At 55.1% G+C, this 52,427-nt stretch carries 34 protein-coding genes and 1 tRNA gene (1 of these 35 running past the window's edge); 16 read left to right on the plus strand and 19 right to left on the minus strand.

The features are described from left to right. Positions 1 to 604, minus strand: partial view of a 30S ribosomal protein S1 gene (gene rpsA / locus RBB63_RS03720; RefSeq protein ID WP_309381223.1) — the 5' portion only. It extends 1,046 nt beyond the left edge of the window; only the first 604 of its 1,650 coding nucleotides appear in the window; it begins with the start codon at positions 602 to 604; its stop codon lies beyond the left edge, outside the window. Positions 605 to 844: 240 nt separating this feature from the next. Here rpsA and RBB63_RS03725 point away from each other — a divergent pair, with 240 nt between their 5' ends. Next, a complete protein-coding gene (locus RBB63_RS03725; protein ID WP_309381225.1) occupies positions 845 to 2,137 on the plus strand; it encodes a hypothetical protein in 1,293 nt (430 codons plus the stop codon). A gap of 32 nt (positions 2,138 to 2,169) precedes the next feature. On the opposite strand, the gene RBB63_RS03730 is transcribed toward RBB63_RS03725, so the two are convergent. Next, the gene (locus RBB63_RS03730; protein WP_309381227.1) at positions 2,170 to 3,873 is read right to left on the minus strand and encodes a transporter substrate-binding domain-containing protein; all 1,704 of its coding nucleotides are present in this window, start codon (positions 3,871 to 3,873) and stop codon (positions 2,170 to 2,172) included. Positions 3,874 to 4,187: 314 nt separating this feature from the next. Further along, a complete protein-coding gene (locus RBB63_RS03735; RefSeq protein WP_309381229.1) occupies positions 4,188 to 5,336 on the minus strand; it encodes a sigma-70 family RNA polymerase sigma factor in 1,149 nt (382 codons plus the stop codon). A gap of 238 nt (positions 5,337 to 5,574) precedes the next feature. Here RBB63_RS03735 and RBB63_RS03740 point away from each other — a divergent pair, with 238 nt between their 5' ends. After that, the gene (locus RBB63_RS03740; protein WP_309381231.1) at positions 5,575 to 6,261 is read left to right on the plus strand and encodes an exopolysaccharide biosynthesis protein; all 687 of its coding nucleotides are present in this window, start codon (positions 5,575 to 5,577) and stop codon (positions 6,259 to 6,261) included. Here the strand turns inward: RBB63_RS03740 and RBB63_RS03745 are convergent. Then, positions 6,258 to 8,774 carry a copper-transporting P-type ATPase gene (locus tag RBB63_RS03745; RefSeq protein ID WP_309381232.1) on the minus strand — a complete coding sequence of 839 codons (2,517 nt, stop codon included), beginning with the start codon at positions 8,772 to 8,774 and terminating at the stop codon, positions 6,258 to 6,260. The genes RBB63_RS03740 and RBB63_RS03745 overlap by 4 nt on opposite strands. A 111-nt stretch (positions 8,775 to 8,885) precedes the next feature. Here RBB63_RS03745 and RBB63_RS03750 point away from each other — a divergent pair. Beyond that, positions 8,886 to 8,973 (plus strand) — tRNA-Ser (locus tag RBB63_RS03750). A gap of 308 nt (positions 8,974 to 9,281) precedes the next feature. Here RBB63_RS03750 and RBB63_RS03755 read toward each other — a convergent pair. Both RBB63_RS03755 and thrS read right to left on the minus strand, forming a co-directional pair. Continuing rightward, on the minus strand, positions 9,282 to 9,566 hold the full coding sequence (locus tag RBB63_RS03755) for a YciI family protein (RefSeq protein WP_309381234.1): 285 nt from the start codon (positions 9,564 to 9,566) through the stop codon (positions 9,282 to 9,284). A 102-nt stretch (positions 9,567 to 9,668) separates the two neighbouring features. Beyond that, positions 9,669 to 11,585, minus strand: coding sequence for a threonine--tRNA ligase (gene thrS, locus RBB63_RS03760; protein WP_309381236.1), 1,917 nt, complete (start codon positions 11,583 to 11,585; stop codon positions 9,669 to 9,671). A 153-nt stretch (positions 11,586 to 11,738) separates the two neighbouring features. Between thrS and RBB63_RS03765 the strand changes: the two genes are divergently transcribed. After that, the gene (locus RBB63_RS03765; protein ID WP_309381238.1) at positions 11,739 to 12,419 is read left to right on the plus strand and encodes a DUF3313 family protein; all 681 of its coding nucleotides are present in this window, start codon (positions 11,739 to 11,741) and stop codon (positions 12,417 to 12,419) included. 6 nt (positions 12,420 to 12,425) lie between these two features. Here RBB63_RS03765 and RBB63_RS03770 read toward each other — a convergent pair whose 3' ends face one another. Further along, the gene (locus RBB63_RS03770; RefSeq protein WP_309381240.1) at positions 12,426 to 13,073 is read right to left on the minus strand and encodes an outer membrane protein; all 648 of its coding nucleotides are present in this window, start codon (positions 13,071 to 13,073) and stop codon (positions 12,426 to 12,428) included. An 85-nt stretch (positions 13,074 to 13,158) separates the two neighbouring features. Further along, positions 13,159 to 14,151: a LacI family DNA-binding transcriptional regulator gene (locus RBB63_RS03775; RefSeq protein WP_309381242.1), complete on the minus strand. Its 993-nt coding sequence runs from the start codon at positions 14,149 to 14,151 to the stop codon at positions 13,159 to 13,161. Between the two features lie 202 nt (positions 14,152 to 14,353). Here RBB63_RS03775 and ptsP point away from each other — a divergent pair, with 202 nt between their 5' ends. The 6 genes from ptsP (at position 14,354) to RBB63_RS03805 (ending at position 24,117) form a co-directional block, all read left to right on the plus strand. Then, entirely contained in the window at positions 14,354 to 16,819 is a 2,466-nt protein-coding gene (gene ptsP / locus RBB63_RS03780) for a phosphoenolpyruvate--protein phosphotransferase (protein ID WP_309381244.1), read from the plus strand. Between the two features lie 21 nt (positions 16,820 to 16,840). Beyond that, on the plus strand, positions 16,841 to 17,818 hold the full coding sequence (pfkB, locus tag RBB63_RS03785; RefSeq protein ID WP_309381246.1) for a 1-phosphofructokinase: 978 nt from the start codon (positions 16,841 to 16,843) through the stop codon (positions 17,816 to 17,818). A 31-nt stretch (positions 17,819 to 17,849) separates the two neighbouring features. Continuing rightward, entirely contained in the window at positions 17,850 to 19,595 is a 1,746-nt protein-coding gene (locus tag RBB63_RS03790; RefSeq protein ID WP_309381248.1) for a fructose-specific PTS transporter subunit EIIC, read from the plus strand. 69 nt (positions 19,596 to 19,664) lie between these two features. Beyond that, positions 19,665 to 20,915 carry a carbohydrate porin gene (locus RBB63_RS03795; protein WP_309381250.1) on the plus strand — a complete coding sequence of 417 codons (1,251 nt, stop codon included), beginning with the start codon at positions 19,665 to 19,667 and terminating at the stop codon, positions 20,913 to 20,915. A 150-nt stretch (positions 20,916 to 21,065) separates the two neighbouring features. After that, positions 21,066 to 22,298 carry a DUF2254 domain-containing protein gene (locus RBB63_RS03800; protein ID WP_309381252.1) on the plus strand — a complete coding sequence of 411 codons (1,233 nt, stop codon included), beginning with the start codon at positions 21,066 to 21,068 and terminating at the stop codon, positions 22,296 to 22,298. Between the two features lie 187 nt (positions 22,299 to 22,485). Next, positions 22,486 to 24,117, plus strand: coding sequence for an ABC-F family ATP-binding cassette domain-containing protein (locus RBB63_RS03805; protein ID WP_309381254.1), 1,632 nt, complete (start codon positions 22,486 to 22,488; stop codon positions 24,115 to 24,117). 221 nt (positions 24,118 to 24,338) lie between these two features. Here RBB63_RS03805 and RBB63_RS03810 read toward each other — a convergent pair whose 3' ends face one another. From RBB63_RS03810 to pgsA, 3 genes are read right to left on the minus strand one after another with little or no spacing between them, the layout of a single operon-like run. Beyond that, the gene (locus tag RBB63_RS03810) at positions 24,339 to 24,539 is read right to left on the minus strand and encodes a hypothetical protein (RefSeq protein WP_309381256.1); all 201 of its coding nucleotides are present in this window, start codon (positions 24,537 to 24,539) and stop codon (positions 24,339 to 24,341) included. A gap of 9 nt (positions 24,540 to 24,548) precedes the next feature. Next, positions 24,549 to 25,076: a phosphatidylglycerophosphatase A family protein gene (locus RBB63_RS03815; RefSeq protein ID WP_309381258.1), complete on the minus strand. Its 528-nt coding sequence runs from the start codon at positions 25,074 to 25,076 to the stop codon at positions 24,549 to 24,551. Next, a complete protein-coding gene (gene pgsA / locus RBB63_RS03820; RefSeq protein ID WP_309381259.1) occupies positions 25,077 to 25,679 on the minus strand; it encodes a CDP-diacylglycerol--glycerol-3-phosphate 3-phosphatidyltransferase in 603 nt (200 codons plus the stop codon). It abuts the gene before it with no gap. Positions 25,680 to 25,862: 183 nt separating this feature from the next. Here pgsA and RBB63_RS03825 point away from each other — a divergent pair, with 183 nt between their 5' ends. The 4 genes from RBB63_RS03825 to RBB63_RS03840 all read left to right on the plus strand — a co-directional run bounded on the left by RBB63_RS03825 (position 25,863) and on the right by RBB63_RS03840 (position 28,743). Then, on the plus strand, positions 25,863 to 26,438 hold the full coding sequence (locus RBB63_RS03825) for a MotA/TolQ/ExbB proton channel family protein (protein ID WP_309381261.1): 576 nt from the start codon (positions 25,863 to 25,865) through the stop codon (positions 26,436 to 26,438). 94 nt (positions 26,439 to 26,532) lie between these two features. Then, positions 26,533 to 26,925: an ExbD/TolR family protein gene (locus tag RBB63_RS03830; RefSeq protein WP_309381263.1), complete on the plus strand. Its 393-nt coding sequence runs from the start codon at positions 26,533 to 26,535 to the stop codon at positions 26,923 to 26,925. Between the two features lie 245 nt (positions 26,926 to 27,170). Further along, positions 27,171 to 27,311 (plus strand): hypothetical protein, encoded by a 141-nt coding sequence (locus tag RBB63_RS03835; RefSeq protein ID WP_309381265.1) that lies wholly within the window; start codon positions 27,171 to 27,173, stop codon positions 27,309 to 27,311. 295 nt (positions 27,312 to 27,606) lie between these two features. Next, positions 27,607 to 28,743: an acyltransferase family protein gene (locus tag RBB63_RS03840; RefSeq protein ID WP_309381267.1), complete on the plus strand. Its 1,137-nt coding sequence runs from the start codon at positions 27,607 to 27,609 to the stop codon at positions 28,741 to 28,743. A 93-nt stretch (positions 28,744 to 28,836) separates the two neighbouring features. On the opposite strand, the gene RBB63_RS03845 is transcribed toward RBB63_RS03840, so the two are convergent. Together RBB63_RS03845 and RBB63_RS03850 are read right to left on the minus strand one after the other, a co-directional pair. After that, on the minus strand, positions 28,837 to 29,520 hold the full coding sequence (locus tag RBB63_RS03845; RefSeq protein WP_309381269.1) for an LrgB family protein: 684 nt from the start codon (positions 29,518 to 29,520) through the stop codon (positions 28,837 to 28,839). Next, on the minus strand, positions 29,504 to 29,914 hold the full coding sequence (locus RBB63_RS03850) for a CidA/LrgA family protein (RefSeq protein WP_309381271.1): 411 nt from the start codon (positions 29,912 to 29,914) through the stop codon (positions 29,504 to 29,506). The genes RBB63_RS03845 and RBB63_RS03850 overlap by 17 nt, the downstream gene beginning before the upstream one ends. 78 nt (positions 29,915 to 29,992) lie before the next feature. Between RBB63_RS03850 and RBB63_RS03855 the strand changes: the two genes are divergently transcribed. Beyond that, positions 29,993 to 30,892 carry a LysR family transcriptional regulator gene (locus RBB63_RS03855; RefSeq protein WP_309381273.1) on the plus strand — a complete coding sequence of 300 codons (900 nt, stop codon included), beginning with the start codon at positions 29,993 to 29,995 and terminating at the stop codon, positions 30,890 to 30,892. 175 nt (positions 30,893 to 31,067) lie between these two features. Further along, entirely contained in the window at positions 31,068 to 31,220 is a 153-nt protein-coding gene (locus RBB63_RS03860; RefSeq protein ID WP_309381275.1) for a hypothetical protein, read from the plus strand. Positions 31,221 to 31,465: 245 nt separating this feature from the next. Here RBB63_RS03860 and RBB63_RS03865 read toward each other — a convergent pair whose 3' ends face one another. From RBB63_RS03865 to RBB63_RS03890, 6 genes are all read right to left on the minus strand, one after another. Further along, positions 31,466 to 31,876 (minus strand): hypothetical protein, encoded by a 411-nt coding sequence (locus tag RBB63_RS03865; protein ID WP_309381277.1) that lies wholly within the window; start codon positions 31,874 to 31,876, stop codon positions 31,466 to 31,468. Next, a complete protein-coding gene (locus RBB63_RS03870; RefSeq protein WP_309381279.1) occupies positions 31,876 to 36,963 on the minus strand; it encodes an RCC1 domain-containing protein in 5,088 nt (1,695 codons plus the stop codon). The genes RBB63_RS03865 and RBB63_RS03870 overlap by 1 nt, the downstream gene beginning before the upstream one ends. Positions 36,964 to 37,498: 535 nt before the next feature. Continuing rightward, the gene (locus RBB63_RS03875) at positions 37,499 to 37,846 is read right to left on the minus strand and encodes a hypothetical protein (RefSeq protein WP_309381280.1); all 348 of its coding nucleotides are present in this window, start codon (positions 37,844 to 37,846) and stop codon (positions 37,499 to 37,501) included. A 130-nt stretch (positions 37,847 to 37,976) separates the two neighbouring features. Then, complete coding sequence (locus RBB63_RS03880) at positions 37,977 to 38,114, minus strand: hypothetical protein (RefSeq protein WP_309381282.1); 138 nt, start codon at positions 38,112 to 38,114, stop codon at positions 37,977 to 37,979. A 74-nt stretch (positions 38,115 to 38,188) separates the two neighbouring features. Further along, positions 38,189 to 38,584, minus strand: coding sequence for a hypothetical protein (locus tag RBB63_RS03885; protein WP_309381284.1), 396 nt, complete (start codon positions 38,582 to 38,584; stop codon positions 38,189 to 38,191). A gap of 257 nt (positions 38,585 to 38,841) precedes the next feature. Beyond that, complete coding sequence (locus tag RBB63_RS03890; protein WP_309381286.1) at positions 38,842 to 52,425, minus strand: putative Ig domain-containing protein; 13,584 nt, start codon at positions 52,423 to 52,425, stop codon at positions 38,842 to 38,844. Positions 52,426 to 52,427 lie beyond the last annotated feature (2 nt).

A 52,427-nucleotide genomic window follows, 5' to 3' on the forward strand; every position in this document is an offset into this window, starting at 1 on the left:
GGTCGATGAACGCGCCGTAGTCGGTGATGTTCTTGACGGCGCCACGGCGGACGTCGCCCGGCTTCACTTCTTCGAGGAGCGTGCGGCGCTTTTCGAGGCGCTGCTCTTCGATCAGCTCGCGACGCGAAACGACGATGTTGCGGCGCTCGGTGTTGATCTTAACGATCTTAAAGTCGTAGGTTTGGTGCAGGTATTGATCCAGGTTCTTCGGGGGCTGGATGTCGATCTGCGATGCCGGCAGGAAGGAGTCGACGCCAATGTTGACGATCAGACCGCCCTTGACCTTAGCCTTTACGCGGCCAGGAACGATGGAGCCTTCTTCGCACTGGTTAACGATGTTTTCCCAGTTCTTCTTTTGCTCGGCCTTGTCGAACGAGAGGATGGGGTTGCCTTCCTTGTCTTCGACCTTTTCGACGTAAACTTCGATCTCGTCGCCGATGGACAATTCGCCGATGTCCATGAATTCGTTGGCGTTGATCGAGCCTTCGCTCTTGCCGCCGATGTCAACGATGACTTCGTTGGCGCGGATTTCGGTGATGCTACCCTTAACGATGGCGTGGGGAGCGAGGTTTGCGAAGCTGCTTTCAGCTAGCAGCTCTTCCATTAATGAACTCATATGGTAGGTATATGGATGCGAGTCTGGCGCGTGGCCCGGACCCGGGTTGACGGTTAGGTTGTTTGGTTTGTTTATGCTTTTGTGATGCCGCCGTGGAAACCCACTTCGCGCAAAGTAGCCAAAACACAGGTTTATCAGCCCGAAGGCAAGCGAATATTGAATGCGGAATGACAAAGAACGAGTAGCGAGTGGGGGAGGAACCGGATTGGGGATTAACCCTCGCAACGCATGCCTCGCAACTCCCGAACTCCTACGCTTGTCATTGGCGGGGAATATGCTGATTCTTCGCTAACTATGCTGCGCTGTTTTTTCCGTTGTTGCGTTTCAGCGATCTTGATCTCGACTGTCTTGGTCGGGGTGGCTGGTTGTGGCGATTCCGTGCTTTTCGGCGGAAAAACCAAGGACGAGAAAATCGATGGTATGCGGGTGACGCATCATCAGCTTCGCTTGCGAGTGCGTTCGCTGATTAATCCGATGACGGGGCTGGTTGCGGATACGGCGGACAAAGTGATCGATGAGTCCGATGATCCCGAGGTGCGGCTTGCGGCGCTTCGGTGGAAGGCTAATGCCGTTCCCACCGTGCGTGAATCGCTCTTCATGCAGTATCCTCAAATTGCCCTGTTGGATACCTGGGCGCTAGGATATCAGATGATGGATTATTTTGAAACCGGTCCCGGCAAGGATGAGTTTAAAGACTATGCGATCCACGGCTACGAGGCGGGCAGACAACTTAAAGACCGGATGGAGGCGTTCTATGCGGATGTGGATATTGACGACGATACCGTCCGTGCTCGTGATCTCCTCCGGAATTGGGCGACTCAGCATCCTATTGAGGGGAATTTTGATTCTCGAGAGAACATTACCAACAAGGCGACCGACATGAGCCTTCAGCTCGGACTTTCCTTTGGTGAGGCAATGGACGCCATGGTCACCTCGGTGGAGGACCTCAATCGAAAGATTGATGTTTATGGCGATCAGATGCCCGCTCAATTACGATGGGAAGCCGAGCTCCTTTTTCAGGACAAGGTGAATGACTTTCATCTCCATGAGACGACCGAGCGTATTCCGGCTTTTATGGACACAACCTCGCAAACGATGGAACAATTCTCGGTCTCGTTGGATGAGGTTCCGGCAATGATTGAAAAAGAAAGAACTGAAATCCTGACCTCTTTTCAGGACATCACCGATGACGCACTACTCAGCCTGGCTCAGGAGCGTGAGGCGTTGACGCTTTATTTCACCAGTGAACGTAAGGCCGTGATGGGTGATCTCAATCAGGCAAGGACTGAAATCGGTGAAGATCTGGCCTATCAACTGAAGCAAGTGGAGGCGTCGCTAGTCCGCGAACGAAAACTACTGGTGAGCGACGTTGAGCAAGTGCGCGTCCGGCTCATTCAAGACGGCTTCCGCCGACTGCTGATTCTACTGGCTCTGATTGCGACTTGGTTTACTATTCTGGTGATCGGCGTGCTGTGGTTCCTGAATCGCAAGCTATGGAGTTCAGGCAAAGGTGTAGCCTGACTCAACTCATCTCCTGTTGATCTAATCTCTATCTACACGTATCTCGGAAAGTCTGCGTAGAACAAGCTGCCTTTGCGATCGATGCGGTTTTCCGCCCAAGTGACTCCACCGAGTTCTTCGATCATGAGTTTCACGATGGAGAGTCCGAGGCCTGTGGAGGATTCGCCGCCGGTCGGCCTGGCGCTGCCGCGTGAGAAACGGCCATAGAGCTTCTTTAAGTCATCGTCCGTGAGGCCGGGACCTTCATCTTGCACGGTTACCCGGAGCATGTTTTCACCATCGACAAAATCCAACCATACCTGGACGACACCTCCAGAAGGCGTATATTTGACGGCATTGTTGACCAAATTATCGAGGATTTCACGGATGCGGCCCACGTCGCCATGCGTAATTGGTTTTTCGACGGAGCAGGCGTATTTCAGATCGATTCCCTTTTTGGCCGCAGCGTGGCGATTAAACTCAACGACGCCGTCCAAGATGGAATGTAGGCTGACATACTCGGATTCGATCTGCCCAGCGCCACTTTCAAGCGCTTCGACATCAAGCAGTTCTTCGACGAGTTCGAGCATGTGATCTGCGGCGCTGCGAATCGTTTCCAAAGTATCAATTTGGTCATTGAGGGCAGGGGGGGAGTTTTCCGTCGCTTGCAGGTCTTCCTTCATCATTTCGGATAGACCTCGAATGCTGCCCAGTGGGTTCTTTAAGTCGTGCGCAGCGATGCCCATAAACTCTGACTTACGGGCATTTGCCTCTTCAGCGCGCGCCTTCGCGTGCTCGGCTTGTGTTTTGGCGCGTTCGGCTTGCGCTTTGGCCAGGATGATTTGCTCTTCCGTTCGTCGGCGTTTGCGGATTTGCACTTTGAGCGAGAATACCCAAGCCATGGCTAGGCCGGTGACCAGAAGCATTCCGGCCCCAATTTTACCAAACACCAGATACTCGACTTCCTGAAACCTGACGGCAATCCACTCTTGCTCCAGTGAATTGCGTCGCTCCGGGCTGACATTCGCCAGCACTTTGTCGATGATGCCAATGAGCACCGGGTCTGTTGACGCCATGCTCAGGCCGATGCGGTTGAATGGCGTGGGGGCGGCAATCTGGAGATTGTCAAAATTCTCCGAGCGGATCAGATAGCTGATGATCGCAAGGTTGCCGATGTAGGCATAAGCTTCGCCGGTGGACACCGCATAGAGCGCTTCTCTGCGGGTGGGAAACGTGACCAGTTTGAGCTTCGGGTAGTCATTGCGCAGGATGTCTTCTTCAAAAAAGCCTTCCACTACGGCGACTTTTTTACCGATCAGGTTGCGCATAGAGCCAACGAAGTGGGCATCGTCACGAGTGGCGATCACCGAGGGAAATACGGCATAGGGCTGCGTGAAGTAGAATTTTTCACGTCTCTGAGGGGTAGGCACCGCCCCGGACATGAGGTCGATCTTACCAACGCTGGCTTGCTCCATCAGCGCCTGCCAGCGATTTGAATGCTTTACCTCGAAATGCAGTCCTGTTTCTTCGGCCACCAAGTCTAGATAGGCTATCGCGAGGCCAACAATATTCCCATCGCTATTTTCATACTCGAAGGGGGGGAAGTGGTTATCGGCGCCGACGGTCAGGCGCTGGTGTTTCTTTATCCAAGCCAACTCCTCGTCATTAAATACAATGGGTTTGCTGGGCGCGTTGACTTCCGCCAGCGAATCAACATCTGCATTTTGTGCAGAGGCGCACCCGATCACGGCGCACATGGCTAACAGTATATAGAGTAGGTTCTTGCTGGAGATGACTTTAAGCAATTCTCTCTACCAATCGGCTTATTGGAGTGAACATTTAGGATTATCCTGCCGAATCTTTGGCAAAATAAGCAGCCTTACTGACGAGTATTTAGTCCCGAGTCAATCAGTCTCTCCCATGGAATTCCTCAGAGTTCTTAGATTCGATTCGTTCCGCTCCCATGCATGGCATGGTGGTCACGAGAACGCATCTATTCCGAACAATCGAAGCCGATCATCTTGGACTTCTTATTACGGTATGGCTGGCGGGGGGAGATTGCCAAAGCACATCAAAGGGCATTCATCTCATCATAGAGTGGGCGCAACACGCTTTCCAGCTTTTCCAGGGCGCGCTTCTCACGTTGGGAGACTTGCTGGTGGCTGATGCCGACTTCCTGGGCGATCTCCGAAAGAGTCCACTGGCGGTTGCCTTCGTTGAGGCCAAAACGGAGAGCGAGAACTTCGCGTTGCTTGTCGGTCAACTCGGACATCAGGCCCCGAAGAGCGGCATGGAGGTCTTTACGGGAAAGGCGTTCATGTGGGTCTTGGGCGAGATCGTCGGCCAACTGGCGGGGGGCTTCGTCGTCACTGGTTGGGGCGTCGAGCGGCACGCCAGGGTGGAGCAGCTCATGAAAAGGCTGAAGTTCCTCCGCCGTGCGTGGTGCGGGATCGCCGGGCCGCTTGGCCTTCTTTTCATTCTCGTCCCTTCGCTGGGCTTCGTTGCCTTCACGAAGCAGACGCGATGCGAGATTGATCGGCACGTGAACCGGGAAGCGTTCTCCCATGAGGTAATTGCGAATTTGGCGCGTGATCCAAGTGCGGGCATAGCTGCCAAACGAGGCGCCGGAATCCTCCACTTTATCAATGGCGTGGATCAGTCCAAGCGACGCTTCCTGATAGGCGTCCGGGCGCTGACCGGGATCGAACACCTGACGGTTGACCAGCTTATGCAAGAGCGATTGATAGCGACGGAAGAGAATCGTCTGCGCCTTCTTGTAGCGGTTGTGCTCGATTCTCATTCGGTGGAGCAAGCGCTCCTTGAATTCGAGCCATTCGCTGAAATTCAGTTTCTCGCCCATGGGTTCTTCCAAGCCATCCAGCGCCCAGATGCGCGCAATGCGCTTGGCCTGACTGGCGGGAAAGCGTCCGCGGTATTGGTTGATGACCCATTGGGCCAACTGATGCTTGTATTCAACCAGTAGGCTATCCAGTAACGCACGGAGGTTGATGCCACGCCGGGGGAGGGGAAGTGAAAGGTCTTCGAGGCCAGGCTGGTAGAGCCCTTCCCAGTCGGGCACGTGCAACAGGTAATCCACCTGGATGCGATGGCGGGAAATAGTCTTCCGGCAGAGCCTTTCACTGACTTGCTCGTCCTTACTTTGAACGCGTCCGAGCCCAGACATTAGATGTGGGCGAACAGACCTGTCTTCGGCGCTCATTAGAATACTAGGGGTGGAGAGTTTAAATTAGTTGGCGTCAGCAACGTCGCCAGCAGTTGTTTTATTGTGAATAACGTCCTAAGTCAAAGAAGGCGTTGCCTTTCTGTCATTAATATGCATCGAGAGATGCCTTTTTTGCCACACTGAAATGGGGATTCAAGTAAATTAGTAGATGCTCTGAATATATCACCTTAGCATCGCTAATCTCCAAGAATTTTCCTAAAAATAACAATTTATCATGCAAGATACCCATAAAACCAGTCTTAGCCAGGTGCTCACTCGCTTCCGTGAAATGAAGGAACGGCGCGCCTATTCGATGGGGGAAATCTTGCAAGTGATTGATGAGAAAGGCTTTGGGCTGGTGCTCATCTTGCTTAGTCTGCCGAGTGCGCTGCCGGTGCCCGCTGCCGGCTACAGCACGCCCTTTGGGCTGATCATGCTGACTATTGGCGTTCAAATGCTCAAAGGAAAGCACTCTCCCTGGCTACCGGACAAAGCAAAAAAAATTACCCTACCGTATGATTTTTTCCAAAAAATGATCGCAGCAGCGACGAAGTTCCTCGGATTTCTTGAGCACTTTATTCGTCCCCGCCTGCGTGTGGTTACCCAGCCAACCGGGCGCCGCGCCCTCGCGATCTTGGTCATCCTGATGTCGCTCTTAATGACCTTGCCCATACCCGGAACCAATACTTTTCCGGCTTTTGTCATCTTCTTAATCGGTGTTTGCCTAAGTGAAGAGGATGGTTTGGTTGCGTTGGCGGCGCTGGTGGCTGGGCTGTTCGCCATTTGCGTCTATTTAGCGGCCATTTACTTCCTGATCCACTTTTTCAAGGAATACGGTTGGGATGGAATTCACGAGTTCCTGAGCATGGTCAAGAGCTACGTTAAGGGCCTTCTCGGGCTTGAGTCCGGCGACGTTGATTAAGCCCTGAGCTTGAGTCCTTTCAGGCGTAGGGCGTTTGTGATTACGGAAACCGAGCTGAGGCTCATTGCGGCGGCGGCAATCATCGGGCTGAGCAAGATGCCGAACAGCGGGTAGAGAATGCCTGCGGCCACCGGCACGCCTACGCCGTTGTAGATGAACGCGAAAAACAGGTTCTGCCGGATGTTCTTCATGACGCCCTGGCTCAACGCGCGCGCTTTTACGATGCCCATGAGATCGCCTTGGACGAGCGTTACGCCCGCGCTTTCCATCGCGACATCGGTGCCTGCGCCCATAGCAATGCCGACATCCGCCGCCGCGAGGGCAGGAGCGTCGTTGAGACCATCACCAGCCATCGCGACTTTTTCCCCAGCTTGTTTGAGGCGCTGCACCTCGTCGTGCTTGTCGGCGGGCTTTACGCCGGCGTGAAACTGATCGATCCCGACTTCGGTGGCGACTGCTTGTGCGGTTTGCTCGTTGTCGCCGGTCATCATGATAATTTTCAGGCCTTGAGCATGGAGCTGTTTGATCGCGTTTTTCGTGGTCGGTTTGATGGGGTCCGCAATGGCGATTAGCCCTGCGAGCTGGCCGTCCTGCGAGACCCAAATGACCGTTTTGGCTTCCTTGGCGAGGGCGTCGCCTTTCGTCTTCAGGTCTTCGTTGGCGGGCTTACTTTGGGTGACAAAGTCCAGGCGACCGATTCGGACTTCCGCGCCGTCGATTGTACCCAGCACGCCGTCGCCGGTTTCGGAGTCGAAATCGCGGACTTCGGCCAGCGCGATCTCGCGGTTTTTCGCACCCTGAATAACGGCCAGCGCGAGCGGGTGCTCGCTGTGTTTCTCGATGCTGGCGGCGAGCTTGAGCACGGTGGATTCGTCGAATCCGTCGGCGGCCACGATGTCGGTTACGTCGGGCTTGCCCTCGGTTAGGGTGCCGGTCTTGTCGACAACGAGCGTGGTGACTTTTTCCAGCGTTTCGATGGCCTCGGCGTTCTTGACGAGCACGCCCTCACGAGCGGCGCGCCCAACTCCAACCATGATCGAAATGGGCGTCGCCAGGCCGAGTGCGCAAGGGCAGGCGATGATCAGCACCGCTACGGCATTGATGAGCGCATACGATAATTTGGGAGAGGGGCCGAAAGCTGCCCAACAAATGAACGACAGGACTGCGACTGCGATGACGGCGGGGACGAAGATTCCCGCTACGCGATCAGCCGCCGCCTGAATGGGCGCCCGGCTGCGTTGCGCGGACGCCACTAAGCTGACGATGCCACTGAGTAAGGTGTCGCCGCCGACCTTTTCAGCCTCCATGGTGAATGAGCCACGCTGATTCAGGGTGCCAGCGGTAACGGCGTCGTCGGCTTGCTTTTTGATCGGGTCTGGCTCGCCAGTAATCATCGACTCATCAACTGCGCCTGAGCCCTCGACGACTTTGCCATCCACGGGTACTTTAGCGCCGGGTTTGACTCGTAGGCGTTGGCCGACGGTGACCTCTTCGAGCGGGACTTCGCGCTCCTGCCCATCCTTGTCGATGACGATGGCGGTGTCCGGCGTTTGGCTCATGAGCAGTTGAAGCGCTTCGCCAGTTTTTCCCCTGGCGCGCGCCTCAAGCATTTGCCCCAAAAGCACCAATGAAATGATGACTGCAGCTGACTCAAAATAGATGGGCGCGTGACCGCCTTGCTTGAACTCGGCGGGTAGAATGCCAGGCGCGATCACCGCCAGGGCGCTGAACGCCACGGCGGTGCCAACTCCAATGGCAATGAGCGAGAACATGTTGAGGTTCCAACTGATGATCGATTTATAGCCTCGCACGAAAATAAAACCTCCCGCCCACGTGAGAACTGGCAAAGTCAGTGCGAATTGGATCCAGCCATTGGCCGGGGAGTGAAAAAACGCAATGTCGCCGAGACCAGGCATCATCGGCAGCATGGCAAGGAGAAATACGGGCACGGAGAATATCAGTGAGCCGTAGAAATGTTTGAGCATGTAGCGGTATTCGGAGTCGTCCACTGCGCCGGTTGGCTCTTTCGGCTCAAGCGCCATGCCACAGATCGGGCACTCACCCGGGCCTTTTTGCTCGATCTCGGGGTGCATTGGACAAGTGTAAATCGCGTTGGGATCAGCGGGGCCGGTTTGCTTTTTTGCAGTGTGACCGTGGCAGCAGGAGTCATGCTCGTGGCCATGGTCGTGATTATGATGTTCGTGTGCCCGGTGATCATGCTCAGTATGTTCATGATGCTCGTGCTCGCATGTGTCATGCTTTTGCTGGTCATGGGTGGACTCGTGACAGCATGAATGCTTGGACTCTGACTTTTCGTGGCGGCACGGCTCATGGTGCTCGTGCTCCTGATGATTGTGCTCACTTTGCGCAGCATGTCCACAGCAACTGTCTTCAGCGAGCTTGGCTTTTTCTTTGGCCGCAGAATGTTCGCAGCACGATTGTTCCTTTTGCTGCTTTTTTTCGTGAGATGTGTGGCAGTCGGAACCGTGATGGTGATTTGGTTGGGAGCCCATATAAGTATTAGTTTGAGTAGCAGAGCGGTATTGCGCAAGAGTTGAGGTAAGCAGAAATTCGCCTTGCCCTTTTGCTAATGACATGGGAAAAGGTGCGCTTTCCTGGCTTTAGGATGGGTGGCAGAGTGGCCGAATGCGGAAGTCTTGAAAACTTTTGAGGCGCAAGCCTCCGGGGGTTCGAATCCCTCCCCATCCGCCATTATATCAGGGCTTTCGCCGTTGGTTGCCAGTGAGTTTTAGTAAGAATTTCTCTACGATGACGACTCGAGCTTCGGTGAAGAAGTAGAGCATTTCCCGGTTAAGGCACTCCTTGCTCAGTCTGGCGTTGAAGGATCGAATGTAGCCAATATGCCACGGATTCCCGACTGGCATCCTGGGATGCTTACGTATTCCTGGTCGGCGCTGTGCAGAATACGGATCTTCTGTTCGGCCGTGTATTGTTTACCTTTCATAGTCTGGCTCTTTCGAAAGCGCCAATTAGATGAAAAGTGCTTTAAATGGCGCCTGCTAGGACTTGGGCATTTCGCAGAGTTCTGCTGAACCACCGTGTAGCAGGACCGGATGCTGATTCAGCAGATCGATTACCTGCTGCCGATTTCCCGCGTTGAACTGCATGAAGCCAGTGATTTGATTCGTTGACGTGGCGGACTGCTCACCCAGCATCCAACGCTCTCCTAAAGCGCTGCCGCCTTGAAACAAGCCGCTCTTTCTGGCAGCCTCGAAGAAGGCGTCCCATTCTTCCGGTTTGGTCTCGGTGGTCGTGTTGTCATGTATGAGCAGCAGGTATTGCATGTAGAAAGTGATATCCCGCTCAGGTGACCTGACAAGGAATTAGAACATACAAAAAAGCCCCCGGTGGTTAACCGGGGGCTTTGGAAATTATTCGAACGGCGGTTACATGCCTTCGGGCAGGGCCTTGGCTTCGACGTTGGCTTTGATCTGGGCAATAGCCTCGTCGACCGAGAACGTGCCTTCGATGCTCTTGCCGATGCGGGAGCGGATCGAGACTTGGCCGGCTTCGGCTTCCTTCTCGCCGCAGACGAACATGACCGGAATCTTCTCCATTTCCGCACGGCGGACCTTGGCCCCGAACTTTTCGTCGTGGCGGTCGACCGAGGCGCGGATGCCGATGGCGGACAGCTTGGCGAGGAGTTCGTTCGCGTAGTCGGCTGACTTGTCCGAGATCGGCAGCACGCGGACTTGCTCCGGTGAGAGCCACAGCGGGAAGTTGCCTGCGAAGTGCTCGATCAGCACGCCGCAGAAGCGCTCCATGGAGCCGAACGGCGCGCGGTGAATCATCACCGGGCGGTGTGGCTTGTTGTCCGGGCCGATGTAGCTCAGGTCGAAGCGGACGGGCAAATTATAATCCACCTGAACGGTGCCGAGCTGCCATTCGCGGCCGATGACGTCCTTGACCACGAAGTCGATCTTCGGGCCGTAGAACGCGGCTTCGCCGGGCTCTTCGGTGAAGGAGACGCCGAGGGTCTTGGCGGCGTTGCGGCAGGCTTCTTCGGCCTTGTCCCAAACGGCGGACTCGCCGGCGTACTTGTCGGAATCCGGATCACGCAGTCCCACGCGGACGCGGTAATCGTGCATGCCGAGGGTGTTGAGCACAATCTTCACGAGCGCGAGGCAGCCCTGAACTTCAGCGGCTACTTGGTCTTCGGTGCAGAAGAGGTGGGCGTCGTCCTGAGTAAAGCCGCGCACGCGCGTCATGCCGTTGAGTTCGCCGGATTGTTCCCAGCGATACACCGTGCCAAACTCGGCCAGGCGCAGCGGCAGGTCACGGTAAGAGTGCTGCTGCGAGGCAAAGATCTTGATGTGGTGCGGGCAGTTCATCGGCTTTAGCATGAAGCCGTCCAACAGCTTGGTCGGGTCCATGACGCGGTCTTCGCCGATGGTTTCGCGGCCCGTGCGCTCGTTGATGTCGTCGCGGAAGTGCGGGGCCACGGCTTCGAGGCGCGCGGTGAGCTCGGCGCAGGAGCAGCCTTCGTGCGCGACCTTTTCCAACTCGTCGGGGAGGGGGATGGCCGGGAACTGGGACTCCTTGTAATACGGGAAGTGGCCGGAAGTCTTGTAAAGCGACAGCTTGCCGATGTGCGGCGTGAAGACCTGGCTGTAGCCCTGCTTGCGGAGCTCTTCGCCGATGAAGTTTTGTAGCTCCTGGCGAATGATCGCGCCATTGGGCGTCCAGAGGATCAAGCCCTGGCCGACGTCTTCGTCGATGACAAAGAGCTTTTGGTCGCGGCCGATCTTGCGGTGGTCGCGGGCCTTGGCTTGCTCAAGGGCTTCGAGGTATTGCTCGAGCTCGTCCTTGCTGGCGAAAGCCGTCCCGTAAATGCGCTGGAGCTGCTTGTTTTTCTCATTGCCGCGGTGGTAAGCGCCAGCGATGGAGAGCAGCTTGAAGGCCTTGATCTTCTTGGTGTAGTTGACGTGGGAGCCCGCGCAAAGGTCGATGAACTCGCCGTTGCGGTAGAAGGAAATCGCTTCGCCCTCGGGAATGTCGTCGAGGCGGCCAAGCTTGTAGCGCTCCTGACCGCAGCCCTTGATGATCTCGATGGCTTCTTCGCGGGAGACTTCCTGGCGCTCGAACTTCTGGTTTTCCTTGATGACTTTCTTCATCTCGGCCTCGATCTTTTCGAGGTCTTCCGCCGTCAGTTTCTGGTCGAGATCGATGTCGTAGTAAAATCCGGTTTCGGTAGGAGGCCCAATGTCGAGTTTCGTCTCTGGGTAGAGGCGCAGGATTGCCGTGGCCAACACGTGGGACGCGCTGTGCCGCAGCTCTTCGAGCGGAGTCATCTGGGCTTTCATGGTGTTTATGGGATTTTACGTTTCGGAAAAAGCAGGGGATCACAGACAATTCAGCGCGCGGTGTCAACCAGTGTCCTGCCGCCAATTGGCCCTAAATGGCGTTTGACGCGCGCATTGGTAGGCAATATGCTCCACGTTCATCTACTGTCTTCTATGAAATTATACCTGATCACAACCACTGCGCTTGCCAGCGCTTTTTTCTTCACGGCCTGCAGTCAGCAGTCTGCCACAACATCCGTTGGCGGCTTCGAAACGACAACATTGGGGGACGCAGGAGAGTTCTCGATCAAGGAGGCGAATGCATTGCAGGGCTTTGACTCCGTTTACTTGGAGTCAGTCACCGCAATGCCAGCCAACGGCGTTACGGATGAAAATACGTCTGACGTGGCCGCTTTGGAATTTGCCTTTGAAGAAGCATTTAAATCTCAGGTTGGCTCCGTTCTACCGATTGTCAGTGCACCGGGAGAAAAGACGCTCAATGCGACAGTGAGCATCTCGCAAATCATCAGTCGTGCGCCCGGATTTTCTCCGACAGCAAACAATCCAGCGGACATCGCCAATACTTATGGCCCGGGGAGTGGGCTGGGGATGGGGCAGGACTTCATCGAGAAGCTGCGGGTCGCGGGCACTGGAATGTTCGTGGATAACCTTGCGACGAAGATTGAGTTCACGGACTCAGCCGGCAATCTGCTGGCGCAATTCAGCGACCGCGATTTTGGCTCGGATATCGAGTCTGATTCCACTGGTGGGACGAGCATCCCCCGGGTCACGGAAGCCTTCACGGCTTGGTGTGGTGAAGTCAGTTCCCAGTTGGCGAAGGCGACGGGAAAGTAGGCCGCTTTAGAATCGATAAATGACTGACAGGCTGATGTGGTTGGTCTCTGGCTTGTCATTGACATTCCATACAGGCGCGCCGAGCGGAGTTACCGATTGGAAGTCATAGGCCTCGTACCAGACATGGCGATAGTTGAAGCGCAGCGAAAAGTTGTCATCGATATCGAATTCAACACCTGCTCCCAGCACGAATCCAGGTCGCCAGTCGCTGACGTCGTAGCCATCGGTGAGCGGACCAAACTTGCGTTGCTGGATGTAACCCCATTGAGCGCCGAGTTCGGCAAACAGGCTGATCGGCTCTGCAATTTCCACCCGAGGCTGAACGCCGATTCCCAGCGTATAGGGCATGGCGTAGCGAAACGTTGCCGGTTCGGAGGCGAGTGAGTAATTCCACTCTGCAGAGTTCCAGGTCCCGCGCGCTAAGGCGGCGATTGAGAAGTTATCAAGCACATCGAACTCATAGCCTCCCAGAGCGCCAAGCTCAACGCCGCGTGCTCGATTGACGAAATTGAAGCTTCCGCCTGGGCCGGACAGCGTCGTGTCGAATGTTTCCTCGACATAGCCAACTTCAAGGCCGCCAATCCAGTTATCAGCGTGTAGTGAGAGCGTGCAGGCTCCGAGACAGAGGGAGAGTAGAGAGAGGCGTTTAATCATACTTGCGCGAGTCTTCGGCGAGGGGCTTGAGTGTCAATGCAATTGCCTAACCGTTAATCATTATGTAAGGTTGATTAATGATGCTCTAAGCAACTGGTTGACGCACCGAATCCCGCGCAACCAACTCTCCTTGCAGTCGGATCAGCGAAGCGCTGCGTCCGGGCTCCTCGATGCGCTTGAGCAGCAGCTCGGCTGCGCTTTCGCCAATGTGGCGTGTAGGCTGGCGAATCACGGTCACGGCCGGGTTCACGCAACGCGTCCACACCGGGTCGTCGAAGCAGGCAAAGCCGACCTGGGAGGGAATGCTCAGACTCAGCTTTTGAATCGCACGATAGGCGCCAGTGGCCAGCAGCGCGCTGCTGCAGATGAGCGCATCCGGTGGGTTGTTGGACGACAGCATGGCGAGCGCGGCATCGTAGCCTTCGTTTTCAAACGCGGGGCAGCGGCGGACTTCGTGTGCCGAAAGGTTGTGCGCGGCCAAGGCTTGCTGAAAGCCTGCGAGGCGTTCTTCCGCCGTGAAACTGTGGTCGCCAAATAGCCCCGCAATCTTTTGATAACCGCCGGCAATGACGTGCTCGGTCAGCCGTTGCGCGGCCTCGGTGTTGTCGATCAATACCGTGTCGAACTCCTCACCCGCGCGCCGATCTACCGAGACAATGGGGATGTTCAGCTTGTGCAGCGCCTTGAGTTTGGGTGCGGCTTTGCGGGAAGGGGAGATGATTACGCCGGCGACTTGCTCCTGGCTCATCAGCTCAAGGTAGCGTTCCTCGAGCACCGGGTCTTCATCGGTGTTGCAGATGAAGACGCTGTAGCCGCGCGTGCGGGCGAAGGTCTCAACTGCTCGCGCGAGTTCGCTGAAAAACGGGTTCTGGATGTCTGAGACGATCAGCGCGAGGATGTGCGATTGGCTGTCGCGCAGGCGCTGGGCCACGCGGTTGGGGCGGTAGTTCAGCTCGTCAATCGCGGCTTGAATGCGCTCGCGTGTCTCTTCTTTGACGAAGGTTTTGTTCGACATCATGCGCGAAACGGTGGCGATGGAAACACCGGCGCGTTGTGCGACATCTTTAATGCTAGCCATGGTCAGGGAAGTGGGGATAAATGGCGAATTTGTGAAAACGTTAACATGAATATTGCCTGTTTTTTGAAATGTAAACGCTTAATTGTGTGCAGTTTAGTTGGTTTTTAGGGCATAGATGGCTTTTTGCTTGATGTTTCGCTGAAATATATATGTAATCGTTTTCATGATGTTCGCGTTACCCTCAACCCCCATCTCATCTCCCATGTTTGATTTATCTCCCTCCGACATTCGCTTGGGCGAATCCTTTGACTCGCGTGACGCCGCGATCCGCGCCGTTGCGCAACTCCTCCACGAGCAGGGCGCCGTCCAGGCCAACTACTCGGACAGCATGCTCGCTCGTGAGCGCACCGCCAATACCTACCTCGGCAACGGCGTCGCCATCCCGCATGGTCGCCCACAGGAGGCGCACTTGATCAACGACACTCGCGTGGTGCTGATCCAGGTTCCCGTCGGCGTGCCGTGGAAAGACGGCGAGCGCGCCAAGCTCATCTTCGGCATCGCCGCCAAGAGTGATGAGCACATCAGCCTGCTCGGCCGCATCACAACGATTACTTCAGATGAAGCCCTCGCCGAGCGCCTCGCTAACACCAAAGACCCGCAGGACATTATCCGCGCAATTTCCGCCGGCGGGCAGGGGAGCGCGCGCTTCTCGGACGATAATTTTGACGGCGAGCGCATCATCGTTCCGTTTAGCAACCCGCGCGGTTTCCATCTGCGCCCGGCGAGCCAGATTGCCGAAGCCACTGAGCGCATGGACGGTGATATCCGCCTCGTTGCCAATGGCCGCGAAGCCGACGCCCGCAGCGCAATGAGCATCGTGGGCCTTGGCATTCGCGCTGGCAGCGACATCGAGATCCGCTCCGATTCTCCATTTGCCGATGACCACTTGCGCCAGCTCAAGCGCCTCGTAGAAATCATCAATGACGAGCCGCAGGAAGCTGTTGAAGGCGCGGGCCCGACGGTAGATTGGCAGCCCGCCGACCTGAGCCACGCGCAGGTCATTACTGGCACGATGGCGGCGCCCGGTATTGCGGTTGGTCCGGCCTTTCTGTGGAGCCAGCTTTCGGCCGCGCCGTCCGAGCGCAAGCGCGGCGATGTGGCGTCCGAACGCGACGCTTTGAAGGCCGCCATTGCCAGTGCCGAGGAAACGCTCCGCGAGCTGTCTGAAGACGCCTCGATGAACAAGGTGCAGCGCAATCTTTTCGAAGCGCACGCCACGATGCTCAGCGACGAAATCCTCCTCACCGAAGCCTCGGCGCAGATCAATGAACGCGTCGATGCGCTCCAGGCTTGGAACACCGTGCTCGCAAAAAATGTTTCCCAGCTCCAGTCCCTCGCGGACAAGCACCTCGCCCAGCGAAGCATCGATTTGAAGGACGCCGGCGGGCGTGTGAGTCGGATTTTGTCTGGCGCGGAAGAAGTCTCGTTGGCAAGCCTCACGACGCCGTCGATCCTCATTGCTGACGACCTCGAACCTTCCGAAGCAGCTCAGCTCTCACGCTCGAAAATTTGCGGCATCTGCCTGCGCGAAGGCAGCCCCAATGCACACTCCGCGATTGTGGCGCGTTCGCTCGGCATCCCGATGGTCGTGGCCTGCGGTTGGCCGCTTGAGCAAGTTGCGGCGGAAGACAAAGTGGTCCTCGACGCCTCGGGCGCGCGTATGATTCTTCACCCGACTGAAGAAGACGTCACGAGCGCCAACGAAGTGATCAAAACGCTCGATGCGCAGCGTCAACGCGCGTGGACGGATCGCTTTAAGCCGGCTATCACGCAAGACGGTATGCGCACTGAGGTTGTGGCGAACATTGCCCGCGTCGCCGAAGCCGAAGAAGCCGTCCAAGCCGGCGCCGAAGGCGTGGGGCTGGTCCGCACGGAATTTCTGTTCCTCGACCGTGAGCATGCGCCGAGTGAAGACGAGCAATACGAATGCTACCGCGCGATGGTGGACGCACTCGGCGGCCTGCCGATGGTGCTGCGCACGATCGACATCGGCGGCGATAAACCGGTGGATTACCTCGGCCTGAGTGAGCGCGATTTATCTTTCCTTGGACTGCGCGGTATCCGCATCGGCTTGGCCCGCCCAGACATTATCAAGACGCAGCTACGCGCCGTATATCGCGCCGCCAAGCATGGCCCGATCAAACTGCTTTTCCCGATGATCGCGACGTCCAATGACTTCCGCCGCATCCGCAACATTGCCGAAGCCGTGCGCAGGGAAGTCGACGGACCGCGTATTGATTTGGGCGTGATGATCGAAGTGCCGTCCGCCGTCATCATGGCGTCGGAGCTGGCTAAGGTGGCCGACTTTTTCTCCGTGGGCACGAACGATCTGACGCAATACGCGCTGGCCGTCGACCGCACCCATCCGCTGCTCGCCAAGCGCGCGGACAGCCTGCATCCCGTCGTGCTGCGTCTTATCCGCCAAGCCGCCGAAGCCGCGCATGCGGAAGGCAAATGGATCGGCGTTTGTGGTGGCGTCGCGGCTGATCCACTCGGCGCGCAAATCCTCGCCGGGCTCGGAGTCGACGAGCTCAGCATGCCGCCTGCGACGGTGCCCGCGATCAAGGAAAAGCTTCGCTACGCGAACTTCCACGACTTGCAGCAGCTGGCTAAGCGCGCGCTTGAGCAAGAAGACGCCGTCGCCGTGCGCCTGCTCCCGATTAACTAGAACGCTCAACATTACTCGACCATGGATTTATCAGACATCACCACCATCACGCTCAACCCGGCGATCGACCAAACCGTCTTCGTGCGCGACTTGCAAGTGGGGCAGGTCAACCGCGCCTCGGAGTCGCATTTGCAAGCGGGCGGGAAGGGCGTCAACGTCGCGACGATGCTTTCACTCAGTGGAACCGTCGCCGCGGTGACGGGTTTTATCGGCCTCGCGAACGTCGATATTTTCGAATCTCATTTTCGCAAGCATCGTCTGCACGACCATTTTATTCGCGTGCACGGGGTGACTCGCACTGGCATCAAAATTGTCGACACGCAGGCCGATGAAAATACCGACCTGAACCTGCCTGGGCCGACCATTGATCAAGCGCATCAAGACCGCTTGCTCGACCGTTTGCGGAAGATTGCACTGGCAGGTCGCTGGTTTGTTCTGGCCGGTAGTTTGCCGCCCGGTGTTGAGCCGGAATACGTCCGCGAAATCATCAAGGAACTCCGCAGCGCCGGCAGTCGCATCGCGGTGGACACCAGTGGCGAAGCCCTGCGTGTGGCGCTCGATGAAGGCGTCGATCTTGCCAAGCCCAACCGCGATGAGCTGGCGGAATATTTAAACGCCGACTTGAGCAACTACCGCGAAGCAATGGACGCAGCGCAGGAACTGCAGCGTTCGAAAATCCCGAACCTCGTCGTCTCGATGGGCGGGGAGGGCGCCTTGTTCCTCACGCCGGGCGCACGCCTTATGGCCAGTGCGCCGCAAGCCAAAGTTGTCAGCACCGTGGGCGCAGGCGACTCGCTGCTCGCTGGATTTTTAAAGGGCCTCATGGCCAACGCATCACCCGCCGACTGTGCGCGCCTGGCAACCGTGTTTGCCTGGAATCGCCTGGAGTCGTTGACGCCGCGCTTGCCGTCTCACGATGAGCTAGAGGAGCAAATGCGCCTCATCAGCGTGCAGCCGTTGACGGCCTTTGAATCCAAGGCCGCCCAAGTTTTTAATTAATCACAAACACTCAACCCCAACTCCTTACCTCATGAATTCAATCCTGGTTATCCTGCAATCTTCGGAGAAATCTCCGGTCGCCCGATTGGCGGCGGCTGCTGTCGAATCCGAAGCTGTGCAAAACGAGCTCAACGTCACCGTGGTGTTCGATGAGCGCGACCCGGCGGAAGTCTTCGCCGAGCAATCCGAGCGCCCGTCTGCCGTGGTGCTTGCCGCGCCTTACAGCCCTGAAATCAGCGCAGACCTCGGCATCCCGCTGACCACTGTGAGTCTGGCAAATCTTGCCCGCGAGACTGCTCAAGTTTTGCGCAAAGCAGCTCCTTCCCATGCCCGCGCAGCGGCGCCGGTTAAAGACGCGGCTCCAGCTCAGGCATCAGCGAAAAAGTTTTTAGTCGGCGTGACATCTTGCCCGACCGGCATTGCGCACACCTTCATGGCGGCCGAGGCATTGCTTCGCGCGGCCAAAGAACTCGGCTACGAAATGAAGGTCGAAACGCGCGGTTCTGTCGGCGCGAAAAACGAATTGAGCGAAGAAGAAATTGCGCGTGCTGATGCGGTAATTGTCGCTGCCGACGCCAACGTGGAAACCGCGCGTTTCGCTGGCAAGCGTCTGCTTGAAACCGGCACCAAGGCCGCGATCAAAGATAGCGTTGGGCTCATCAAAGAAGCGCTCGCATTGGAATACTCTGCATCGCAAAGTTCGAGCGCAAAGGCGCCGGCGCGCAAGCCGCGCAAGGGCGCCTACAAGCATTTGATGACGGGCGTTTCGCATATGCTGCCGCTCGTGGTGGCAGGTGGTTTATCTATCGCCTTGGCCTTTGCGATCGGCGGCGTTTACGCGGGTGACGATGAAGGCACGCTGGGTTGGGCGCTGATGCAGATTGGCGGCTCGTCGGCCTTTGCATTGTTCATTCCGATCCTCGCGGGCTACATTGCCTTTTCCATCGCCGACCGGCCGGGGCTGACGCCGGGTCTTGTGGGCGGGATGCTCGCGGTGCAAGTGGGCTCGGGTTTTCTGGGTGGCTTGGCCGCGGGTTTCTTTGCCGGTTACCTCGCGTTGTGGCTCAATAAAAGCATTAAGCTTCCAGAGAGTTTGGAAGGCGTAAAGCCGGTGCTGGTCTTGCCGTTGTTGAGCTCGTTGATCGTCGGCCTGTCGATGATTTACGTGATCGGGCCGCCGGTAAAAGTGATCCTCGAAACGATGTCTGCTTGGCTGGGCGGCATGCAGCAGGGCAGTGCGCTGACCATGGGCTTGATCCTAGGCGGCATGATGGCCTTCGACATGGGCGGGCCGGTCAATAAGGCGGCTTACACGTTCTCGATTGGCCTGCTATCGGCGGAAATTTATGGTCCGATGGCAGCGGTGATGGCGGCCGGCATGGTGCCCCCAATGGCCTGTGCGCTCGCTGCAAACATTGTCCGTGATCGCTTTTCCAAGGAAGAGCGTGAAGCCTCGAAAGCGACGGGTCTGCTCGGCTTGTCTTTCATCACCGAAGGCGCGATTCCCTACGCGGCGGCGGACCCCCTGCGCGTGATTCCCTGCATGGTGCTCGGCGCGGCGGTAACGGGCGGCTTGTCGATGTATCTCGGCTGTCAGCTGATGGTACCGCACGGCGGTATCTTCGTGCTCCTGATCCCAAATGCGATCAACCACGTTGCCGCATACCTCGCTGCAATTGTTGCGGGCACGGCGGTGTCGACACTTGCACTTTGCATCGCAAAGCGTCCGATACGCGCCGCGAATCCCGAGCCTGTTGGCAAGGCGACTGTGGCTTAAATCCTTACGCGTAGTGCTTCTTTTATCTGCGCACACTAACCCCACTTAACTCTTAAAAAATACCCTGAAATGAAAACGTTTACATGTGCTTTTTATGTAGCCACTTTTGCTGCTTTCTCGACGTTGCCCCTCAATGCTTATGAAGACTACGAGCCGTATCAATACCACGACCATTTGACTGGAAACTGGGGAGGGGTTCGTACCGAATTAGCCAACGATGGCGTTGAGCTTTTTGGATACTACAACGCGATCTTTGCGTCCAACGTTGCTGGAGGCATCCGCAGTGAATCCAACTATGCGGGTGATGCATTTGCTGGCGTGCAGTTTGATATGGAGAAAATCGCCGACTGGAAAGATTGGACCATCGATGTGTCGGGCATTTATCGTCACGGCAGCGATATCACGCCCGCAGTCGGCAGCCAATACAGCGTCATGCAACTCGTGGGCGGGCAGACGATTTTTCTCTATAACGTGACGGCGGAGAAAACTTTCTTCGACGGGGACTTGTCGTTTAAAGCGGGCCGGATGACCGCGACGGACGACTTCGTTGGCTCACCGTTTTACAGCTATTCGCTGAACAACGCCGTCAACGGTCAGATCCGCGCGGTGCTGTTTGATGGCGTGATGACCTCGTATCCGTTCGCTGTTTGGGGCGGTCGCGTACAGGGTATAGTGGACGACGAGCACACCTTTCGATTGGGTCTTTTCCAACTGACTCAGGAAATGTGGGATCCGAGCCACCACGGCGTCGACTTCAGCATCGACAGCGGCGACGGCGTTTCGATCTTTGCGCAATACGACTGGACGCCAGAGCTGGACGGCAAGCCGTTCCGTTTGTTTGTGGGGCTGAACCAGACCTTTGCTTTCGATATGCCGCAGTTTGGCAGCACAAACACGACCGACGAATTTACCCGCTTTTATGGCGGTGTGGATTACCAAGTCTATCGTGAATCGCCAGATCGGGATGAAGGGCTGACGCTATTCCTGACCTTCGCCTACACTGACCAGGAAGAGGTGGCGATTGTGCCGATTCAGTCGAGCTTTGGCGCTCACTATAAGGGTTTGTTGCCTGATCGCCCGGATGACCGCCTCGTGACGTTCTTTACCTACGGTCAGTTTAGCGACGACTACTCGGACTCGCTCGTTGCGGGCGGCGGCAGTAGCGTGGACAACGAAATGGTGTTCGAAATCGGCTATCGGATCGCCGTGACCGACGCGGCCTACATTCAGCCCGACTTACAATATGTGATCAACCCGGGCGGGACAGGTAACATCGGGAACGCCACCGTGCTGGGGGTGCAGTTTGGCGCAAGCTTCTAGATTCACTTTCCGGACTACCGAACGGGTAGACAACGGCATTGGCCCGCATTGATTCGCTAATGCGGGCCTTTCATTGGGGGGGATTCTGACTGGGAAAATCGGCAGCGCCTCGACAACGGTAAAAACATGGCTAGACTGTGTGCAATAGGCATGAATTTTCCGCTCCCGGCACTCTGGCTTCGCATTCTACAATCGTTCTGGTTCATACCGGCGCTCATGGCTGGGGCGGCGATCTTTGCCGCTGTCGGCATTAATGCGCTCGATCACGCCATCGATTTCAATTCCGGCGAGAAGCTTGCCTGGTTTATGCAAACGCCTGAAGGCGCACGGACTATGCTCTCGACGATCTCAGGCTCGATCATCACCGTGACGGGGGTATTGCTTTCCACGATGGTTGTGGTGCTTACGCTGGCTTCGCAGCAATACGGGCCGCGGCTGGTAAAAAACTTCATTGAGGACCGCCCCAGCCAATTTGTGATTGGCGCGTTTTGTGGGTGCTTCATCTACAATATCATTACGTTGAAAAACGTGAGTTCGGGTGATAGTAGTTTTGTGCCGAACATCTCCGTCTTGTTCGCGGTGTTGTTTTCACTGACTTGCATTGGGCTAATGATTTACTTCGTGCAACACGTGGCTTCTTCGATCCAGGTACAGTCGATCATGCGCCGGGTTTACTCCGACTTGAACGAGTCTGTCGCTGAGCTATTTCCAGAAGATGTCGCTGAGCCGTCTTCAAATGAGCTTTCGCTGGACGATGCGCATGCCCAATTGGAGGACGGTCCGGCGGACGGGCTGATCGAGCTGACTTGGGAGCGCTCCGGCTACCTGCAACTGGTGCGTGAGTCGGAGATCATGCGTCTCGTCAAACAGCATGATTTGCTGCTTGAGCTTTGTTGTCTGCCGGGAGCATTCATCAAAAAGGGGCAGACACTGGCGCGGGTGCGCTGTCGCCGCCCGTTACACGATGATGCGCGTGAGCACTTGCTAGCCACGTTTATCATCGGCACCTTTCCCACGCACGAGCAGGATGTATTGTTTCCTATCAGGCAAATGGAAGAAATCGCGATTCGCGCACTCTCGCCCGGCATCAATGACCCGCATACCGCCGAGGAGTGCATTGATTATCTGACGTGCGCTTTTCGCACGCTGGTTTCGCGCCCGTGGCCGGATACGCTACGGGTCGATGAACATGGCAAGCTCCGCTTGATCACCCGCATTTGGTCCTTTGAGCAACTGCTGCGCGGCGCCTTTCAGCAGACGTTTTTCTACGGACGGGAGGACATCATGATTGTTCGCAAGGTCCTGCTCGCGCTCAACGATATTGCTGAAAACGGTGAGCCGGGTAGCGAGCGGCGCGCGACAGTAATACAGTTTGCACGCTAGTTGGCGGAAGCAGGCGGTGAGTCCTTGCCACTCGCCGCGCATCGTGAGCAGATGCCGATCCTGGTCGATTCATAGTGTCTGCGAATGATTTCCAGATGCGCTCATGAATCCAACTTCCTGAAAATCCATGCTGGCCAAGCGCCGTAAAGTTGGCAGTCTGCTTGCTCCAAATCGAAAAGCATCAGCCATGATTGTCCTCAACGATCTCAAACTCGCATACGGCGAGAAAGTCATTTTTAACGAAGTTAACGCCACCATCGGAACCCGCGACCGCATTGCTTTGGTCGGGGTGAACGGTTCGGGCAAATCCACGTTTATCAAGGTGCTCTTTGGTCAGACGGAAATCGACGGCGGCGAGATAGAAAAGCCCGGTTACGTTTCCCTGGGCTACCTGCCGCAAGACGGCATCGAGGCCAAGGGCAAGACGCTTTACGAGGAGGTCGAAACGGCGTTTGCCGACGTACTCAAGCTGCAGGACAAGATCAGCGAAGCCGAAGAGCAGATGTACACGATGGACACCGAGGACCCGGCTTACTACGACTTGATCGACGCCATCGGCGAGTGGGAGCAACAGCTCGAAGAAGCCGAGCCAGCCAAGATGAAGTCGCAGATCGAGCGCATCCTGCAGGGCCTAGGTTTTTCGATGTCTGACATGGCCCGCCAGACCGACGAGTTTTCCGGTGGTTGGCAAATGCGCATCGCGTTGGCCAAGCTGTTGCTCAAAAAGCCCTCGCTCCTGCTGCTGGACGAACCGACGAACCACCTGGACATCATTTCGCAAAATTGGCTCGAAAAATACCTGATCGGCTACCACGGCGCGCTGATGGTGATTTCGCACGATAAGGCGTTCTTGAACGCCGTCACGAACCACACCTACGAGCTCAAGTTCGGCAACCTGAATACTTACAAGGGCAATTACGATTTTTACATGGAACAGTCCGCCCAGCGTCTCGCCACGCAGCGCAAGAAGGCCGACAACCAGAAGAAGGACATCGCCCGTCAGAAGGAATTCATCAACCGCTTTCGTTCTAACCAGAAGAAGGCGAGCATGGTGCAAAGCCGCCTGAAGCAGCTCGATAAGATCGAGCGCGTCGAAGTCGAGCGCGAGGAGAAGAAGATGTTCTTCCGCTTCCCCGAGCCGCCAGCCGCGAGCCAGAAGGTGGTCGAAATTCACGACATCTTTAAGTCCTACGGCGACATCCAAGTCTTCAAGGGCTTGAGCCTCCGTATTGACCGCGGCGACCGCATTGCCGTCGTCGGCGTGAACGGCGCCGGTAAGTCCACCCTGGCGCGTATCCTCGCCGGTGTGGAGCCGATTGAATCCGGCGAAATCGACCGTGGCGTGAACACCGTTACGGGTTACTTCGCGCAGCAACAGGCCGAGGAACTTGACCCGAAAAACACCGTGCAGGAAGAGGTCGAAAAGGCCATTGACCACGCCACGAACCCGGATGCGAATCCGCGTGCTGCGCTTGGCGCCATGCTCTTCAGTGGGCAGGAGCAGCAGAAGTCGATCAGCGTGCTTTCCGGTGGTGAGCGCAACCGCGTGGCTCTCGCCAAGATGCTGATGAAACCCGCGAACTTCATCATTCTCGACGAGCCGACGAACCACCTGGATATACGCAGTAAGGAAGTGCTTCAGGACGCGATCAAGCTCTTCCCGGGCACGATGATTCTCGTGAGCCACGACCGCGATTTCCTCGACCCCGTGGTGACAAAGGTGCTGGAAATCAGCCCCAAGGGCAGCCGTTTGCTGACCTGCAACGTCAGCGAGTACATCGAGCGCATTGAGGCAGAGGCGGAAGCAGACGGTCGGTAAGAGCCTTAAAAGCCGAGGAAGGCGTCAAGTGCTTCGCATGGCTGGAGACCACTTTTCATCTAACTTGGCCGATTAGGCCGCAGTGATTTTTCCTGTCCTACAAGGCGCGAGGAGCGAAGCGGGCTTGTAAGCCCATGAGCGAACGAGAAACAACGCTGGCGCGCTACGAATACTATTTTTCATTTTCCCTCAGCGCCAAGCTGGCTCCGAAGGCATAACTGCTAAAAACGGACCTGTGCAGGTTCTTCGTGATAATTGCGGAAGCCAGACGTCTGAATCGCTCTTTCTTCGGCTTCCCGCTCAGCTTGCTGGGCTTTCATTTGCGTGGAGTAATCTAACTCCTCCTCGCTGTTTTCCATGCTGGAACAGCCGGATAACAACGCGAGAGCGGCAACGACAGAGATGGTGATTGGGCGTTTCATAATGAGAAATTAGACGAAATACGACGCAGTTAACCGCACCAGCACATGCAGGCAAACGCAGGTCGCCAAGCCAGCGGCCAAGTCATCCACGACTACGCCGAGTCCACCCGGCAAGCTTTGCAACTTCTTAATGCCGAATGGCTTCACAATATCAAACAGGCGAAAGAGCCCGAAACCTGCGAGCAGGATCAACCAGGCCCAGCCGCCGAAAGCGATAATGGCTCCCTTTAAACCCAGAAAACACACGGGCAAGGCCACTACTTCATCGAGAATTACTTCGCCTGGATCACGCTTAAACAGGCGATTTTCCGCTTCACCGCAAAAGGCGATCGAAAGGTAGATCCACAGCGCCAGCATCAATAGATAGAAAAACGGGTGCAGCGGGAAAAACACGACCGTATATAACAGTACGCCAGCGACAGAGCCATTCGTGCCTGGCGCTTTGCCCAGGTAGCCAAGCTTGCCGAGGGTCGCGACGTTGTTAATGACCGGACTCGGCAGAAGAGCCGTCCAGGGATGCCACTTTTCCGGGTTCATCTATTTTACCGTGGTATCATCGCCCTCGGGCGGCTTGAACAAAAACCAGTATTTGGTCATGTAGGTCGCGCCAGACTGAAGCGTCAGCCCGGTCGCAACAATGAAAAGCGCCATGCCGACCCAGAAGAGCGTCGTCACGACCCCGCCATCGACGCTAAAATCCTGCTCAAGCGACAAAGCGAGCAGGAGGACCGAAGCAGCCAGGATTTGAAAGACGGTCTTGATCTTGCCGCCCTTTTCGGCCGCGAGCACCACACCTCGGCTTGCCGCCACCAGGCGCAGACCGGTGATCAAAAATTCGCGGCTGATGATGATCAGGATCAGGAAAATGCTCCAATGCGGCAGAAAGCCTGGAATGGACACGAGTATCACGAACAAGCCAACCATGAGCACCTTGTCCGCGAGCGCATCCATCAGCTTGCCGAAATCGGTGATCATCTTGAAACGGCGCGCCACGTAGCCATCCGCCCAGTCAGTGAGCGCTGCAATGATGAACAAGACCAGCGACACCAGCACCGCGCCTTTAAATTCCGCAAACAGCAGCGCCGCGATCAGGAAAAGGAACGCGATGCGGGAAAGGCTAAGCAGGTTTGGGAGGTTCAAGGTCTGGTTTGGGTTGAATTGCCGGACTCGGTTGGGCGCATTTGGGCACATTAGCCACGGCCCCGCCGCGCCCAAGCCAAAAATATAACGAAAGCTCGGAATGCACTGCCAACCCGCCACATCAGCACTTTCTGCTAAATAAAACGTTGCTAGCTAGCGCCTGAGGGCCAATCTCCCTAAGCCATGGACAACATTTTGGTAGGAGCAGGATGGTTTCTCTATCCGCTGGCCCTCTGTTCGATTTTGATGATTTTCATTCTCGCAGAACGCTTGGTCGCGCTGCGCAGCTCGAAAATTTTGCCGAAATCGATCGTCGACAGCTTTGTGAAAGGCGACGTGCTGGAGCTCGAAGGCGACCACGAGTCTACCGCAGGCCGCATTCTTTTCTTCTATCAGCTTAACCGACCAGACCCCGAGGCGCTCAAGGCCTTCGCCTCTCTGGAAACCGCCCGCCTCGAACGCGGCATGTTCATTCTCGACATCGTAGTCGGCGCCGCGCCGCTCCTCGGCCTACTCGGCACGGTAACCGGCCTCATCGACGTCTTCAGCGGCATCGACCCCAGTTCCGGCATGCCCGACCCGACCCAATTCATGCAAGGCATCGCCATGGCGCTGACCACCACTATGCTAGGCCTGTCCATCGCGATTCCCGCCCTCGTGGGCGCCAGTTATTTGAATCGTCGCGTCGACCTCTTAACCGCGCAAATCTTCGTCGGCGTCGAGCGAATGGTGGACCTCGCTAAAGCTCAGAAAGTTTAAAGGAAAAAGATTAAAGGAAAAAGCACCGAGCAGCTTTCTTCCTCAACACTTTCCATATCATCACTCTGACACTTTAATCTTTTTCCTTTCTCCCATGAAACGCCTCCGTCCACGCCGCAAAGCTGAGATCAACATCGTGCCGTTGATCGACGTGTTGATCGTGCTCATTTTCTTCTTCCTTATGACGATGCAGTTTCGCAACTTGAACGTGCTCAACATCACCCCGCCCAAAATGGAAACGGCGGGCAAGAGCGGCGAGGTAGACCAAATTGTCATCGGCATAACGACCGAGGGCGAATTCTTTTTAAACAACGAAATAGCGACCCAGGAAGAGATCAAGGTCGCCTTCACTGAGGCCGCCAAGCAGGAAGAAAAACCTAACATTCTCGTGCAGGCCGATGAAGACGTGCCGTTGAAGCACGTAACCTTTGTCATGGACGAATCACGCAAAGTCGATCTTGGCAAAGTGCGCCTACAGGCGCGCTAGTGTGGTGTCTGTAAAGCGATTTACAGAATAAACGGTAAATTTTCTGCGCCCTTTGCCATACTGCTTATTATGGAAACTCGGGGACGCAATGTAACAAAGATTGATCTAAAGGTAGAGGAGCTTGAGTATCTTCATAGTCTTCTTCGTCGCCGCAATTTGCCTCAGGACTAATCGCATCGTGCTCGTGTGCTGATGCGGATGCATGAGGGCTATGACAACAAGACCATAGCTGAGGAAGCGGACGTATGCGCTCACGCGGTGAGTTCTTGGTCTTCCTGCGCGAAGTGGAAAAGTCGCTGCTGGAACGCACCAATGAAGGCCCATACCAGATGCATCTCATCATGGGCAACTACGTCACGTATAAAGTCTCAAAAGTAAGTGCCTAGTTGGCAAAACGTCTCATTGGCACGTTCACTTCACGCCTATATACAAGTTCGTGGCTTAACGATTCTTCGGCATCATATTACCTACAAACAGATGCGCAGAGCTTCGTCCAACAGTCTCAAATCGCTCAGAGATACAATCGAAGTATTTATCAAAAATATAACGAACAGCCAAAACAATATAAGTGGACCTCTGACGCAAACCTGACCCTCGGTACGGTCCAGCACTTATCGAATGAACTTCACTGACACCACACTGTTTTGATACTGACTTGACAGCTTGGCTACGAGCGGCGCGATGCTTATTATTTATGCATCCAGTCCTCAGATGGGAGTGGCTGGCAAGTTCCTCTCGCTGTCGCCAATCGTGTTTATTGGCGAAATATCCTACTCGCTCTATCTCTGGCACTGGCCGTTGATCGTTATCAGCAAAACGGTCGATGATTTTAACCCGCTGATGATCTTTGCGCTATCGCTGGTTCTTGCTACTATTTCTTACCTGCTCATAGAGCAACGAAACCGTTTTCTGGCCAATCGACCATTCGCTGTGACGGCTGGCGTGATGGCGTCAGTGATGTGTATTTCCCTGATATTGCCGTTTACTTTAAAGCGGGATGGACGCCCATGTGAGATTCCGGTAATTGCATACAACCTTGATTTGAGTCCGCAAATCTACGAGTCGGTGATGTTTGAAGGACATTATGGCGACTACCTGCAGGGCTTGTTGCTCAATGATATAGATGATGGTGAGCGTCTCGACGTGTTGTTGTTGGGAGACAGCCACGCTATGATGAATTTTCCTGCCATTCGAGCGGCGACCCAAGCTGAAGACTTGACCTTTGCCTATTATGGAGCGCTTGGCGCGACATCGCCTTTCTTGGTCGAACCGGACAGCAATCCGTCAACATACTATTTTTCTGGTTGGACTCCAACACAGCGGTTGGAATTTGATGAAGCGCGTATTGCATTTGTAGAGATATATCAACCGCGTGTGATTTTCCTCGGTGGGCGTTGGGAAGCAGAGCTCTATCGTCATCAGGAAAAGGGCTTTAAGAGGCATTTAGATGCGCTTTTTGCTGTTCTGAAGGATTCGAACGTCATCATTGTAGGTCAGCCGCCAATTCTGCCTTTTGGTGATGCCGGTTTTCATGATACTTCATTTGATCTACCGCTTTGGAGAAGGACGGATGAGCATAAGTGGAGCAAGGAGACTCGCAAGCGGGTGAATCAAATGCTGGCAGACTTTGCGTCTGCTAATTCGAATTGCTATTTTGTGTCTCTTGAAGAATACCATGAGCGTGACGGAGGATTGCATTTCATCGAAGGAGAACAACTTCTCTACACCGATGAAGACCACCTTAGCCAATTTGGATCGATGAAGCATCAGGCTGATTTTCAGAAGATGTTGCGAGACTGTTTGCATGGAACGCAGTAGCCGAATGACCAGGCTGCACTCGGCGACGGTTTCACGCTTGACCCAGGCTTCCGGAAATGCGTGAGGCCCGACTGGTGATGCTTCGACGGCTTGTTAAATGATGCTAACCAGCGCGGCGATGATCACCGTAAACAAACCTGAGAAGATCATGATCAGACTGGCGATAACGCCTTCCTCAGTCCCGAGTTCGGTTGCTTTGGCGACTCCCGCTCCATGGGCGCCCATGCCAAACAATGCGCCTCGTGCGAAGACGGACTGTACGGGCAGGTGGCTTAACACGATTTCGCCAACGGCGGCTCCGAAGAGCCCGGTCAGCGCGGTGAATACGGCGGTGAGCTCCGGGATGCCACCCAGGCGGGAGGAAACATCCATTGCCAAAGGGGTGGTGATGGAGCGGGGGAGCAGGCTGGCGCGTAACTCCGGACTTAGGTTAAATGCTGAAGCGAGCCCCCATGAGCTGGTTATCGCCAATAGACTGCCAGCAATGACCCCAATGCCTATCAGTGGCCAATGCTGCCTTATCGTTTCTCGCTGACGGTGAATCGGGATGGCAAAGGCGACGGTCGCGGGGCCTAGTAGCCAGACCAGCCAGTGCGTCCCCTGCAAGTAGTCATGATAGGATGCCCGGAGCGCGATAATTGAAGCGCCGCAAACGAGCCAGGTGATTAACATCGGAGAACTCCACCATTGTTGAAACTTACCATGTAGTCGCCGAGCCGCCAGGTAAGTGACCAGAGTGCCGACACACCAAAAGACAGCTTTAGCAAGCGGCGACATGGCGGATGCGGAAACCGAGTTCTACTACGCAGGCGGTGCCGACCATGACGATGATCGTGCTGATGACGACCGCCGCCACGAGCTTGAGACCCAGCGGACTGAGTAGCTCCGGATGATCAACCAGCGCCAACATGGCTGGCACAAAAAATAGCATGAGGTGATTCAGCAACCCATCCGCGCCATGCTCCAGCCAATCCAAGGGAAGAATTTTGCGCTCCAGCATGAACCAGAGGAGGATGAGTCCCAGGAGACTGCCTGGAATGGGCAGGTGCAGCCATGCTGCAAGGTGTTGGGACAAGCACCAAAATGCAATCAACGCCGCGACTTGGAGCAGTTGCCGAGTCGAAAAGCTTAAGTGACAGGTTGATGCTTTTGCTGGATTGGTTGGGTCCATGTTCGCGCATTGTAGCATGTTTCTAAGAATTCCGAAAATGAATTGATTGAATACAAAACATGCCTAAAAGGAATGAGTATGGAGTTGCGACATTTAGAGTGTTTAGTCGAGGTGGTGAACCAGGGAAGCTTTTCAGCGGCGGCGAAAACCATGAATATGACACAGCCAACGGCGAGTAAGGTAATCAGCCAACTGGAGTATGATTGCGGGGCGCGCTTACTCGATCGGCACAAGGAAGGGGTGCGGATGACCGATGCCGGCGAACTGGTCTTTAAACGCGCCAAAGTCATGCTAGCTGAGCGGGAGCGCCTAAACGCCGAGCTGGCTGAGCTGCAGGGGCTCGAGACGGGTCGTCTGCGGTTGGGCGTCCCACTTTTGGGCAGCAGTATTTTGTTTGCGCCCTTGGTTGCTGAGTATCGCCGCCGCTATCCGGGTATCGAAATCGAGCTGCGCGAGCATGGCAGCCGTGACCTTGAAGAGCAGGTTCGCAGTGGGGAAATTGAAATGGGCGCTACGCTGGCCCCCATTCCGGATGACTTGGAATGGCAGCAGGTGATCGATGAGCCATTGGCGGCGCTCTTGCCGCCTGGTCACTCTTTGGCTGAACGGAAAACGATCAAATTCACCCAGCTCACAAAGAGCCCATTCATCTTGTTTGAACGGGGCTTCGTGCTGAACGCGATACTCGAGAAAATTTGCCGAAAGCGGGGTGTCGAGCTGGACGTTGCTGCTCGGGGCGCGCATGCGGATTTCATCATTGCACTGGTCTCGGCGGGGCTGGGCGTTTCCGTGCTTCCGCGTCTGGTGATTGAATCGCGCAACAACCTGTCCGTGCGAACTCCACTCATCGTGGACAAGGATCTTCGTTGGAAGCTAGGCTTGATTTGGCGGCGCAATAACACGCTGTCACCCGCAGCAACTCGTTGGTTGGAATTGGTGCGCGAGCGTTTGCCAGAGCTGGAGCGTCGCACAAGCTAGTCTATCGAGTAGATAAGCGTTAAGTCGCCATCGAATTGCCTCCTTCGTCAGAACGGATTTCCACTCGGCCGATCAGGACAGCGTCAATTCCTCGCCGAGGATCTGCCAGTTCCTCGGTTAGGAGTTGCCAGTTCCTCGGGCAGGAATCGCCAGTTCCCTGGGCAGGCATCGATAAATGGCCCCCGAAAGAGGCGCCATGAGGTCCGTCAATGAGGGAGCGCCCCGTCAGCCCCGGAAAGTTTCGCCGGTCGAGTTTGCTGGTAATGACGTCGAAGGCGTGAAGTATAGCGACAATCGCATCGTCGATGAAAGCATGATTGAGAAGTAACGATTGCCTTACGCTTGCGCGCGAGATTCAATCAGCGCTGAATCGGCAGCGCATAGCATGGTGATCGCATCCATACCTATCTAATGTTTGCTTCTTGAAAGAAGTGGGTTGTAGCCGAGCAGCTGCTCATCGCGCATATTGCTAAATTGGGATGTTGGATAACGACCTGCACTGGTTGGCCTGTGGGGTTGTTGTCAGTCAACTCGATTAAAAGGGGGGCAAGCTGCCTCGAAAAGTAGGACATTCTAAAAACCTTCAATCTGCGTGACCACCTTGTATTCAAGCTCGAACCCGTCACCGCATTTTTTTCGTGAACCAAAAAGATAAACAGTCTGATTTATGCCTAGATATTCCGACGTAACTTCGTTTTCTGCTAAACTTTTCTGACTGATAAAAACCATTGGATCGCCATCGAAAAATGGCCAAGAAGGTTCTTGCTCAACCCAATGAGGAGGCTCATCAACATATTTAAAAGCAGCGCTTAAACGCTTTGTGAGCCAAGCCTCAACTCCCTTGGGCGAGCCCTCTTTTAAAAACTCGTCATAAATCTTTGCCACGAATGGTTGAGCGTCATCAGAGCTTGCTGAACCTCCAAATTTCTCTGCAAGCGTAATAACTTTTCCATGAAAACGAATCAGTTCTCTATTTATATTCATTAGAATGAGTTTGGGCCTTTAATGATCTTTTCCAAGTCGTATCCGAGATGTCTATATTCATCAAGCGCTTCATGCGCCCACGGAGCTGAAGGCTCTAAATTCCATGGTTCGTGTGCTGTCTGAGATCCGCTTCTTTGCGGAATATTTCTATGATGGATCTCTACTGAAACATCCTTCGTCAAAATCTGTCCTGTCTTGCGGTGCTTGACTCTTACCTTGATCTTTGGGGCTTTCCCTTCAAGCATCCGTGCGATATTTGTAGGTGAAAACCTACCAGAAGGATTCGCCAGTTCCGCTTCACCCAAATTTTCCCAATAGTGTTTGCGATGAGTATTCCATGTCCTCGAATCCCTTGCATTTCGGTCTGCGCGATTCTGTGCCCTCCATTCCTCCTGGGTAAGATTTCTATTCGCAATACTCTTTGGTTTGTTTGGGACAACCGGCCTAGCCTGGATGACGTCATTAACTTGGCTGATTAGCTTGTCGTTCCATTTTTTGTTCTTGGCGAGTCTTTGAATCGCGGCGATCGCCTTGAGTTCGTCGTCTGCGTCGGTGACGCCATCGAGGCGCTTGGTGACCATTCGGATGATCTCGGCGCAATCGGCGGCGGACTGGCTTTGGTTGTGAACCCAGATGCCTGGCGCATCTTCTTGATCAGCAAATGAGTCGGCGACGAAGTAAGTGTGCCATTGGTCGACCTCGAAGTTGTAGGTGGTGAATGGCGCTTCTTCGGCGAACTCATAGTCGACAGAAAGCGTGATGGCTTCGCCACTGCCGCTCAGGCGTATGAGTTCGCCTGGTTCGAGATTGCCCATGTCAACCCATTCATCCTGAGTGATCGACCAGATGGGGTGAATCTCCGTGCCCACGATTTCATAGGGCTGCCCATCAACTGCATACTCGAGATGGACGAGCATGTACGGGTGCGTTTCGAAGGTTTGCAGCACCGTCTGGAATGCTTCCCCACCGCTTTCTTCTGATTTCGACCAGACTTTCTCGCCCGGTTTGATGTCTTCGATGGGCGTCAGGCCAGCTTCGGAGAGGACCAAAGTTCCGGCGACAAAGCAGGCGTCCATGCGGATGAGTTCGCTGGCGACATCATCACCTTGACCTGGCAAACGTCTCGCATCGGGCAGGAGCGAGTTGATGCCCTGTGCGCGCCGCGCTTCACCCATGCTGTCGGCGCGCTCAGAGAGGCGCGCCAAATCAACGAGACCTGCGGTGCTGTCCGCTGCTCGCGACTTCACGAAATTGACCGCCACGCGGGTGCCGCCAAACTGCATGAAGTCGGCCAGTGGAACGGTGGCCTGCTTGGCCTTGTCTGAGGTCTTTATCGAGTGGGTCGCCGTCTGCGCTGCGTTTTGAGAGCGACGGTAGTATTGCCCCAGATCCTGCGTCTGCTGGATGGCCGGCATCGAGCGCTTAGCCACCGACATCGCATTGCTCGTGAAGCTGACCCCGCGGCGCGCAAAGTCAACCAAGCCACCAACCAGCGGTATGGTGTCCAACGCAAGCCCTGCACCGGCAAATCCATAGTCAAACTTCGAAAGGGGTTCACCGAAAATGATGTCTTTTCCAGTTAACAACTCATAGGCATCGGGAACTATCGGCACTAACAGGATCGCGAGCTTGTCGACATTTGCTACAGCAAAAGCGGTGGCGCTGGCATAGGTGTAAACAAAGGTTTCGAGCTTAGCCTTATTCTTGGCCAACTGGCTATTGTCTGGACCATAAACTATGTCCATCAGGGTGTTGAGTGGGTCCTCCAAGTTGACAATGTTTTCCGCTGTCAGGGAGAAGCCGCCAGGCTTGGGAGACCATAGGTTTAAGGGACCTCCACCCGAGCTGGCATTGAGGTGGCGAGTCGCCATGCCCATCAGCGCCACCGTCTTACCTTGGGCAACTAGGCCATTACTGGAGCGCGTTTCGTAGATAATGCCCTGATAAGGAGTGCGGTTGCCACGGGCCATTACCTTGATCGCCGCATGCAGGTAGCTAACGTCTCCCCACGTATCGCGCATCCCAACGGTAGTGCGTTGTTTGTTCGTCGGATCAAATCCGCTGTTTATACTCCAACGCAGATCATAGACCATCGACATTGCGGTTTCGATAACAGCTTCGGCGCGGCCTTGGATGTAGGAAGGATCTGGAGATACGTTGAAGAAAATGTCCCCGCCCATCGTTGATCGTAAGTAGCGGGTATCGTCACCAACGTTGACTTGGCCGAGTCCGGATTGGCCAACAAAGCTGCCAACAAGACTCAGTTCACTGCCAGCGAGCAGGATATCCCTTGTGCGCTCGGGGCGGTCGGCGAAGCCGCCATGGCGGTTTTGATATTCTGGGGCGGCTACATTGAGGTAGGGGCCCAGGGCGGCCTTGTAAATGTAGGGATCGTAGTTTTCAGAAAGGACTGCCCAGCGGCGGAGGTCGGCGATTTCCTGTAGGTAGATATCCGTCAGGTGGAGGGCCATGTAGGCCGTCGCAATATTGGTGACGGCGAAGTTGCCGCTGGGATCATGGTAACTGAGTGGATTGTTGTTGGCGTATTGGTATTTGTGGAGCGAGTAGGGGTCGCTGGCAAAACCGGCAAAGGGGTCGGCGCTGTGGAAGCGACCAGCGTTGGGATTGTAGTAGCGGGCGCGGAGGTAATAGAGTTCCAGATCGGGGTCGTATTCCTCACCTTGATAAAGGCGGCGCGGCTTGAGGCCAATTTGGCGTATCTGGTTGCCGAAGGCGTCGTAGTCGACTTCACCCAGAACCGCTTCGTCATTAACCGCCATGCGGACGTTGCCCAGACCGTCTTTGACGTAGCGAGCCAGTCGCCACTCGGGTTCGGGGGTGACGATTTTGCCAGCGCCGTGAACCAGCGACGAACCGTCAAGCGCCAGCGTCTCGGCAATGGTTGCGCCGCCGCCCCAGATGAGGTGATCGCCAGTGCTGGTACGGGCGTAGGCGGCCGTCTCGCCGGTGGCGATGGCGTCGGCTGGCGCTATTTGCACCTTGGTGGGCGTTGTCGTGAAATCGACGTCGGCTTGTGCGGTTTGTCCGAAGTCATTGCGCCCCCAAGCAAAGACTTCGCCATTGTCCGTAAGGGCGATGACAAAGTCGCGACCGGCCTGGATGTCGACCACGTTCTCCAGGATGGTGATGATGGTCGGCGTGCTGTGGTCGCCGACGCTGCCGTCGCCCAGTTGACCGTAGTGATTAGCGCCCCAGGCGTAGACATTGCCCGACGCCGTCAACGCATAACTGGAGTCGGCTGACGCAACGAGCTTGACGAGGTCTGCGGGTAAGCCGGTCACCGCAGTGGGAGTCGTGACTTCGGAAACGCCCTCAATGCCCGCTTGGCCGTAGGAGTTATCACCGAAGGCATAGACGAGACCGGCGTCTAGCATCAGGGAGTGATAATCACCAGTGACCGCACTATCGGAAGTGGCGTTGATCGTTAGCGGGGTGGGGGATGCATTGAAGTCGCCACTGCCGAGTTGGCCGAAATCATTGGCGCCCCACGTTTGAATTTCACCGGAAGTCAGACGCACCAGGCAGTGTTCGGCTCCAATGTGAATCGAATCGACATCAGTGAAGCCGGGAATGGTTTCGACTGGGGCGCTCGCTAGATTTTGCAAGGCGGTGAGTAAGTCGCTGGAGCCGCCGAGACGCACCAAGTTGCCGCTGCCATCCACGGCAAGGATGCCGGCGTGTTCGCCGTAGGCGACTGAGCGAACGCTGCTGAGTAATTGCGTATCGCCCGCCCAGAGCGAGCCGTCAGCACGTTGCTCGAGCATGGCTTCTACTGGTTCATCGGCTGGCTCGATGAGCACGTATTCGCCCTCGGGGCCCGCGCCATAAGCATAGGTGGCGGTGACGGCAAAGTCATCATTGAGTTCCTCGAGCACTTGAGCATAGCCCGTTGGATTGAGGTCATCGATGAGGTAATAAGTTGCGTCGAACTCTTCAGTCTCCTCATTCCAGACAAACTTGGCCACGCGATTGCCGTCGCCGTCATATTGATACTGGATATTGCCAGCATTGCGCTGGATCAGACGATCACGGAACTCGTATTCGTCATATGCAGGATCGCCACCGGTTGTATGCAGAGCAGTGGTGTTTCCATTGTCGTCGTAGGTATGACTCGTCAGACGATCATTGGCGTCGTAAGCGTAGCCTTCCGATGAAATGCCCGGCAAAGACGATGTGCGGATTGAGCGATTTAAGTCATTGCCATATGTATATTGAATGTCGCCATTGAGACCGTAGGGATCCAGTGAGACCTTTTCAGACAGGAGTCGATCCAACACGTCGTAGTCGTAGTCAACGCGACGATTGTTGATATCCGTGACCTTTTGAATATGCCCGCGTTCATTACGGTCATAATGATAATTCTGAATGGGTGAGCTTGTGTGTTTAACGTCCACATCGGTCACGCGATGGCGGGCATCGTAATTATAGTCGTAGGTTAGCTGCCCGACGATGCTGGACGTCATACGGCTGGCGCCGTCGTAGTAATAGTTAGCGCTAATCGCGCCCTCAGTGAGGCTGCTCAAGCGATTCGCCGCATCATAACCATACGATGCGCTGACGCCGTCGTTGTTCGATGACGCGATACTCGTTACGTTACCTACATTATCGTAGCCGTAGTTGAGTGAGCCAAAGGGGGTGGCTTTGGATGTCAGGCGCCCGAGTTGATCGTAACCATAACTCGTGACTCCGGTCTCGTCGTTCATCGTCTTGCGGAGGCCACGAGGGAAATACTCAAATGATACGGTGGTGCTATTCGGGGTAGTGGGAGTCTGCGTTAACAGACGATCACGCTGATCGTGGCTGTAGGTAGTCGTATAACCGTTAGCGTCTACTTTGGACAACAGATTGCCATATGTGTCGTATTGATAGGCCTCATTTTCGCCGCCGGGAAGCGTACGTGAAGCCAGCTCGTCCAGTTGGTTGTAGGTGAATGAAGTGGGGCTGCTGTGCCCGGGCAGGTAATAGGCTTCGAGATTTCCGTTGGCGTCGTAATCAAAGGTGGTAGTGTGATTGCCAGGTTGACGGATGCCGGTATTGCGCCCAAGGGCAACCGCAGTTCGGGCCATACTCGTAGGTCGTTGGGTTGCCGCGCTCACAAGCAATGCTAAGCAATGACACGGCCGATGCTTCGGTTTAGCACAGCCTATACAAAGGGAATGACACAGGCTGTGCTAAAGGCTTGTTCAGGCGGTGTTAAACCGTTGTTCCGTCTGCGCAAAGCCCTCGGATTGACAGAACATCGGCAATTCCTCGGCGAGGATCTGCCAGTTCCTCGGTTAGGAATCGCCTGTTCCTCGGCGAGGAGTTGTCAGTTCCTCGGCGAGGAATCGTTAGATCCTCGGGCAGGAATTGATAGTTCCCTGGGAGGGCATCGATAAATGGTCCCCGAAAGAGGCGTCATGACGACTGTCAAAGTGGAAATTATACGCCCCGTTAGCCCCGGAAGGTTTCGCGCTCGAGCTTGCGGGTGATGACGTCGAAGGCGCGGAGTTTGGCGGTATTGGCGTCGTCGAAGGTCCGCTTGCCGAACTCGCCGTCGATGCGCAGGCGGAAGCCGCTGCCTCACTTGACCAGCACGGCGTGGTGGTCGTGGTATTCGATTCACTCGTTGCTTTTGGCGGATTTTTGCCAGCCCTTGAGCTTCGGGAACTGCATGCGCTTTTGCGCGTGGGCGCGGAGCTGCGATTCCTTGAGCTCGATGTTGGGATCGTCGCTGAGCTTGTGCGCGCAGTGGATGCCCACATGGATGATCCGATTCGTCTCGGCGTGCCGCAACTTGTGCAGGAACGGACTTTTTCTTTCGCGCAGTAGTCGCATGTCCCGTGGCGCGGCTGGCGACCGCCCGGTTTTTGCTCCAGTAGCAGGTCCCGCACACACAGCCATTGCCAGTCCGTGGCGGGCAACTCGGGAGTTGGCTTGGGCGCTGAAGGCATGGCGGTCAAAGAACACGCATTACGCTTGCTCGCAAGAGTCAACCAGCGCTGAATCAGCGGCGCATAGCATGGAAAGTCGCATCTCTACCGAATTCATGGTTAACCGGGAATGTAGCACGAGGCGGGCTAGCTACTGGGGTGTTTAGTTAGAAGTAGGTGAACTTGCCCACGGACATGACTGTAGGAGAGACTTCAAATGGAAAACGTGACGCCGTTGGAACCAAAGTTTCCTGCCCACGGCTTCCGAAGTCCAGACCTGCATTCGTCGAATAGATGGGATTCATAGCCGAGCAGCTTTTCATCGCGTTTCTATTTTGGGGCAAAGTTGGCACGCTTGCTATTGGTTGGTCCCGTGCGTTCACTTATTAGCCTCTGCCCATTCTTCGAATAACCTAAAAAATGATTGAAGGGATTTAGTGTATGAGAAATTATTTATAATAAGAATAAATTGTGACCAACCGGCAATTGTTGGAAGCATTTCTTTGTTGGATCTTAGCCATGTCTCGAAGGAATCAGTGAATGTGAATTTGATGTTAAAAATCTTATGGAAATAATCTATGCCAGATATGAAGCTGTAAAGGAAATCGATACTTTCTCCTCCAAGGTACATTGCAGGGTGTTGCTCTATATGGAGTAGCAATTCTGCTAAGTCCTTGATAGGATTTAGATTATACTCAATGTTCAGTTCCAGTTCTTTCTCTAGATCTGATTCGAGTTCTGGACACTCAAATAGAACCCTGAAGAAGGAATCCAAGGCCAACTTTTCAGTTCGGTTTACGGCCTTGAATATTGAAAAACAAGAGATGTTGGTGGTAAAGTTGTAACGGTCCTGAAGAAGTTTATCAAAATTTTTTCTCCAATAAACTAGGTTCGTTGGTTGATCACTGTAGAAATGTGCGCACCACAGGCTTCCTTCAAGAAATGACCGAAGTTGGTCTAGGTCATGACGGAATAACAGATTGCTTGATTCTTGCTCAATACCACTGATGTATTTTCTTACTCTCATCGAAGCTACTTAAGGTCTTTTGATTTCAAAGTGCTTATCTTTCCGTATAGTTGATAGTTTTTCAAGGAATCTGCTTCTTGAATTGTCATAATTCCGGCAGCTCTAGGGTTAACTTCATACCCAAACCTCCAGCTCTGTTCTGGAGCGAACAGAATATTGGTGTCACTTACCGTGCCAGCACCGATTCCTTTAATAATTTTGACTCCTACATGCTTGGCGTTTTCGGATACTTGGCGCTCAGTATCGGTCTTTCCTTTACCAAATCTTCCAAAGCCTTCTACGGCAAATATTCCGTCTAGCCAAAGGGCCCCAATGGGGGCTTCATATTGGATCATTTCCCAATCAAACCCTTCTATTTTTTTGGATCGTTTCAAGATTTCTTTAGCTTTCGTGGCAAACTGAACGCACTCGCGACTTCCACACTCTTCTTGTGCTTCTTCGAAAGCATTCTTAAGTTTTGAGGGAATTAAGGCTTGGCTAAATGCATAGACATAGTAACCAGCGATTAGATGAACAGTTAGCGTTTGCATCACGGTTAACGTCACCGTTTGTTGTGCAATTGATTGGAAAAGTCCTGTTGGATCTATCGTATTTGTAGGATTACTATGCACATAGAGGTATTTATGCAGCGTTGCTGGGTCAGCATTTCCACCCTCGTATGTATCCAGCGTATGGAATCGACCTGACTCTGGGTTCATGTACCGCGCCCTCAGGAAATACATGCCCAGATCGGCGTCCCACTGCTCACCAGTGAACAGATACGAATTGGGTGTCGTTCCAAGGGCGTTAATCAAGTTACCCCAGGCGTCGTAGAAGTAGGTGTCGCTCACGAGACCATCTTCACTGGTTAGGCCGCGGACGGTGCCGAGGCCGTCGTAGAGGTAGTAGCTGGTTTCCCAATGAGTGGGTGACTCGACGGGCATCAACTGGTGCTGCGCGATGAGGTCGAGGCCGTAGGTGTAGACCTGATCGACAGTGAGCGTGCTGTCCAACTCTTCCAGGACCTGCGAATAGCCGGTGAGGTTGTTCATGTCCACCAGGTAGTGGGTAATGCCTGCCGGGGTGGATTTGGTGACGCGGTTGCCGTCGGCGTCGTAGGTGATGTCGATCACGTCGCCAGTCGCTGTGGTGCGGCGGATGAGGCGGTTCAGGAAGTCGTATTCGTCGGCGTCGCCGTCTTCGAGGGTGGTATTGCCGTTGTCGTCGTAGATCGTGTCGTCGAGCCAGTCGTTCTCATTGAACGTGTGGTTTTGAACAGAAGATCGCAAAGGCAGCGAAGAGTCTTGTGAGAGGCGGTTGCCGACGAGGTCGTAGGTCCACGCCGAGGCGCCGTTGACGGCGTAAGGATCATTCGTGATCGTCTCGGAGGTGAGGCGGTAGAGGTTGTCGTAGGTGTAGTCGACTATGCGGCCCGAGGTTTCCGTCTGGCGGCTGCGATGACCACTGTCGCGCAGCGTATACGTGTAGCTGTTGAGGCTGCCCGTGGCGTTGGCCAGCGTGAGGTTCGTCAGGCGGTTGAGGCTATTGTAAGTCCACGTATGCGATACACCGTTGGCGTAGGTGACGGACTCAAGGTTGCCCACGGCGTCATACGTATAGCCGTGCTCCAGCGGCGGCTGCGCGGCGCCAGAGTCGTAGACGGATTCGAGGCGGTTCAGTGCGTCGTAATCGTAGGTCAGTGCGACGCCATTGGCATTGCTGGAGGTGACGCTGGCCAGGTTGCTGGCGTCGTCGTAAGTGTAGGCCAAGTCGCCGCGTGGCGTGAGCTGCGTGACGAGGCGTCCACGTTCGTCGTAGGACCACTCCTGGTAGTCGATGCTTAGCGCGGCAGCGTTCGTGACGTTGGCGCTGAGGCGCTGGCCCGCATCGTTGTAGGTGTAGTCAATGCGTGCGGGGGCGTGTGGAAGAAGGAGCGAGGGGTGATCCGGGTCGGCGATCATGGCCGTCATCCGGTTCAGCTCGTCATATACGTAGGTCGTCGTGTAGCCGTTGAAGTCCGTGCGCGAGGCCAGCGTGCCGTCGTCATTGTAGGCGTAGGTTTCCGTCTGGCCTTCAGGCAGGGAGCGCGCCACGCGGCGACCGAGTGAATCATACTGGTAATACGTGGTGTGACCCTTGGCGTCAGTCTGACTGATCTGATTGCCCAACTCGTCGTATTGGTAAGTCGTTAGAATCCAGGAGTCAGGAGACAGGAGATCCGGGTGTGGCTGTTTGACCGTAACCAAACGGCCCAAGCCGTCGTAAACGTATTCCGTGCGCTTGCCTTCCTGGTCGATCATCGCCGCGCGGCGACCGAGCTCGTCATAAACCGTTTCGGTGAACGTGCCATCGTGGAAGATGGTCTTCGTCGGGCGGTTCAGATCGTCGTAGTCAAAGCTGTTTTCGTGCAGGTTCGCATCGGTGACGCTGAGCTGATTGCCGTTGAGGCTGTAGGCGAACTTCGTGGTCTGGTCCAATGCATTGGTGACCGTGCCGCGACGACCGGAGCAACCGCAATTGGGATCATACTCGTAGGTTGTCGGATTGCCAAGCTCGTCGAAGCTGACCTCCACCCGACCGATGGCGTCGTAGATCGTCGATGTCATCGGGTTGTCCGCGAGCTCGGCGTTGTCGAGGAGCACGAGCGAATCGCTCAGGTCCAGCGAAGCCGGATCGGGCGTGGTGGCGTCGGGCGCGAACGAGGCGATCATGCGGCCCAGCTCATCGTAAACCGAGTAGCTGGTGTAGCCCCGGCGATCCGTCATCGCCACGCGGCGGTTTTCCAAGTCGTAGTATACGCGCTCCTCAGTGAGGTCAGGGTAGACCGTGCGCACGAGGTTGCCGCGGTCATCATAATACATATAGGTCGCTTCGCCTTCCTGATCGGTCTGGATCGCGACCTGACCGAAGTCGTTGTAAACGGTCTGTGTGAACGTTTCGTCGGCAAAGGTCGTCTGTGTCACGCGGTCCTCACGGTCGTAGACGAAGGTGGTGGTCACGTTTTCCGTGCCCAGCGCATTGCCCTGCTGATCGTAGAGTGTGCGGAGCTGCGACTGGGAGGTCTGGTTGCCGCGTCCGTCATAGGTGAAGGTCGATTGATTGAGGATTGCGGATTGCGGATTGCGGACTGTGGTGGATGTGACGTAGCCGGAGCTGTTATAGGTGTTCGAGGTGACGTTGCCCTCTGCATCGGTCATCGTTGTAAGGTTGCCCGCGGCGTCGTAGGTGAAGGTGGTCACGTTGCCCAAGGCGTCCTCTTGAGTCAGCAAATCGCCCGTGCCAGGGGCGTAGGTAAACGTGGTCACGTTGCCTTCGGCGTCGGTTATGGTCAGCGGATTGCTGAAGCTGTCGTAGGAATAGGTCGTGGTCATCGCGACCTGCTCGCCGTCGCCACCAGTGATGTACTGTGTCTCGGTGAGCAGGTTGTTGGTCGCGAGGTCGTAGCTGCGTTCCGTCACGTTGCCCAAGGGATCAACCATGCGCGTTTCGTTGCGGTTGGCGTCGTATTCGTAGGTCGTCGTGAGACCAGCGCCGCCAGGATTGTTCGGGTCAACCGTGGTTGTCGCCACGACATTGCCTTCCAAGTCATACTCGTGGACGGTGACATTGCCCAGGCGGTCAGTGATCGTCTCCTTGCGGTTCGGGATGTCGTGCGTGAAGCCGATTTCGTTGCCGTCGGCGTCGCGCTGCGCGATCAAGCGACCGTCATCGTCGTATTCGCTCGCGATCGCCTCAATGCCGCGCGGATCAATAATCGTCGTCAAGTAGTTCGGGAAGTCGGCATTCTCATAACGGAACTCTGTATACAGCCCATATTGTGGCGCATCGGGATCGTTACCAGATCGGTCGGTAAAGGTGCTGAGGCGGCCCTGAGCATCGTAAGCATAAGAGAGTAATCCGCCATCGGGGTCGCTGATTTCGGTAATGCGCCCTTGAGCATCGCGGGTGAATGCAATGCTCTTTCCGCTGCTGTGCGTGATGCCGTCTTCACTGATGGTTAAACTGTTTTCGTTGCGGTCCGTTACTTTGCGCAGGCCGACAATTTCCTGAATCTCAAGTTTCGTGCCATCAGGAGAGGTATAGACATAGCTTGACGGGTCCAGTGGTCCCGAGCCGAAGTCATCTACATAATATACGCCGCCTCCTTCATCGACCATTGAATAGCCAATTTCACCGTCGATGGTCGTGAGGCTGCCAACTGAGCCGTTGATGGGACTAAATTTAAATACAGCGGCAGTAGGTTCTGGTCCGAGAATGGTGCCTTGTGGCTCCGTGGTCGCTTCAAACTGTTCGACCTGGTCATCGCCCAAGACCACGGTGACAACTGCAGGACGTAGTGTTTTAAAGACCCAACGGCCACTCAGGTCACTGCTGGTTACGTCTAAATACCATTCCTCGCCCACCGTGCGGTTTTCATAAACCTGCACCGTGCGAATGCCCAGATCCCAGCCGGGGCCAAAGTCGCCTACCAGCGAGCCGCGGCTGTCATACGTGCGCAGGAGTTGGACCGGGATGCCACTCACGGGGATATTCAGATCTTCAAACGCCAGCGAGAATTGACCAATTTTCATGCCGGTGTCGACGACGAGGCTGATTGTATCGCTGATCGAGCGTCCCAGCAGATCTGTCGCTGTCAATCGCACATCGTAAATGCCGTTGCGCAGTAAGGTTGGATCAAATTCGCCCAGGACATCATCCAGAACCTGTGCTGTGTCAGAATCGAACTGCGACCATTCGGACGAACCGCGCAGACGACTTTCCAAGACATATTCCTTCAGAATGCTCGACTCCACCGTGCCGATGATTGGGGTGGGGGCGGTGATGACGGTGTCTTCGGCAGGGCCTTCGATTTCGGCTTCGATTGGAGTGATTACTTCCGGGAGGGCGAGCACGCTGATCGTTGCGCTAGCGCCAGTGTTGCCATCGTTATCAGTGGCGATAGCGGTGAGATATTGATAGCCTGATGACGTTGGGGTGAAAGTCGCGGTGTAAGGCTCTTCGACATCAATGTCGACTGATGTGTTATCGACGAAAAATTCAACGCTGACGATCGCGCCATCGGCATCAGTTGCTTCGGCGGTAATGGTGATTGGGGCGCCGACTGTGAATTGCGAACCATCAGTGGGCGAAGATAGTGCGACGCTTGGGGCGTTGACCACGGTTAGCTCAATCGTGTCGGTCACATTAAATTCACCATCGTTTACGATGAGGCGCAGTAGGTAGCTGCCCGCGACCGTGAACTGGACGGGCGATGAAAGTGCATTGGCGTTTTCAAATTGCGCAATGCCAGGGCCACTGACTTGAAGCCATTGGTAACTCAGCGTACTTCCAGTAGGAAGGCCATCATCGGTGACCACCGCAGTGCTCTGCCAGCCATCAGCAAGGTTGATCGTGTCCGAATCGGCAAGCTGAATGGTAGGGCGCTGGTTGGCGGCCTCTGGAACCGTAAGCGTCACGCTGCCGGAGGCGTTGTACTCTCCGTCGCTGACGGTGAGGGTGAAAGCATAGACGCCTTCCTCGCTCAGGTTGAACTGAGATTCAAAGGCCCCGCCACCTGCAGGAAGTTCGCTGGCTTGTGTCGGGAAGACAGCGTTGGCCGGTCCACTGGTCTGACTCCACTGAGCCTGCAATGCGCCACCGGGAAGAAGGTCGTCAATTACCTGTGAGGTGAGGGTAATCAGGGACTGTCCTTCGGAGAGCGTTTGAGTTGCGCCAGCAATGACTTGAGGCGGCGTATTGGTTTCGATAAAGCATTTGCCAAAGCTGCCAGAGTTGTAGATGGAGCGAATCTCAGTGCTGGTTAGCGCACGGTTATAGAGTGATAATTCATCTACTCTGCCAGCGTAGCGATATTCCCCTTGCCGTCCACCTATGTAAAGATTGCCCAGTGTGTTGATGGTGGCTTGCCCCAAGTTGATCGTGTTACGGGGTCCACCACCATTGCGGAAAATTTGCACATTGCCTGACGTTGGATCATATGTAATGGCCCAGTGGACAAAGTTGGTGTTGCTGATCCCCTCATTATAATTACCATCCAGCAGGTATTCAGTTGTTGGGTCCTCAAGGGTTGTGAATGATGCGTATAATTGGCGACTTTGGACGTAAGCATTTTCGTAGATACGGAATCCGCCTTCATTTGCATCGCCCCAGCTCAAAAGAGTGGCGCCGTTACTGCCTCCTTCCGTATCCAGCCAGAATTCAATCGTGAAGCCATCTTGAGAGCTTCCGATATTCAGTGCAGGAGATTCCGTGACGGCTATTTGGCTAGTTTGATCGAATTTGAATGCGCTGCCAACTAATCCAGAAGTGATATTGACCCTTTGGTTCATTTCCTCATAGTTGTGTAGTTGATCCTCGATGGTTTGGTTGGCCGACCACCATGCGACAAGTGACTCATCAGGAGTGAACTGGCAGCTTGAGTCGACGGTGACTGTTACTTGGTCGGAAGTAGCGCCTGCACCATCGGATGCCCTCAGCTGTAGCTCGTAAACTCCAGCAGTATCAAATACGACCGAGGTTAACGGATCGGACGGATTGAGGAACGTTGCGGTTCCAGGGCCGGATAATTGCGACCAGGCGACCGCCAACTCACTGGTTCCAGGCAGACCATCGTCGATTGCTTTGCCAGTCAGGTTGAGAGTGGCGCTCAAGGCGGTGGCGGCATTGAGCCCAGCATCCACAACAGGTAGCGCATTGCTGCTAGGTAAGCACTTCCCGATTGAGCCTGCTCGGTATATGCTCGATATTTGTGCGGAGCTCAGTGGTTGGGAATAAATGGAAATTTCGTCAAGCTGCCCAACAAATTGGCCGGAGTCGAGGCGCCCGCCAATCCACACGTCACCATCGGTGGCCAAGGGGCCATTGCCGACATCGATCTGCTGGGCGAGAATGCCTTCACGGTAAACTTGCAGGGTTCCATCGATGCGATCGTAAACCACAGCATAATGCACCCAGTACTCTGAATTCAAGCTATAGCCATAGGTGGTGGTGGCTTCGTAAGAAGTCGCAGGTTCGCCTTCCGGGGAGACTGTGACAAACATCGTGCTTACGAGGCTATTTCTATAGGCGTATCTGATGGCCGCTACCTTCAAACCATTGCCATCAGGGTCATCCCAACTGATGATTTCACAATTTTCGGTCAGGTCCGCTTCACACCAGAATTCAATGGTGAAGCCATCTGGATACTGGCCCAGATTTAAGGCGTCACTCGCGGGAATTTGCAGGTGGTCGTTTGTCCCGAAGCTAAAGGCGCTGCCAACCTTACCGGAGGTGAAGTTGACCAACTGTGGCAGGGGATCGTTATCGCCAATGACGTCTTCGTACGTTTGGTTGCCAGTCCACCAGGCAACGATGGAAGGGCTGGCGCCCATGCCACATGGTTCGCCTACCTGCACCACCACGACATCTCGGTCGATGCCAATGCCGTCGTTAGCAGAAAGTTCAAGCTCGTAAACACCAGTTGCGTCGAACTGAACGCTGCTGGTGGGGGACGCCGTATCTGCAAAGGTCGCTGCGCCGGGTCCCGATAGCTGCGTCCATTCTGTTGTCAGCTCATGTTCAACAGGCAATCCGTCGTCTGAAACCTCGCCATTCAAATTTAGCACGATCGATACATTGTCAATGCCCGTATCTTCGCCTGCGTCCACTACCGGCAAAATATTGTCAGTCGACAGACACTTGCCGGTATGCTGCGCGGAGTAGATGTCGGATACTTCGCTGATTTCCAAGGCGCGGCTGTAGAAAGTGACTTCATCCAGGTAACCACTGAAGCTCGTTTGCCCGGGCCGCCCGCCAATCCAAATTTCGCCCTCGGTCAGGAGGGTCGTTCCCGGATCTGCGTAGACGCGGTCTACGATTTTGCCATCTCGGTAGAGCCTGAGTTCGCCGGTGTATTTATTGTAGCTGAAAGTATAGTGATGATACTCAAGGTTGGAGTAAATATAATGTATGTCGCTCTCGAGTTCATAAACATCTGCATCATTATCAGCTGAGATTGCTTCAATGCGAACGCGCTTTCCCAGATCGGTGTAACGACTGGTGAATTCAGCGGTCTCGTAGATACGAAAACCGTTCCCCTCAACATCGCTCCAGGCGAGTAGTTCACGTTCATTGACTTGATTGGCTTCCCACCAGAACTCAATGGTAAAACCATCATCGCTCGCGCCGAGATCTAGATCGCTCCCCTGAACACGGACCCGTCGTGACCCATTGAAGGACAGGCTCTGGCCAACATAACTGTCACTATAAGCTTCGCCATTGACGGTATACGAAGTATGACCGCCAACGACATCTTCGTCCGATCCATTGAAAGGGAACCAGGCGACTGCGCCCATTGGCACATTGACTTCACAGGGAGTCTCAACATTAACTCGAGTGACATCCGTCGCTGTCGAGACGCCATCTGAGGCCGTTAATGCGAGTACGTATATGCCAATCTCAGTGAAGAGGACCTCAGGACTGGGAGATTCAGCGTCGGAGAAGATCACTTCAGCATCGTCGGGCGCTGATTCAACCGACCACGATACGGTTAATTCGCCATTCTCCGGGAGGCCATCGTCTTCCACCAAGCCGGTCAGTTGGATGGTAGTGGCAATGTCTGGAGCAAAGTATGGTCCTCCTGCATCGACGTCTGGCAGCACGTTGCTGTGGACAGGGCATTTGCCAACCGCTTGCGCCTGATAAATGTTGTATACCTCCTCAGAATTCAGGGCCCGGCAAAAGAGTGTGAGCTCATCGATGACGCCATCGAAATGGTCGGCGTCATCCCAGGTGGCCGCGACAAAGAGATCGTAAGATGACTGGGGCATGAATACATCGAAATACTCAGAGGCAAGCAGGTTGCCGTTAACGTATGTTTCGGCCAGGCCGCTAAAGCGGTTATAGGTAACGGCAACATGTGTCCAGGCGCCTGCAGTAAAGTTCGGTTGGGTAATTTGTTCATAAGTGGCGCCCTCGCGAGAAACTAGGGTCCAGACCAATTGGCCCAGTTCATTGATGCGAAGCGTCATGCCGGTTTCGCCATTAGTAGGGTCGGCATACTGTGTGAGCATACATGCCTGAATGACGTCGGGGCGAAACCAGAAGTCCCAACTGATGCCTCCATCACGCCCGACATCAAGTGATGGCGAGGCGAAGACGTTCATGCGGTCATCAACGCCATCGAACTCGATGCCAGCAGCCACCAAGCCATCAACATAGGTATCTTGCGTGGCATCGTTGTAGTTCTCAAGAAAGCCGACGTTGCCGGAGACGTGGTCAATGGCGTCGAAATTCGCCTGCCACCACGAGACCAAGCCACGGGTGACGCTCACTGCACAGGGAGACTCCACTCGAATTTCCAGGCTGTCTTTGCCGCCACGCTCGGAGTCGAACGCTTCCAACTGCAAAATATATACGCCTGGAGCGCTGAATGTGACCAGCGCATTGGGATCCGTCGGGTCGGAGAAACTCACATCTCCTGGGCCAATTTGCTTGGTCCACAGAATATCGACGGTTGAACCCAAGGGTAGGCCGTCGTCACGGACAGTCCCCTGCAGCTCGATTGGATCGGTTTGGTTAATGACGAAAGCGTCTGCGCCTGCATTAACATAAGGAGCTTTGTTATAAGGGTCGAGCTGATAGGTGACAGTGTCCGTGCTGATCTCTTCACCCGCAGTTGCCGTGAGGCGTAGCTCATAGGTTCCATTGATGCTGAAGTTGACCAACGGGCGGAGTTGAGCTGGGTTGTTGTTCGCAAAGGTGGCTGAGCCCGGACCAGTGACGACCTCCCACAGATATGTGGGTTCGATCTCGAACTCATGAGCTGACTTGTAAATGGCGCCTTTCAGCTCTAGAGTTTCCGGCCATAGAGCGTCTACGTCTTCGCCAGCCGAGGCATACCATTGCTTAATTGCCTGAGGTTGATTGTAGCCGATTGTGCCGACTGTTAGGTCCTCGAGTATCGGGCTTTCGCCGGTTTCCGCCGAGAGGAAAATGACGCGCCCTTTCAGATAGCGCCCGTGAGCGACAGGCGCTTCTTCGAAATCAACGATCTCCCAATCGCCATAGTCCACGCCGTTGTTGCTGGTGGCGATCTCTACTTGAATCTTAGCGTCGTTGCACAAACTCACATTCCATGTGACCGGTCCCCATTCGGCATTCGGAATTTTCCCATCGAAAGAAAATTGCCATTCGCCTTGAGAGAGTTCGATGGAGTTCGCGCTGCCGCCAAAATCGCCATAGGTCCAGAGGGCGCCACCGAGTTCCGGAGACTCGATGTCGACTTCGCCAACCGGGGTAACGCCGTCTTCGCCAATCGGTCCCAGGAGTGGATTGATGCGCTGTACTATGCCACTGGTTCCACTGACCCAAATGTAGCCTTTGCGATCAATGGCCACTTCGGTGGGACCGTGACTGGCGACTTTGACACTACCGACGTAAGTGCCGTCGGACTTGAGATGCCCGACTGTTTTGCTGCAGTGTGAATGCGCAACCCAGATGTCTCCATCGATCCCTTGCGCCATCCCTTGTGAATAATGATAGCCGTGATCGATCTGGGCGAGCAGGTTGCCTGCTTCATCATATTTATAGAGAACTTCGGTTCCGTCTCGGCTAACCCATATGTTGTTCTCAAAGTCTTTCAGGACTGCCCAGGCATTTCGGCGCGCCTGACTCCAAAGCGTGTCCAGAGAATCTGTTGGTTCCGAAAGATCCCAGCGCAGGAAGTAGTTGCCCGTCGAATAGAGTATGCCTTCCAAGTCAATAAAACCGCCATAGCTTCCCGCGCCTTCAGGCAGTGTTTCTTCACGCAGTAGTGCACCGCTATCGCCATCATACTGTTGCCACAAGCCATTCGAGCCGCCCACCCAAATGTTGCCATCGGGGTCAACGGACAGGTGTCGCAAGTTTTTAATATCGGTTTGGATGTAGAGCAGGATTAACTCATCTTCCGCTTGCAGGGCCGACGCATCATCTCCATTGGTGGGCAACGGCCAATCGAGCACTTGTTCCAACCCGTTGGAGGTATCCAGTTTCCCGTTGTAGTTGCGGTCGATGTACTGACCAGACTCAGGATTTGCGATTTTGATGATGGAATTATCGCGCAGATTGCCGATCCACGCATTGCCATCGTAGTCGATCGCTACGCGGGTGGGATTGGGGTCGGTGGCGTCTTCTGGATTTGCCCAGTATTCGCCCAGTACGCGGCCGGTGTCGATGTCGATGCGGCAGACTGTGCCTTTCGTATAAACGGGTATCCAGAGGCTGTTAAAGCTTTTCTGAGGCACGCGCATCGACAACTCGTCTTCAACCAATGACGAAACACCATAGCGATACCCTTCGGCAAAGTCTGCTGTGGTTGTGAAGGTGCGTGAACGAGGATCAGCGGTTACGCGCAGAATTAGCGAGGCTGGCTCCGAATAGTATTCGCCGTCGTATGCCCGGTAGCTGATAGCCTCTGCACCGAAGAATCCGGCATCGGGCGTGTAAGTTATGGGTAAATCCGTGGGCTGAATGATTTGATTAACATCCGTCAGCATTTCACCATTTGCCGACGTAAGAATGCCGCTGGTCGGCAATTGGAGAATCTGATAGCTCACTTCGCTGTCGATGTCAGCACCCAGAAGAGTCAGTTCGATTGGGGAGTTTTCTGCGGTGGCGACGGATGCATTATTGGCCATTGGGGCGTCATTTACAGCGGCCAATTCAATCGACGCATTCGCAACTTCGGATTCATTTGCGCCATCGCTAACTGAGAATGTGAATGTGAAAGCGCCATTCTCATTCAGTGCAGGCAAATAAGTGATGGGAAATTGCTCCTCAGCATAAGTTACAGGCGTGGATTCGACTAATGATCCATCAGCCAAGTAAAGGTCACCGGAAGTTGGTAATGTCAGGATTGTGTAGAGAAGCGGTAGACCCTCGGGGTCCATTCCTTGCAGGTTGAGGGAAAGCTCGGTATCCTCGAACCCGCTGAAATTCGTGTTGATCGCGATTGGAGGGTTGTCTACTGGTTCGACAGATATGTTGAGGATTTCTGAAGCAGGAATGGTCCCGTCTTCTCCTCCGTCGGTGACTGTAATGGTAACGTTTCCTGAAGTGATTACGCCTTCACCTGGAGTCCATTCGATCAATCCAAGTAGGGAGATGCTCATTCCGAGCGGCTCATTTGTTAATTGATATGTGAGTGAAATTCCATCATTGAGGTCGTCCTCATCCTGGACGATTACCTGATACTGATAGAGCTCTCCTTCGCGTGCCTCAGTTGGAGCGATGGAGGTAATCACTGGGGCATCGTTGACATTGCTGACGGTGATAGTGAATGCCTGCGTGCCGTTCGCGCCTTCGAGGTCCGTGGCGGTGAGGGTAATATCGTAGCTGCCGACGTCGTCATTAGTTGGCGTGCCGGAAAGGGTGTCGCCATCGAAAGTCAGCCAGGCGGGCAGGTCGCTAGTGGTTACGGTGACGAAGTCGCCTAGGTCGGGGTCGCTGGTTGTGACTGCGTAGCTGTAGAGCGCATCTTCGTCGACGGTGCTGACCGGTGTGCTGGTGATGCTTGGCGCGTCGTTGACGTTTTTGACGGTGATGGTGAAAGCCTGTGTGTCGTTTGCTCCTTCGATATCCGTGGCGGTGAGGGTGATGTCGTAGCTGCCGACGTCGTCATTGGTTGGCGTGCCCGATAGCGTGCTCCCGTCGAAGGTCAGCCAGGCGGAGAGGTTGCTGGTGGTTACGGTGACGACGTCGTCTGCATCGGGGTCGCTGGTCGCGACTGCGTAGCTGTAGAGTGCATCTTCGTCGATGGCGGTGATCGGCGTGCTGGTGAAGCTGGGCGCGTCGTTGACGTTGCTGACGGTGATGGTGAATGCCTGCGTGTCGGTGGCGCCTTCGAGGTCTGTGGCGGTGAAGGTGATGTCGTAGCTGCCAACGTTGTCATTGGTGGGTGTGCCGGAAAGGGTGTCGCCATCGAAAGTCAGCCAGGCGGGGAGGTTGCTGGTGGTCAAGGTGATGACGTCGCCTACGTCTGGATCGCTGGTCGCGACTGCGTAGCTGTAGAGTGCATCTTCGTCGATGGCGGTGATCGGCGTGCTGGTGATGCTGGGCGCGTCGTTGACGTTGCTGACGGTGATGGAGAATGCCTGCGTGTCGGTAGCGCCTTCAAGGTCTGTGGCGGTGAGGGTGATGTCGTAGCTGCCGACGTCGCCGTTGGTGGGTGTGCCGGATAGGGTGGTTCCGTCGAAGGTCAGCCAGGCGGGCAGATCGCTGGTGGTCACGGTGACGATGTCGCCTAGATCTGGATCGCTGGTCGCGACTGCGTAGCTGTAGAGTGCATCTTCGTCGATGGCGGTGATCGGCGTGCTGGTGAAGCTGGGCGCGTCGTTGACATTGCTGACGGCGATAGAGAATGCTTGCGTGTGGGTGGCGCCTTCAAGGTCTGTGGCGGTGAGGGTGATGTCGTAGCTGCCGACGTCGTCATTGGTGGGTGTGCCGGAAAGGGTGTCGCCATCGAAAGCCAGCCAGGCGGGGAGGTCGCTGGTGGTCAAGGTGACGACGTCGCCTAGGTCTGGATCGCTGGTCGCGACTGCGTAGCTGTAGAGTGCATCTTCGTCGATGGCGGTGATCGGCGTGCTGGTGATGC

The organism is Cerasicoccus frondis, from assembly GCA_031296915.1.
GTDB classification, from domain to species: Bacteria; Verrucomicrobiota; Verrucomicrobiia; order Opitutales; family Cerasicoccaceae; genus Cerasicoccus; species Cerasicoccus frondis.

Bases quoted from the DNA above. Each gene is read 5' to 3' on its own strand.
- RBB63_RS03730 (WP_309381227.1), bottom strand. From the start codon at position 3,873: ATGTGCGCCGTGATCGGGTGCGCCTCTGCACAAAATGCAGATGTTGAT.
- RBB63_RS03800 (WP_309381252.1), top strand. From the start codon at position 21,066: ATGAATTTTCCGCTCCCGGCACTCTGGCTTCGCATTCTACAATCGTTC.
- RBB63_RS03725 (WP_309381225.1), top strand. From the start codon at position 845: ATGCCTCGCAACTCCCGAACTCCTACGCTTGTCATTGGCGGGGAATAT.
- thrS (WP_309381236.1), bottom strand. From the start codon at position 11,585: ATGAAAGCCCAGATGACTCCGCTCGAAGAGCTGCGGCACAGCGCGTCC.
- RBB63_RS03835 (WP_309381265.1), top strand. From the start codon at position 27,171: ATGCGCTCACGCGGTGAGTTCTTGGTCTTCCTGCGCGAAGTGGAAAAG.
- RBB63_RS03795 (WP_309381250.1), top strand. From the start codon at position 19,665: ATGAAAACGTTTACATGTGCTTTTTATGTAGCCACTTTTGCTGCTTTC.
- RBB63_RS03740 (WP_309381231.1), top strand. From the start codon at position 5,575: ATGCAAGATACCCATAAAACCAGTCTTAGCCAGGTGCTCACTCGCTTC.
- RBB63_RS03880 (WP_309381282.1), bottom strand. From the start codon at position 38,114: ATGAATCCCATCTATTCGACGAATGCAGGTCTGGACTTCGGAAGCCGT.
- pfkB (WP_309381246.1), top strand. From the start codon at position 16,841: ATGGATTTATCAGACATCACCACCATCACGCTCAACCCGGCGATCGAC.
- RBB63_RS03805 (WP_309381254.1), top strand. From the start codon at position 22,486: ATGATTGTCCTCAACGATCTCAAACTCGCATACGGCGAGAAAGTCATT.
- RBB63_RS03755 (WP_309381234.1), bottom strand. From the start codon at position 9,566: ATGCAATACCTGCTGCTCATACATGACAACACGACCACCGAGACCAAA.
- RBB63_RS03860 (WP_309381275.1), top strand. From the start codon at position 31,068: ATGGCCCCCGAAAGAGGCGCCATGAGGTCCGTCAATGAGGGAGCGCCC.
- RBB63_RS03870 (WP_309381279.1), bottom strand. From the start codon at position 36,963: ATGGCCCGAACTGCGGTTGCCCTTGGGCGCAATACCGGCATCCGTCAA.
- RBB63_RS03855 (WP_309381273.1), top strand. From the start codon at position 29,993: ATGGAGTTGCGACATTTAGAGTGTTTAGTCGAGGTGGTGAACCAGGGA.
- ptsP (WP_309381244.1), top strand. From the start codon at position 14,354: ATGTTTGATTTATCTCCCTCCGACATTCGCTTGGGCGAATCCTTTGAC.
- RBB63_RS03735 (WP_309381229.1), bottom strand. From the start codon at position 5,336: ATGAGCGCCGAAGACAGGTCTGTTCGCCCACATCTAATGTCTGGGCTC.
- RBB63_RS03790 (WP_309381248.1), top strand. From the start codon at position 17,850: ATGAATTCAATCCTGGTTATCCTGCAATCTTCGGAGAAATCTCCGGTC.
- RBB63_RS03775 (WP_309381242.1), bottom strand. From the start codon at position 14,151: ATGGCTAGCATTAAAGATGTCGCACAACGCGCCGGTGTTTCCATCGCC.
- RBB63_RS03815 (WP_309381258.1), bottom strand. From the start codon at position 25,076: ATGAACCCGGAAAAGTGGCATCCCTGGACGGCTCTTCTGCCGAGTCCG.
- RBB63_RS03840 (WP_309381267.1), top strand. From the start codon at position 27,607: ATGCTTATTATTTATGCATCCAGTCCTCAGATGGGAGTGGCTGGCAAG.
- RBB63_RS03770 (WP_309381240.1), bottom strand. From the start codon at position 13,073: ATGATTAAACGCCTCTCTCTACTCTCCCTCTGTCTCGGAGCCTGCACG.
- RBB63_RS03830 (WP_309381263.1), top strand. From the start codon at position 26,533: ATGAAACGCCTCCGTCCACGCCGCAAAGCTGAGATCAACATCGTGCCG.
- RBB63_RS03845 (WP_309381269.1), bottom strand. From the start codon at position 29,520: ATGTCGCCGCTTGCTAAAGCTGTCTTTTGGTGTGTCGGCACTCTGGTC.
- RBB63_RS03810 (WP_309381256.1), bottom strand. From the start codon at position 24,539: ATGAAACGCCCAATCACCATCTCTGTCGTTGCCGCTCTCGCGTTGTTA.
- RBB63_RS03745 (WP_309381232.1), bottom strand. From the start codon at position 8,774: ATGGGCTCCCAACCAAATCACCATCACGGTTCCGACTGCCACACATCT.
- RBB63_RS03825 (WP_309381261.1), top strand. From the start codon at position 25,863: ATGGACAACATTTTGGTAGGAGCAGGATGGTTTCTCTATCCGCTGGCC.
- RBB63_RS03850 (WP_309381271.1), bottom strand. From the start codon at position 29,914: ATGGACCCAACCAATCCAGCAAAAGCATCAACCTGTCACTTAAGCTTT.
- RBB63_RS03765 (WP_309381238.1), top strand. From the start codon at position 11,739: ATGAAATTATACCTGATCACAACCACTGCGCTTGCCAGCGCTTTTTTC.
- RBB63_RS03865 (WP_309381277.1), bottom strand. From the start codon at position 31,876: ATGAATATAAATAGAGAACTGATTCGTTTTCATGGAAAAGTTATTACG.